Here is a 45,877-nt window from a genome sequence, read left to right as displayed (position 1 = left end):
CGTTGTGCCTTTCGCAGCTTGCGAGGACTGGTTCCGCGCATGGCTGCGATAGCGAACAAGCAGGGGCACTATGCGTCCAAGAGCAGTGACCGGAGGCAGGAAGGCGTCGTCAGGAGATGTGGCGCAGGCCCGAAAGGCCCTTGGAGACAAAGGACTTGTACGAGACGACGCGTACGACGTCTCCGGTGCGAGGTGCGTTGACGACCAAGCCGTGGCCGATGTACATGCCGACGTGGCCGGGGGAGGCGAGCGTCCCTTCGGAGCCGGGGATCATGACGAGATCACCGGGCGCGAGGGCTGTCTGCGTCGTGGGCGAGCCGTCGAGCAGCTGCTCTGTGACCACGCGGCCAATCGAGACGCCGGCGCGGCGCCACGCCTGCTGGGTCAGCCCGGAGCAGTCGAAGGAGCCCGGTCCGTTGCCGCCCCACAGGTACGGCTTCCCGAGCTGAGCCAGGGCGAACGCCACAGCGGTCCGGCCCGCGGGGCTCGTCGGGGAAAGCGTGAAGTTGCTTGGCAGTCCATGAGCGCCCGACGTCGCGGGCGTCAGTGCGTCTGCGGGTGCGCCGCCACAGTCCAGGGCAGCGCCGTCACCTTCGATGACGCGGAGGATCGTCGATGCCCGAGCGGTTTGATGAAGGTAGTTCTCGCCCACGACACGGGAGCCGCCGTTGGCCGCACTGGGAAGCCCGGTGAACGCCGACCGCTGGACGGTCTGGGCGGCATGCCAAGGCGTCATCGATTGCCAGCCGCGCACCTGGAGAAGGGCATCCACGAAGAGCTGGGTGGACTCGGTCGCGTCCATGCGCTTGGACGCGCTGCCCCAGCCCGGACGCTGCTGAAAGAGGCCGAGTGAGTCGTGGTCATGGCCGACGCCCTGGCTTGGGAACGCTGCCCCAGCCGGGTCGTTGGGGTTCGAGAGGATCTTGAGGTCGGACTCGGCCAGCGCCACCGTGAGCGCGATGTAGGCGCCGGCTCTTCCGGCTCGCTGCTCGGCGGTGGCGACGATGATGCGGGCGTTCTGAGCCTGTGCCGCAGAGAGCCCTTGCACCGGCCCGCTGGAAACGCACGCTGGGGGCCGCGGCGGAAGCGCCCCGCTCTGGCCGGCGGCAACGGTAATCAGACCTAGTCCGCCGAGCGCCGCTAGTCCGCCGACGGAGAGGCCGGCAACGACATGGGTGAGCGACATGGTGCGCGAACCGTGCCTTGGGGGCACCACTCGGCAGGCGTCGCCCGATGGTGCCCCTGCGCACGGGCTTCCCCTCGCCGAGGAGGTATGCCGCATGCTGCGCTTGAAGAAGCCCCGGCGGGAACGCGACGTGGGCGAGATCCACGAGGACGCGAGACATCTCGCACTGGAGGCCGCAGGCCTGGTTCCGTCGCCCGTAGTCGACGTCATGAGGCGGGGCATTGTGCTCGAGACGGGTGAACGCGCCTGGCGCGAAGTGCGCGTCGAACTGCGGCATCTTGTGGCGGGAAAGTGGTGTGCTGCCATGCCCGCGACAGGTCTTGTGACCGATAGGCGGGTGCTGCTCAGGACGTCAGCCGGGAACTGCCTCTCTTTGTGGTGGGGCACCCTCGTGCGGTTCGAACCGTCGATGTCGAGGGGCTATGTCGTCTTCGACTACGGCGACGGTGTGCCCCGGCTGCTGTCCGGGGCACAGGTACCCGTGGTGGCGGTGGCGGGAGTCATGGCGCTCTACGGCGTCCCCGGACTGGCCGAACACCCGGCCCTCGAGCCCCTGCGAGCCAACTCGTGACTGCGCAGGGTCTGCAGCTGGCGACGCGCGTACTGGCGCTGTCCGCTGGTGAGGTCGGCCGACGCGGCATACAACCGGAGGAGACCCGGCCATCCCGACGGGGAGCCGGCCAGGAGGCGGTGGACAGCGCGTCGTTCAGCCGCCGTGAAGCCGAGCTGCTCAAGCATCCTCTTGGTGCACGCCCGCGAGTTCCCACCGGCGCGCTTCGTCGTGATCGTCGTGAGGGGGTCCGCGGCGCCTCGCCGTCGGGCTTCCTCGATACGCGAGATGAAGAGATCAAAGACAGGGCTGAGCTTGACGTCGTCGAGCTCTTCCGACGTGACGTGGAGCTGCGCGGCCGTCCAGTCACTGAAGGTGGAGCGCGGCATGGTCACGCCACCTCGCTTCGGTCGAGATCGGCGAACACGACCGGCTCGCCAGGACGCACGTGGGTCATCCCATGAAGGGCGTCGGACTGTGCGGCTCGCGCCGAGCCGAAGGCGCCCTTGGTCGCGACACCGCGGAGCATGATGAAGAGCTGCTGCGCTGCCATCGACCTCGCCTGCGACTCGTGCGTCCTCAGCCAGTCCATGGCTGCGATGAGCTCGTCGGTGGCGTGGTCTGCCGTCACGGGCACCGGTGCGCTCGACCCCATCGGCACGACCAGGCACAGGCCCTTGGTGCACACGGTCTCGCGGACGGTGATCCACAACTCGTCACGCTCGGGGGAGGGTTGGCTGAGTGTCCCGCAGCGCTCCAAGGCGTCCGCGAGCGACGTTGCTTTCAGATCCTGACCGGTCATCGCCTGCTCCTCGGTGAGATCGGCGAAGCCATGGCGGCTCCGCGCCCAATACCATTTGTCCCGCTTTGCGGCAGAGCTCGCCGCTTGGAAGTGCCTTGGCTGTGGACAGCCGAGGGTCGTGAAGTGGTTGTCCACAGGGCCGCGGTATGGGTCTTGTGCTCGCGCCCAGTGGCCCCGACGACTTGGAGATGCGCACGCGGCCATGCATGTCTGCTGCCGGCACGTCGCCCTCGCACCGAGCCCTGCAGTCCTGGGGAACCTCTGCCGGTTCGGCTGGGATGCGTCTTCATGCCCTTCACTCGACCAGTCGGCGAAGGGACGCCAACACCACGCGGTGGGGACGTCTGCGGACGTCCTCGGCACGACGGAGACGTCCCGAATCGTCCTAGGAGGAGTCATGTCCAATGAGCGACTACGGGCCGCCATCGCGGGAGCCGGCCTCACGATGCAGACATTCAGCGAGATGGTCGCCGTCGACCCGAAGACGGTCGAGCGCTGGATCGCGGCAGACCGATTGCCACATCGCTCCCACCGGATTCGCGCCTCCGAGATCCTGCGCAAGAGCGATGGCTTTCTCTGGCCCGCAACCCATTCCGACCGGGCAAGCACTTCCTCGACGCAGGCGGAGCTCGTTCACATCTACCCCAGCCGAAGTGCCATCGAGCCCCCCACATGGCTCCAGCTCGTCGAGCAGGCCAAGGAGCGCATCGACGTCCTCGCCTACGCTGCCAGCTTCCTGCACGACAGCATCCCGGAGTTCATGACCAGGCTGGCCGAAAGATCACGCCAAGGGGTGCAGGTGAGACTCCTCTTCGGCGACCCGGACGGTCAGGCCGTCGACGTGCGTGGTGAGGAGGAAGGCATCGCTGAACTCATGGCCGCGCGATGCAAGCTCACCTGGGTCTACGTGACGCCTCTGCTGGCCACCCACCCGATTGAGGCGCGACGCCACGACACGACCCTCTACGCCTCACTCTTCAGGTTCGACGACACGCTCTTGGCCAACGGACACGCCTACGGAAGCAGCGCGTCGCAGTCTCCTGTCCTGCACCTGTGTCGGATCCCAGGAGGGCGGTTGTTCACGCACTACCTCGATTCTTTCGAGCGCGTGTGGGCATCGTCAGCACCATCATGAGTCCGACCCCGTAGATAGGCTCGTTGAGCATGGGACGCATTGACTACATCGACGACCCAGCGGCACCCGCCATTAACAGCGTCGTGCCTTCGGTCGTGGCGATCGTCCAGCGCGAGGACGGCCGGATCCTGATGATCCACAAGACCGACAACGACAAGTGGGCGTTGCCAGGCGGCGGTCACGAACCCGGTGAGTCCATCTCTGAGACGGTCGAGCGAGAGGTCAAGGAAGAGACCGGCTACGACGTCACGGTCGAAGCCATAACCGGCGTCTACACCAACCCGCGGCACGTGATGGCCTATGACGACGGCGAGGTCAGGCAACAGTTCTCGATCGCGTTCAAGGCCCGCCTGGTCGGAGGCGATCGACGGACCAGCGGCGAAAGCAGCGAGGTCGAGTGGTTGACGGGCGCCGAAATCGAATCGCTTCCGATCCACCCCTCCATGCGCCTACGCCTAGAACACGCCCTCAGTGACAGAGAGCGGCCATTCATTGGTTAGACGCAGTCGGCGGCGAGCTCGCTCGGCCCCGGCCAGCAGGACGGGCCGCGAGATAGTCACAGCGCGATGCACGGGGTCGTCGGCGGGATAGCGCTCGAGCACCTCGGACAGTCGAGACGAGGGGGAGGTCGGCGAACCGCCAGGGCCGATCACGAGATCGAGGAGGTTGAGGTCTTGCAGGTCTGTCGGATTCGGGGCGGGCAACGCCGCTAGCGCTCCACTGAGACCGCGCTCTGCGGCCTCGTATGCCGCACCGGTGTGATGCGCAACCAGCGCGACGACGTTGGCTTGCACCGAGACTCCCTGCAGAAAGCGGGCTCCATCTAGCGGATGGAATCCCGTGTACGCGAGCTCAGGCGCATAGCCCACGTCATGAAGCCAGGCCGCCGCGGCCACGTCGCTCGAGACACGGCCCTGGGCAGCAAGGGCGTCCGCGAGGCGCCCCACTGCCTGCACGTGGGCCCAACGGGATCCCATGTCGGCCAGGTGGTGGGCCGCCAGGTCGCTTGCTTCGTGGCTCTGCATCACCAACATCCTGCCCGACCCTGATTCCTTGGATCCACCGGCGGCCAGGCGGCTGCAGAGGAGCGCTGCCTCGCGGGCTCCCCGACGACCTTGGTCAGTCGTCAGTTTCAGCATCGATCTGATCGCTGCTCGGAGGCGAGGTGGTGTGCCTGTTCGTGGTGTCGTCAGTGCGACGCAGCTCCCTACGTAGCGTCGCCTCCTCGATGCCAAGCAGCAGAGCGGCTCGAGCCGCCCCCGACGTGCGCACCAGGCTCCGCTGGGCGTCGAGCAGCTTGGCGTCTGCGGTCGCGAGACGACTCCGGACCGCGTCGCAGCCTCTGGCTGCAGCCTGGACCTTTCGCAGCGCGTCCGCCTCGGCGCGCTGAGCTTCGAGCAAGCGCTGCCTGGCTCCATGGTCTACAGGGTGTCGCATCAGTACTCCTTCCTCCCGCGGTCCTTGTCCTCAGATCACGCGATGAGGGGGTCACCGTGGGGGAGGGCGGGTCGGCGTGAGCAGGTGCGCCGGCAGCCACTGCTGCACGACAGCGGCGTCGGCTTCGATGACATAGGTGACCAGCGCCCACCACCCGTCATCCCGGCGTGACCACTCGACGACAAGCCCCGGGTGCGGTCCCCGCGATGAGGCCGGACCAGTCACCCAGCAGTGCTGTCGGGCCGGCGGCGGCACCGGGATGGGGTGCTCATGCCCTCGTCCTGATCCGCCAGCCATGGCTCCAGTGTCTCGCAGCCTGTCGAACTGGTGTTCGATAGGCTGTGGTCCTTTCTAGTGAGCCGACGGACAAAGTAGCCGACGCCCGTACAGGGGGAACGGGCGCCGGCTTGACCAGCATATGGGCAGCGCTGAGCCGGCTTGCTCAGGTCCTCCACAGAGACCCATGCCGTAGCTCCCACCGGCGTCAGTCCCCGTCGGCCAGCCAACCACGCACGACGTCCTGCGCAGCACGCTCCTCGCACCGACGACCGCCCGGCACGACCGCCCCAGTGGAGCCCTCGCACCGAACGCTCCCTCTGCTGGCTTCATCGCTCCACACGTCTGGCACCAAGGTGGCCGCGGGGCTCCGCCGGTGCCCCCGGAGCCGGGTTGTTTCGGGGTGACTATGTCGATCCGCCGGATGACGCTGGGCTCCGGCTACCGGTACCTTATGGCGTCTGTCGCGCGAGGCGACGCCGCTGCGCCGACGGCGTCGCCGCTCGCTGCGTACTACAGCGAGCCGGGCACCCCGCCGGGACGCTTCCTCGGCGCCGGGCTGGCTGGCCTCGAGCGTGGTCGGGGCGTCCAGCCGGGCGCGCTGGTGAGCGAAGAGCACCTGTGGCGCATGCTCGGGATGCTGCAGGACCCGGTCACAGGGGAGCCGCTGGGGCGTCCCCCGGGAGCCGAGCGGACGGCATACGTCGACGGGTTGAACCGGCTGCGTAAGGCACCGAAGACGGTGGCCGGCTTTGACCTGACGTTCACCGCCCCGAAGTCGGTCTCGGTGGCCTGGGCGCTCGCCGACGAGCCGACCCGGCGGCGCCTGCATGCGGCGCACGTGGCGGCGCTCGAGTTCGTCAGCGAGTACGCCGAGCGGACCGTGTTCGCCACCCGCACCGGCCGTGGGGGAGTCGTCTCCGAGGACGTACGCGGCGTCGTCGCTGCCGCGTTCGACCACTGGGACTCAAGGTCCGGTGACCCGCAGCTGCACACCCACGTCGTCGTCTTGAACCGGGTCCAGGCAGCCTCGGACGGGCAGTGGCGCACCCTCGACAGCAAGGCGCTCTTCCGGGCAGCCGTGGGACTGTCAGAGCTGTACAACGGCGTCCTCGCCGACCTTGTCACCGCGGATCTGGGCTACGGCTGGGCACCGGAACGGAGGCGGCACTCCCCGGTGGAGAAGTGGGAGGTCGCAGGGGTGGGGGAGGCGCTGCGGGCGGAGTTCTCGCAGCGCAGCACGGAGATCGACGCCGCCAAGGACGCGCTGGTAACCGACTTCGTTGCCGGGCGCGGGCGGCAGCCGACTCCCCGGGAGGTGCTGCAGCTGCGTCAGCGAGCAACTTTGGAGACGCGCCCGGACAAAGAACTGCACTCGCTCGGGGAGCTTGTCACTGGGTGGCGATCGCGTGCCGAGCCCTTCGTCGGGGACCAGCCGCAGGCGTGGGTCGCAAGCCTCGCTGGACGCAACGACCTGCCCCTGTTGCGGGCTGGCGACCTGGCCGAGGGGATGCTCGACGACGCGGCACAGGTGGCGCTGGAGGTGGTGTCCGGAAAGCGGTCGACGTTCACCCGGGCGAACGTCTTCGCCGAGGTGCTGCGCCAGATCCACGGCGTCCGGTTCGCCTCGCCGGGCGACCGGGTCGCGGTCGCGGAGTGGATCACGACGCTCGGACTCGAGCGCGCGGTCGCGCTTACGCCGCCGGATCTGGGTTATGTTCCGGACGAGCTGCGCCGCCCCGATGGCACGTCCCGCTTCCGCCCTCGCGACTCCGAGGTGTACACGACCCAGGCGCTGCTGGATGCCGAAGAACGACTCCTCGCGGCCGGCCGCGCGATGGACGGGCCCACAGCAGACGACGCTGCGGCCGCCGCCGTGTGTGCGGGAGACCTGCCGGGTCGGCACCATCCGTTGTCGGCCGAGCAGGCCGCTGCCGTATGCCGGATCGCGACCTCGGGTCGTGCGCTCGATGTCCTTGTCGGCCCCGCCGGTGCCGGCAAGTCCACGGCCATGGCCGGGATTGGGGCCGTCTGGGAAGCGCAGTTCGGGCCCGGATCCGTCGTGGGGTTGGCGCCGTCGGCGGCGGCCGCTGAGGTGCTGTCCGAGGCGGTCGGCGTGCCGACCGAGAACACCGCCAAGTGGCTTGCAGAAGCTGCCAGGCAGCCAGATCGAGTGGCCGAGCTTGAAGCGTTGACGGCTGCTCTCGACCGCGCCACCCCGTCCCTGCGGACGCGCGCCTTGCTGCGTCGAGCGCGTGAGCTGTCCGCCGAGATCGACCGGTGGCACCTGCGCCGAGGGCAGCTCGTGATCGTCGACGAGGCGTCCATGGCCGGCACGTTCGAGCTTGACTCCCTGACGGCATACGCCCGCACCGCCGGCGCGAAGGTGTTGCTCGTCGGGGACTGGGCCCAGCTGTCCCCGGTGGCGGCCGGCGGCGCGTTCAAGCTGCTCGCGACCGACCGCGAGGACGCGCCATCGCTACTCGATGTGCGCCGGTTCCGGCACGAGTGGGAACGCGACGCCTCCCTCAAGCTCCGGACCGGGGCCAAGGGCGTCGCCGCAGAGTATGCGCGTCACGGCCGAGTGCGAGGCGGTGATCGAGAGTCGATGCTCGACGAGCTATTCGCGAACTGGTGCGATGACGTCGCGGCAGGGCGACGGTCGCTGATGGTCGCCGCCGACACCGCCACCGTGGCCGACCTCAACCACCGAGCGCGAGCTCAGAGGGTGGCCGAAGGCCTGGTCGTGGATTCGGGCGTCACGGTGGCTGAAGGATCGGTCATCGGAGTGGGCGACGTCGTCGTCACCCGCCAGAACCAGCGCGACCTGGGCTCGGCGACGGGATGGGTGAAGAACGGCGACCAGTGGGTCGTCGCAGCTGTTTACGCGGACGGCAGCCTGACAGTCCGGCGCGAAACTGGTGCAGGAGTGGCACGCCTCCACGCCCAGTACGTCCGCGAACACCTCGAGCTCGGCTACGCCACCACGGCCCACCGCGCCCAGGGCCGGACGGTCGACACCACCCACGCGTTCGTCACCGCGACGACGATGCGCGAACCGCTCTACGTGATGGCTACCCGCGGACGCGAAAGCAACACTCTGTACGTCGACACGGTCTACGACCCTGACGCTGCAACAGCCCATCGGTCGCCATCGGTACGCAGCCCTTCCGCCGTTCTCGAAGAGGTGCTTGGGCGCTCTGGCGCTGAACTGAGCGCTATCGAGGTGCGCACGCGAGAGCGCAACACTGGTGCCAGCCCGGCGCGACTCCATGATGAGGGCGCGACCATCCTCGCAGTCGACCGAAATCGACGCGGGCAGCAGACGAGTGCGAGGCAGATGATCGAACATCGAGGCATCTAGCGTCGCCGCGCCTACTTCCATGATCCGGCGGATAGTGCTCAAGGCCGGGGTGACAGACTTCAAGCGGCGGGTTCCTGGCTGACTGGTACGCCACCCAGTTGTGCGGACGACCGGAGGCCTCCTAGGGCGTCAGGCCAAGCTGGCCCTTGGTGTCTTGTGATGGTTGAGACACGAATCATCAGGCGCCGGGCGTGCGCACGATTCCCACCTTCATCTCGGCGCCCGACCCTCCCGGGAACCGTCCGCGGGGGAACCGTGCACGCGCGGCATGCCGGAGTCCATGGGGACCGTGCCGTCGCCACCTATGGCGTGCCGACTACGCTGAACCGGATATCAAGCTCAGCTGGGGGTCGACGCCAGAGCTCGTGGTTGGCGGAGGCCGCGGATGTCGTCACGGGCGGCGTCGAGAACGCTCGTACGTTGCGACAACGGCGTGACTTCGGGTTCTCTGCAACTACCCACGCTGGCCCGGGCTCAGCCGATGGAGGGTCGCAAGGGGAGCGGCGCTGCGCTCCACCCGAGCGCCGGCTCAGTGAGATCAGGACACAATTCTGGCGGGCGGCGACCAGCTTGTATGCCCGCCGATATGCACCGCAGACTTTGCGACACAGAACTGTCCCTTGCCGACGAGCCCGGCCAGGTAGGCCCGGGGGTAGGCGAAACGGAGGCGAGACCGAGCTACTGCTCGCAGGCGTCCTCCAGTCCCGGGTCGCACACTCCACGCTCGAGGAGCGTGCCGAGGACCCCGCCGGTGAGGTCTTCCGGGTGCAGCCGTCCGTCGAGGAGGTCATCGAGCTCCGCGGGGGTGATGATGGCCAGCAGGGCAAAGGCCGGTGCGACCCAGTTGGTGTCGTCAACGATGACGGCGATGGCGGCTGGCGCGCTGACTGCTCATCTCGTGCTCCCTAGGGATGGTGATGAGCGTTTCGGTCGCGGCTCTGCCCGTGTTGGCAATCAGCGGTCCGCGTCCCAACAGCGTCAGGGAATGCGCCAAAGGGACGCTCCCCTCGCCTGTCCGGCACGGCCAGGTCGAAAGGAGCGCCCCATGCTCGATGCATTTGCCTTGGCGGCTGCGACACGACCCGCGGCGTTCCGTCTCGTCCCCCTTGGGAGGGCGCTGGTGGGTTGCAGCGGAGCCCTGTTAGGCGAAGGTAAACAGCTGTTCTTCGTCGAAGCGGGAGATGGGGGTGGTACTGCCTGGCGGTGTCGGCGTAGCCGAGTGCCAGGCAGTACCGTGGTGGAGTGGCCCGTCTCGCGGATCTTGAACGCCTTGTCGACGGTGGTGGGATCGAAGCCTTCCAGCGGTGTCCCCTCGACGCCTAGCTCGGCGGCCGCCATGATCGCGAGGCCCACGACCATGTAGCTCTGCTTCTCCATCCAGTGGTTGTCTCCGAAGAAGAAGGCGATCGAGTACTCATAGGTCTCCCTTCACCTGGGCCCCCATCTGTGAGCGGCCAACGGATCATGAAAATTCCAGCATGCCGGCTGATGCGTCAGCCATTCGGAACGACGGTTGCGCTCTGCGCCGCGTTGGGGCCGGTGGGGCCGTCCCTGGCTGGCGGGGCGGTCTCCTCGCTAGCACAGGCACGTAGGATCGGCGCCCAGGACCGAGCGCTCGCCTGCCCCTCGCGCCGTCGGGGGGAGCGGCGTCAGCCTCTCTTACGAGGCGGGCCACGTCGTGCGCCTGCGAGAGTGTCCTCTATGCACAGGCCAGTCAGTGATCGGCCCGGCTGAGACTCAAATGCCCAAGGAGTGCATCGAGCGCGGGTGACCCGCCTCGGTAACGTGCAATGACGCTCAGGTCCCAGACGATCGCCTCCCTCAGGGGCACGACCGCCACGGCGCCGGCCGGTTGAACCCTCAGAAGCAACGTATCTCTGCCAGCAGCGTCCTCTGGCACTACCGCGACTCCAAAGCCAGCAGCTACGAAGTCGCCCACGAGGTTCTCGTCCGGGACTTCGATACTGATGCGTCGGCCCAGGCCCTTTCGGCTCAGCCAGTGATCGACCACGTGACGGGTCCCAAGACCGACCGCCGTCTCGACGAAGTCATCCTCCAGCAACTGGGTCAGGGAGATGCGGGTTCTCCCGGCTAGAGCGTGCTGTGCCGGCACGAGTGCCACGAGGCGTTGCCGTCTCAACACGTGACTGAAGAGGTCGAGAGGCGCAGGCGGAGGCAGGCCGCAGAACGCTACATCGATGGCTCCACGCCGGACCTGTTCGAGCAGGCCTGAACAACCTTCTGGGGACGCGTGCAGCGAGATGTCGACCATCGGGAAGGCTTCCTGGAAGCCGCCCAGGATGCTGGGCAGCCCAAGGGCCTGCAGGTGGCTGCTCGCGCCGATTCGTAATGTCCCCTGGACGTGCTGGTGTTCGCGAATTCCGAGGGCGCGCATCTCTGCAAGCGCGGTCAGGGCTGAACGCGCAAGCGGGAGAAGGTCCCGGCCGATCGAGGTGAGCGACACGCGTCTAGTGGAGCGTGCGAAAAGAGCGGCACCAATCTCACGCTCCAGCGCCTGGACGCCAGCGGACACGGTGGACTGCCCGACATGGACCCGTTGGGCCGCGCGGGTGAAGTTGAGCTCCTCTGCCACAGCGACGAAGAACTCTAGATGACGCGTCTCCACGGGGTCATCATCCATGGACGGGGCTTGAACGGTGCAAAGGACATGCGCTCTTGCCCGGCAGTCAAGAGGCGAATGCTTCCAGTTGTCAGCGGCCGCCGGGACAGCTGCACCTACATCCGCACGTGCAGGAGCAACCATCAGATGGTGTTGTGTAGGCAGTAACTACCCGATCGACCTGCATGCAAGCCCAAAATGTGTAATCACGAGAGTAGACTGGGAGTGCCTCCCCTCCCTTGTGGGAACTTTCGGACGGGCCGACCAACGCGGTACGGGAAGGCCCGCCAACGCTGTCTCCAGAGCCACCGTCCGTGCCCTAGCCGTGAACGGCATACGCGCGTTGGTGTCCAACAGAGCGAATTCCCCATCCGTGGCCACATGCCTGACGACGAACGCTCGCTCGATCGGCCGTAGTGTCGACGAGGCATCGTTCCTGAGCGTGACCTCGAGGGCGCGCGGAGCGCGGTCGGCCTCGGGAGGCACCGAACCGATGTGACTACGTCACGCAGTCCTCGATGGCCTTCACCGAGAGCAAGCCGGGCGACAGGCCCCCGCGGGCCGGGGGCGGCTGGCAGCGATGCCCGCGGACGCGGCATAAGGTCGGCTCCGCGCGTCCTCGCCCCAGGTATCACCCGACCGGGTCGACCCGCCTCTGGACGTCGGTGCCCACGGGGTCGCGACGATGGGCTTCGCTATTGCGCCACCGCGACATGCGCTTCCGCGCCCAAGCGTGCGACGGCACTCGTAGCAGCAACACCCTCATGCCAATCTCGCTGTTGACCCCGGCACTAGTGACGCCGGCATCGCCGATCGTCCTTACGATCGGCGGCTCCGACAGCGGCGGCGACGGAGGCATCCAAGCGGACCCGGCGACCTTCACTGCCCTCGGTGTCCACGGCGCGAGCCCCGGCATCGCGGCGACCGTTCAGGACAACCGGCGTGCACTCAGCCCACGCCATGCCGCTGGATCTCGTTGAGGCGTAGGCCATCGATGGTCACCGACTTCAACGGTCGCCGCCGACAAGACCGGCACGCTCGGATGCACCGGAGCCGTCCCCTGGTGGACCCGCTGCGCCGCAGCGCACATGCTGCCATGGCTGAGCGTGACCCGCTCGCATCCAGATTCGGATCTCAGGATTCTCGCCTGCACAGAGTGCCGCGCCCCCCCGAAATCGTGTGCTCGCAGTGTCGGCGTAAGACACCGCAGTTTATACTGCCACCTGTGCAGGTTGAGCAGGGAGTCCGGGCGGTCGTGTCGGCGGTGCGAGAGGAGCTTTCCGAGTTGGTTGTTCTCGTCCAAGCTCGGCTCCACGAGGAAGTGCCGGAGTTCTACGTTGCCGGTGACCCGACGTTGTCTGGCGCTGAGCTAGAGACTGTCCCTGCATCCCTAGAGGCGATTTTTCGTGGCCTGGCGGACCAACTCGAGGTAGAGGATACCGTGCCGGGAGTGATGCTGAGGCAGGCTCGGCTCGCCGCTCAAGTCAACGCCAGTCTGCACGCGCTGATCCGTAAGCAGCGGGTCGCGCAAGCTGCCATGTGGGACGCGTTTTTCGACGCCGCGCAGCGAGTCGTTTCGGACGACGAGCTCCGCGCCGCGGTATTACGCAGAATCAGCCAGTACCACTTCGCTTGGAACGACCACATCGTGGCCGTCCTCATCTCCGAGTATGAAGCTGAGCACCGCCTCTACTTCTTGCAGCGCACCGACCGTAAGAAGCGTGCGATGGTCAATGCCGTCCTAGCCGGGACACCCCCAGACGAGCAATCTCTTGGATATCCAATGAGCGGGCGACATCTGGCCGTTATCGCATGGGGCGAGCAGCCTGAGGCGGCCATTAAGCACATTGCTTCGAGGCTCGGGGCGAAGTACCTCTTGGTTTCGGGCACAGATGATGCGTACTTTGGTTGGATTCGGCGCGCGGCACGCTCGACCAGATCTGACGATGACCTCACGTCGGTCGAGCTACCACCAAATACGCGAGTTGCGTGCGGGCATTATGCCAACGACGTTGCAGGTTTTCGGGCCAGCCATGCTCGGGCCTCCCTAGCTTATCGAGTCGCGAAGCTGGGTAATCGGCGTCTCACATGGTACCGCGACGTCTCGTTGGAAGCATTGGTGCTACGTGACCTGCCGGCCGCCGGGGAATTCGTCCGCCAAGAGCTCGGGAGTCTTCTCGACGGCTCAGTGCGCTCGCGTACCTTACTGGAGACCATCAAAACTTACTATGCCCTTGGACAGAACGCCGCCGCAACCGGTGCTCGCCTCAAGGTTAACGAGCGAACCGTCGCCTACCGCCTTCGATCCGTTGAGGGCATGCTTGGCAACACAGTATGGGAACGGCGGGAAGAGATCGCAGTGGCCATCCGGATCGCCGAGCTGCTGGAGCATACGAGGGCCGCGCACCACGGCTTGGGTCACCCACCATCTGACAACAGCCAGCGGATCTGAACCTGAATGGCTTTCGGATAGCGGATATCCGGTGCCCGGATTCTGCATGGAGTGGAGACTTGGAAACTCCGCAGGCCGGGATACTGGGGCGCGAGCATCGATCCCGCCGTTCCCCAGAAACTACATACCGATCGGTTGAAGGCGACGCCCAGAGTCCATAGTGGCGATTCCGGACACCAACCCCGCGGCGTGGTCGACTTCAACCCACCTCTCGGTCGCCAGTCGCCCCACGAGCGATCCGACCATGGGCTACACGACGTTGAACAATGACCCCATAGCCGCACGCGGAAGCCCGCTGACACGGGCAGAAGCGAACGTCCCAGATCCGGGTTAGCGGAGCGCGCTCTTTAGGCGACCAACACATCAAGAAGGCAGAGGACAACCATGACGCACCCGACCCTGCAGATCATTCTCGCCAGCACGCGTCCGGGGCGACGCGGGGGCGCTGTCGCTGAGTGGATGCAGCATGTCGCCCGCGAACAAGCCGGATTTACGATCGAGGTGGTTGACTTGGCCGAGGTGGGTCTGCCCCTGCTCGACGAACCCCACCACCCCCGGCTGCAGCAGTACACTCGGGACCACACCAAGGCATGGAGCGCGACGATCAATCGCGCGCACGCCTTTGTCTTCGTCATGCCAGAGTACAATCACTCTTTCCCGGCGGCGCTCAAGAACGCGCTCGACTATCTGTTCGTCGAGTGGGCAGACAAGCCTGTCGGTCTCGTGTCGTATGGCGGCGTCTCGGCCGGTCTGCGGTCCGCGGCAGCTATCAAGCCTGTACTCACGGCGCTCCGAATGGTGCCGGCGCTCGAAGCGGTGTCGATCCCAAACGTCAACGAACTCCTCAGCGAAGACGGGGAGATGCGCGCCGACGCTGGCCTGGATGCAGCGGCGAAGGCAATGCTCGACGAGGTGGCTCGACTGGCACACGTACTAATGCCCCTCCGCGTCCCTGCCTGAGCCTGTCGATCTGGGATCGGCGCGGCGGAGCTTGGACCCATCAAACGAGGGATTCACTAGAGTCAAGTGGCGGCGCATTTCCCGCTGGACCGACTCCGATGAGGGAGATTGCCGGGGATGGCAAGGCACTCCATGTCCAAACCGAAGGAGCAGGCGTTGCGGTTGAGCCCTGAGGAAAGCTACACAGCTCGCTTACGAAGAACTGCTACGCGGCGACCACGGCAGGGAAGCTGGAAGGACACGCGGCGGCCTGGTACCGGCTCGCCGAGGCCGACCAGGGCTCGGTCGAGGTAGAGCATCCGACCGCTGAAGGCGAAGCCGCGCCAGTGCGCGAAGACATTGACATGCCGCGGAAGCGTTTCTGCACCTGGAGCCCGATTCTCCTCGGGGGCTATGAACATGAGTTTCATCACGCAGGAGCGGCGTGCTATCGAGTAGGGCTGTCTGGGAAGGGCTGCGAGGTCGCCGCGCGCACCCGCGAAGTGCCAGGCCACCTAGAGCTCGGCGCGCAACGTCGAGCAGCGCCCCTGATGAGCGCAGACTGCGAGTTGTTTCAGGTGCGTGACGAGGGCACGGGCCAGGCGCGGCCATTGAGGAGTCGCGAACGGTCCCCGCAAGGTACCCGACTCGAGCACGTGAACGCGCGCCAATATTCCGGCGACTAGTTGAGTGGGTCCCCAGCCCCAAGTTGTCAGGATGTGTAGATCTGGAACGCTCACTTTGACGGTTCAGGCAGAGGTAGATCCCTCTCGTACTGACGAGACTACTGGTCATGAAACCGCCGTCGTTTGATTACCTGCGCGCGTCCAGCCTTGATGAGGTCTGGAATGCGCTGAACCGTGACGACGACGTGAAGGTGATTGCGGGCGGCCAAAGCCTGGTGCCACTTCTCAGCCTGCGGTTGGCATCTCCCTCGCTGCTGGTCGACATCACACAGCTGAAGGAGCTCATGGGCATCAGCTGCGATAGCAACGTCTTGCGAATCGGAGCGCTCACGCGTCATACGACGGTTGAGAAGCACCCACTCATAGTCGCCCAGGCACCGCTGTTGGCCCAGGCCGCGTCCTGGGTAGCGCACCCGCAGATCCGCAACCGCGGCACGCTGGGGGGAGCAGTCGCCCACGGCGATTCGGCGGCCGAGTTTCCCGCCGCGCTGCTGGCGCTCGACGCCACCATTATTGCCTGGTCACGAGGTGGAGAGCGCAGGATCCCCGCCCCCAACTTCTTCGAAGCCTACTTTACGACGGCACTCGCTCACGACGAGTTGCTCGCTGCCGTCGAGTTGCCAGTCGGCCGCGCCGGTGCCACATGGGGTTTCGAGGAGTTCGCTCGCCGTCGGGGCGATTATGCCATCGGGGGCGCTGCCGTCTACGCAGAGCGTGGCGGCGACGGCGTCTGCCGCGCCGTTCGTGCAGGTCTCCTAGCAGCAGGGCCCGCGCCATGCCTCGCACCGGGATTGGCTGAGTCGATGGTGGGTCGTGTGGTCGACGCCCATTTGATCGACTGCGCCGTTGCAGCAGCGCTGGGACAACTCACCCCCGGGGCGAACGTCCACGGTGGATCGGAGTACCGACGAGCCGTTATTGGAGAAATGCTGCGCCGGGCACTCGCCTCGGCCTTCGAACTGGGGGAAGTTGCATGAAAACACATGTTGTCGTGAACGGCGAGGCGCACGACCGCGACGTCGAGCCCCGTTTGCTACTATCCGACTTCATCCGGGATGACTTGGGACTGACCGGCACAAACGTGGGCTGCGAGCATGGCGTCTGCGGGACGTGCACTGTGCTTCTGGACGGCGCGCCGGTTCGGTCGTGCACCACTCTGGCTGTGCAGGTCGACGGCCGCCGAATCACCACGGTCGAGGGGTTGTCCCACGGCGAGGAGATGCACGGGCTGCAGCGAGCGTTTACAGCCCGCCACGGCTTACAGTGCGGTTTTTGCACCCCAGGATTCCTGATGACCCTGCTGCCAGCCTACAACGAGGCCAAGCCGCTGGATAAGGACGAGATCCGCGAGCTCATCTCGGGAAACCTCTGCCGCTGCACAGGATACCAACAGATTGTCGAAGCCATGCAGCTCGCTCTCGAAGAGGCGTCAGAGCTAGCCAACCTGCCGACGCAAGATGGCTGAGAGTCATTGCCCTCCCAGAATTCGACGATGCAAATACGGTTCCCGTCGAGAATGGCTTTCGCTCGCCGACTGGTATCACCCGAGACATTTTGCGACTGGGCGGTGGTGGCCGATGGATATCGGCAAGACCTTTAACCACCGCCGCTTGTGAGAGCCCCAACATTAGCCTCTACGAGGTTAAGAGATACCGGAGTTTGGACGCGGTCATTGCCTGTCCAGGCTCCCGCGCTGAATGGAGAGAAGCAAAAATGACTAGTATCGACACCCAGGCATCTCCTGACAAGGAGATGTTGAACTGGGGCCGCCTGATCATGGACGGAGTGCCCTACGCGGACCTCGCTGCCGCACGAGATCGGGATGTGAGCGTATCCTGGTACGACTATTGGATGGACACGGCCGCACAATACGAGCAAGCAGCCCAGAGTGCCGCGGACACCGGACATCGGCATTCCGCCGGTGAACTGTTCGTGACAGCCTCCCTTTGCGCGCAGTACGCCCAGTTTCTCTGGTTCGGCGAGGACCGAACCGCGGGTCAACGACGCAAGGTCGAACTGTATGCCAAGGCAGCTCCTTACCTGGACCCGCCGGCAGAGCGATTCAACCTGCCCATCGACGACGCCACTATCCCCGGTTACCTCCGCGTGCCTAAGGGAGAAGGTCCTTGGCCGTGCGCTGTCCTCATCGGCGGCTTGGAGTCCACAAAGGAAGAGAGCTACCGATTCGAGGAACTGTTGCTCGCCCGAGGTGTCGCCACCGCGACCTTCGACGGTCCCGGCCAGGGTGAGATGTTAGTGAGCACCCCCGCTCGCGGCGACTTTGAGCGCTACACATCGCGAGTGGTGGACTTTTTGGTCAATGACTCCCGGCTGGATCCGAATCGGCTGGCAGTCCTGGGCCGTAGCGCTGGTGGGCACTACGCCTTGCGTAGCGCTAGCCTGGACAGGCGCTTCACCGCCTGTGTGTCCTGGGGTGGCTACGTGAACTTCGAGAATTGGGAGGGCCGAGGGCCCCTAGCTAAGGAGTCGTGGCGTTACGTCAGCAAGTCCGCCGATATGGACGAGGCGCGCGTCTTCGTCGAAAAGTGCTTGGACGCTCGCTCGGTGTTGAAAGAACTGCGCGTGCCAACTTACTTCCAGCAAGGCGGCCTGGACTTCGTTCCAGTATCCCAAGTTGACGTTCTTAAGCAGTACGCCGTCAACGCGGACCTCACGATAGTCGTAGAACCTGAGGGGGACCACTGCTGCCACAACCTGGGTCCCCGGCCGCGTCTGGAAATGGTCGACTGGGTCGCAGACCAGTTGCACTCCGCAATTAGCAGAGAGTGACGTAGTGAGCAGGTCGGTCCGAGGGCGTTGAGGCCGGCCGGCCAAGCGCGAGCGCACGCCTTGGCCGGCCGACCGCAACGCATGGTGCTCGGCGCTGTTGCCCCTGAAGTGACCGCTACCACAGGTGGGCTGCCTGACGCCAAAAGATCGCGACCGGCCTCGTGGGACCATCTACTTTCTGGGACCTGTGCTCGCCCTGGCAGCGTCCCAGCTACGAGAACACCACGGCCCACAAGCTCCTCGTCGAGAACGCCGTCGTCTAACCCGCGCCTACCTTCCCGAGGGCGCCGACCTGTCCGCCCTCACCCCCGACCTGCTCCGCATCAACTAGTTCCGGCTGCGGCCCAAGCAGCCCTCTCGATACCAGTCCCCGGCCTCGCGGCTCGCCGCGATGAAAGCCTCCCCAAACATCCACTGTCGCCATGACCAGGGCGAACGGCCCCATCGGATCGGCCCCCCAATCCAAGCCTTGCCGGCGGCGGCCTTGGCGTGGAACTATCTCGGTAAAAATGTGGGCGGCGTTTTCATTCGACCATCATATGGCCAGGGATTTCGGTTCTCAAGCTGACTGCGAACACGCTGATTGCTGGCTTGCGGCGCATAGGCCCATCGGGCTGGCCGGTGCGCTTAGGATCTAGCGACGATGTGACGAGGCCGACGACCTAATGGCAATCTACCAAATCGCGAATGGCTCTGAATGTTCGCTCTCCCCGGTAGCGGGGTTCAGAGGCTGTGTAAACGTTCGTCGAGCACGTCAGGGTCTAAATGCGGGATACGAGTCTAGGAAACCGACGAACTGCTCTCATTTGCTGGAGCACCTGCCCCGTCGGCGTGTTAGCCGTTGCTCCATTTCTCATTGAGCCCCTCGAACGCCGCCCAGCCGGCCTCCCACGAGGTACCGGCTAGATCGGATTGAGGTCAGCCGCGATCCCCGAAGTGGTGTCCCTGCCTCAGTAGGGCAAATCGGTCTCCTAAAGAAACGCGCCTACACCTCTCCCAGCCGCCTCGACCTCCGCGGACACCTCGGCCTCGACGAGCAGGGCCACGGCATGCAGGCTCGGTCCCTTGATGACTCGCAACACTCCGATTACGTCGACGCCTCCATGGTCTCGTAACCCCTTCTTAACGATGGCCGGCTGGAAGCGGCCGTCGCAACCGCAGCAACCTTGATCCGGACGCGATCGCCCTTGTCGGTCGAGACCGTCTTGGGCCTCGTGCCGTGTGTCAGAGCTCGCGCGGACCACTAATACGTGGCGCATGCTTGCCATTGCTCAGGTGCTCGGATATCTCCATGTCAAAGATGAGCCCGATTGTCGTCTTTGCTCAACCCCCCGAGCAGCCCGCCCGGCCTGGCAATGCCAAGTGAAGGGACCGAGCGGACTAGGCAGTGTTGCCGTCAACAGCGGCCTTCGCCGGCGAGCCAGTGGCACGGCGGAAGACGAAAGACGCCATCAGAATGGCTCTTCGCCGATGAGTGTGGGGTGAGCGCGACGCGCCGGGTCGCGGGTTGAGGGGTGTATGGGTCGAGGCCCCTGAGGATCGGAGGACTTCTACCTCGCACCGATCTCAAGGACCTCGACGATGCCCGAGCCTACGTCGTGCTGCCGTGTTCCCGGCGGCGAGTACTGCGACCGTTGCGACGTGCTCGTCGGGCTGCCCGGGCTGCACGTGATCGCCGTTGAGCGTGACGGTCATGACCGGATGGTTGTGACGGTCGAGTCGGCTCCGGGGCCGATGGGCTGCCGCTCGTGCGGGGTGATCGCGCACGGCCACGGCCGGGTGAACGTGCGCCTGGTCGACGCGCCGGCGTTCGGTCGGCCGGTGCGGATCGTATGGCGCAAGCGCCGCTGGGTGTGCCCGGAGCCGGCGTGCGAGGTCTCCTCGTTCCTCGAGCAGGACGAACAGGTCGCCGCCCCGCGGGCGGTGTTGACGGTGCGGCGTGCCGGTGGGCGATCGAGCAGATCCGCCGTGAGCACGCCTCGGTCAACGGGATCCGGCGTCAGCTCGGCACGGGCTGGCGCACGGTGTGGGACTCGATCCGGCCGCTGTTGCAGGCCGCCGCCGACAACGAGGAGCGCTTCGCCGGCGTCGCGGTCCTCGGGGTCGATGAGCACGTGTGGCACCACGTGTCGACCAAGCCGGTCGAGGACGGCGGACGCGGACCGAAGGAGCTGACCGGGATGGTCGACCTGACCCGAGATGCCGACGGACACACCAGGGCTCGGCTGCTCGACCTCGTGCCCGGCCGCTCCGGCGCCGTGTACAAGCACTGGCTCGACCAGCGCGGCGAGGCGTTCCGGGTCGGCGTGGAAGTGGCGACGTTGGACCCGTTCCACGGCTACAAGAACGCGATCGATGACCGGCTCGAGGACGCCCGCTCGGTCCTGGACGCCTTCCATGTCGTCAAGCTCGCCACGCAAGTGGTCGACGAGGTCCGGCGCCGGGTCCAGCAGGAGACCCGCGGCCACCGCGGCCGCAAGAACGACCCGCTGTACCGGATCCGGAACATCCTGCGCGCCGGCGCCGAGAACCTGACCGACCGACAACGCGAGCGGCTCTCATCGGCGTGGGCTGCCGATGAGCGCCACGTCGAGGTCGAGCTCGCCTGGCTGTGCGCCCAACAAGTCCGCTCCGCCTACCACCAAGACACCCACGCCGCGGGACGAAAGGTCGCCGAGAAGATCCTCGACTCGTTCGCCTCGTGCCCGGTCCCCGAAGTCGCACGTCTCGGCAAGACCCTCACCACCTGGCGCAGCGAGTTCCTCGGCTACTTCGACACCAGCGGCGCGAGCAACGGCGGCACCGAAGCGATGAACGGACTGATCGAACTCCACCGCCGCATCGCACGCGGCTTCCGCAACCGAGACAACTACCGCCTCCGAATGCTCCTCATCGGCGGCGGACTGGCCCTATGACCCCACACTCATCGGCGAAGAGCCATCAGAATGAATCAGATTCCGACCTGACTCGTGCCACTTGAGGGTTGGTCAAGGATTCGGCTGGCGTTTGTGCTGGTCAGGGGCGTGTGCGCGATCGAAATGACGTACCCCGCTCGTCGGTAGGGTCAGGCTCGTGGTGTTCATTCGGAAGTCGGCCGGCCGGTCGGGCGCCACGAAGGTTCAGATCGCGGAGCGGCGCGGTGGGCGCAACCACATCCTCGAGCACGTCGGGACGGCACGCTCGGAGGCCGAGTTGGCGGTGCTGATGGCCGAGGCCCGTCGTCGGCTGCGGCCGGGGCAGGACGCGCTCGACCTCGGTGAGGCGGTAGTCGAGCAGGCGACGGGGCTGCCCGAGCGTCCTGGGGTGATTACGGGCAAGCGGTCCGCGCTGCTGTGGCAGGTGCTGACCGGCGTGTACGCCCGGCTCGGGTTCGACGCGATCGAGGATGCGGCGTTCGCGCAGCTGGTGCTGGCCCGGATCATCGAGCCGACGTCCAAGGCCGACTCGCTGCGGGTCCTCGATGAGATCGGCGTCGAGCACGCGTCGTTGCGCACGATGTTCCGGTCGCTGCAGCGCGCCTCGGTCGGCGGCTACCGCGACCAGATCGCGACCGCGTGCTTCACCCACGCCGCAGCCAGCGGCGATGTGTCGCTGTGCCTGTACGACGTGACGACCCTGTACTTCGAGGCGGAGAACGAGGACGAGCTGCGCAAGGTCGGCTATTCGAAGGAACGCCGGGTCGACCCGCAGATCGTCGTCGGGCTGCTGGTCGACCGTCCAGGCTTCCCGCTCGAGATCGGTTGCTGGGAGGGCAACACCGCCGAGACGAGCACGATGATCCCGATCATCCGCCAGTTCCAGGAGCGCCACTCGTTGTCGGACCTGGTCGTGGTCGCCGACGCCGGGATGCTGTCGGCGGCCAACCTGACGGACCTCGACGTGGCCGGGTTGCGGTTCATTGTCGGCTCGCGCGTCACGAAGGCGCCGGGGGACCTGGCCAGCCACTTCCGTTGGCACGGGGACGCGTTCACCGACGGGCAGGTCATCGACACCATCACCCCGCGGGTGGCCACCAGGGCCGCGCAGGCGGTCAACGACGAGAAGAAGCGCGCCGAACCGGTGTGGGACCCGGCCATGCACACGAGGTCGTGGCGGGCGGTGTGGGCCTACTCGCGCAAACGCGCGGTCCGCGACGGCAAGACCCTCACGCTGCAGGAGAACCGGGCCAAGGCCGTGGTCGCCGGCGAGAAGGCCGCCCGCACACCACGATTCGTGACGACCAAGAACGGCTCGCAGTCCCTGGACGAGGCGTCCCTCGCGCGGGCCCGGCGCCTGGTCGGGTTGAAGGGCTACGTGACGAACATCCCCGCAAGCGTGATGCCCGCCGCCGAGGTCATCACGAGCTACCACGACCTGTGGCACGTCGAGGCGTCGTTCCGGATGAGCAAGAGCGACCTGCGTGCCCGGCCGATCTTTCACCACACCCGCGAGTCGATCGAAGCCCACCTGACCATCGTCTTCGCCGCCCTCGCGATCGCCAGGTACCTGCAGAACGAGACCGGGCTGAGCATCAAGAAGATCGTCCGGACGCTACGGCCGCTACAACAAGTGACCGTGCGCATCGCCGGCCACGACCACCTCGCGGAGGACCGCCTCACCCCGGCAGCCCAGGACATCCTCGCCGCCCTCGACCTCAGCCCTCAGTGACGTACCCCGGTGGCACGAGTCGGGAGTGGCACGGCGGAAGACGAAAGACGCCATCAGAATGAATCAGATTCCGAACGAGCCTGGCCCGCTGCTGCTTTGGCACGCGCGGTGGCAGCCAACTCGTAAATGTCTTCGGGATGGACCGGCACCCGGGTCGCCTGGAAACCGTTCCCTAAGGCGTTGTCGATGGCGCCGGCCACAGCTGCGCCCATAGCGATCAGCCCGACCTCACCCATCCCCTTGGCTCCAAACGGGTTATCCGGAGTCGGTGCATCTTCGGTCACGAAAACTTCAACCTCGGGGATCGATTGCGCATCGGGTAGCAAGTAGTCCATAAAAGAGGTTGCGAGTGGCTGCCCAGCAGCATCGTATCGGAACTCCTCAAATAAGGCCCCCCCGACTCCTTGGGCGGCCGCGCCGATGACTTGGCCGCGGGTAGTCATTGGGTTCATCACCCGACCAGCTTCGGCGCTAGTGAAGAGGCGTCTAATCTCGACGGCTCCGGTCGTCGCATCGACCTCGAGCTGTATGCACGTGATCCCGTAGGGATAGTTCATGTGCTCGTTCCGGTATAGTCCCGAGACGCTCAACCCAGGTTCTTCCCCGGCGAGTCTTGCCGTCGACCCGTCCCAGAGCCGGGCGATCTCCGGCAGCCCCAGGGAACGCACCGGCTCCTGCACCGTGCACACTCGCCCTGCGTCGAACCGCAGGCCATCGACGGTAACTCCAAGGAGGCGAGCGCCCACACGTAGGGCCTTCTGGATGACGCCCCGAGCGGCGTTCCTCGCAGCACCTCCGGCCAGCACCGTGGAGCGGCTCGACCAGGACCCAACTCCGTCACTCAATTGGTCAGTGTCGCCGTGAAAGACGTCGATCTCCTCCGGATCGTTGCCAAGTTCGTCCGCCACAACCTGCGCTATCACAGTTTCGATGCCCTGACCGACCGACGAGGCACCAGTCAGGACGCGGACTCGCCCCGACGGGTCGACATCGACGACCGCTGTTTCATACAGCCCTAGTCCTGCCTTGTCCATAAGGACGCCAAGTCCGGTGCCCACCAGCCGTCCGGTGGCGCGGAGCTCGGCGGCCTCGGATCGCCACGCATCGAAGTCGGCTGCTGCGAGTGCCTTCTCCATGTGGTCACGTACATCGCCCGAATCGAAGCGGAATCCCTCGAATACGATGTCCATTCCAGGCTCCCAGGGGAGGTCGGACTTCGTCAACACGTTCATGATTCGTATGTCGACGGGGTCGATCCCCAGCTCTTGGGCAGCCAAGTCGAGCAACCGTTCACGTGCGAAGGTCACCTCGAACCGACCCGGCGCACGATACGCCGACAGAGGTGTTTTATTGGTCGTTACGGCATGAACGGTGGCGCTGTACGCAGGCACTCGGTAAGGGCCCCCGACCATCCCCGCTGTGATGTCACTGATGAGCGGCTCCGTCTGGCGCAGAAACGCCCCATGGTTGTGCCAAATCTCGTCTCTTAGCCCGAGCAACCGACCGTCACTGTCGAAGGCGCCTTCGATCCGGTGCACTTGCTCACGTGCGTGCGAGATCGAGACCATGTGCTCGAGCCGGTCCTCCAGCCACTTGACGGGGCGCCGGAGACGCCTCGCTGCGATGCCTGCCGCGACGTACTCCGGGAATACTCCACCCCGGACGCCGAAACTGCCACCGAAATCGGTGTGTCGCATATGGATGCTGTTCAGCGGCATTCGGAGGGCGGCGGCTAGGATGCGGCGGCTGTTGTGCGCGTGGACCACCCCCCAAAACTCAAGTTCGTCGCGCCCTGGCACTGGTCGGACCAGGCATCCCCGCATCTCCATCGGCACTCCGCTCTGCCGGCCGATGCGGAGTTCCGAGCGGAAGACATGTGGCGCCTCATCGAACACCCGATCAACGTCCCCGTACTCCTTAACGAAGGTTGCCGGCACGTTACCTGACGGATGCAGGAGAATGGTGTCCTGGGCTGCTTCCACAGGGTCCAGGACCGGCGGGTGCTCGACATACTCGACCAGCACCTTCTCTGCGGCGTCCTCTGCCCGGTAGGGGTTGTCCGCAAAGACAGCTGCCAATGGTTGGCCGACATAGAGGACCTTGTCCGCAGCAAGCACTGGCTGACAGTATTCGTCAAGATCGGGGAACATGCGTTGATAGCCCACGTTCCTAAGCGGGACGTTTCCGAATGAGGCAAGGTCCTCGCCGGTCAGCACGAGGGCAACTCCCGGCATTCGTTCAGCATCTCGTATGTCGACGGACTCGATGGTCGCGTGTGCGACCGTAGACCGAACCACACGCATCCAGAGTTGATTGCGGGCATCAACGTTCCCGACGAAAGCACCTTCGCCCCTGACCAACCGTTGATCCTCGCGGCGGGGAGTACTGCTGCCTACGTGGCCAGGAGCGGACGCTTGCTGATTTGGCGTCGTGGTCGTCGCGGTCGAAAGAGCGGTAGGGCGGGTCACCGAGCCAGTATGGCGGCGAAGCATCGACCGGCACATGCGCTGCATGAAGGGTTGGTGGATCGAATATCCGCTAACCGAAGGCGCGTTGACAGCCCGCAAGCGAGCATGGAAGTCCAGCACATGGTGGACGGGTCTTCGTCGAGCCTGTCGCAGAGGAATCAGCGAGGACCACGCTGTAACCCTTCGAGTGACTTTGCCCCGGATCGTGCGCATCGAGATTGGATGGAGTCGCCAGAGAAGCGGGAAGAAGTGGGATCGGCAAGTCCGTGTCCAGGTTGTCACCCGCCTCAGATTGGTGGAGGCTCCCAACCCGCGAAAGGGTGGGGTCATGCCAGAACCAAGGAAGTATCTCGGACGAGCTCCGTGAGCGCGCCCATCCGGCTCGCATTGGACGTGGTCGAGGACGGGGTGGTGCAAGCATCAACGCCGCGCGCCTACGCGTCGGTGAGCAGCTCGGCATCAACGGCGACACGTTGCGCAACTGACTCAAGCAGACCCGCGCCGATGCGGGCAAGCAGCCCGGGGTCACGACCGAAGTAGAAGCTCGGGCGCCTCGTCGGTACCCACCACCTGCACGAGGGCCTGAACACGTTCGCCGCCGCGAACGCGCTGACCCGCAGGCAGAGCTTGGTGCGGGCGCTGCAGCACTCGGTGTACGACCAGCCCGACGCGCGGGGCCGTCACCGCCCAGATCGACCGGGTCGTAGAAGTTCTGTGCGAGAAGCTTTCATAGGTGGTCGAACACCTCGAGCTGCCCGCGTCGACATCCTCGCGTTCACCGTCCTCCCAAGGAGGTCGGGCGCCGGATCTGGAGGAACACCCCGAACAAGCGCCTCAACCGCGAGTTCCGCCGCCGCACCAACGTCAGTCGGCATCTTCACCAACCGCAACGTGATCAGACGCCTCATCGGGGCCGTCCTCGCAGAGCGGCACCACGAATGGGCCCAGCAACGCCGCTACCTCGACAGGAGTCCAGCGCCAAAGCGGCGCTTGTCCTGACCGACCGCGACTCCCGACCTTCACACCCAGGAGGTGAACAGCGAACTCGTCGCTGGCGCCATCAACGCCTAACGAACAGCCTCAAACGGCTAGCGGTTGCACACCACTGACCCGCACCTGGCTAGGTGAACACCTGTCTGCCATCTACTCAACAGTCCGTACGAACGTCGCGGTCTGTCAGGGAGAGCACCACGAGACCATGTACGGGTTACCCTGTTTGGAGGAAGCGTGGAGAGTGCAATACAGCGGCAACGGGGCCGAAGGCGCAATGACGTGGCGGCGGTCACACAATGATTCTCCTCGTCGGCGGAACTGGAACTGTCGGGTCGCACGTTGCGAAGGCCCTGGCTAATCGAACCGATGTGCGGGTGCTCGCTCGCAGTGAGAAGTCCGCCCATCTGATTGAGCAATTGGGTCTCAAGGCAGTCCCTGGCGACCTCTCTCGGCCGGGCACGCTGAGCGCCGTATTCGAGGGCGTGACAAGGGTCTTCCTCGCAACGCCCCGCGCAGACCAGCTTGACAACGAGTGGAACGCGATCGAAGCCGCTGAGCGAGCCGGAGTTGAGAGGTTGGTCAAGGTCTCACTTGTCTACGCAGGCGAGCCACCCGTGCCGTATCTTCGCCGCCCGCACGACCTCCTGGAGGCGCGGCTCGCGACATCTCCGATCCTATCGACAATCCTTCGCCCCCCGGCGTTCATGAGCCACCTCCTCGCTCAACTCAACCAGATTACATCCGGTCGCATCGTGTTCCCTGCAGGCGATGTGCGTATTGCCCACGTCGATCCACGGGACGTTGCAGACGTCGCCGTAGAGGCCCTGGTGGGGCAGCAGGATCTGAATGGGCCGCTTGTGGTGACCGGGCCGCGGTCATTGTCGTTCGACGAGGTGGCAGAGGACATCACAGAAGTTCTTGGCCAAGAGGTTCGGTACATCGACGAGAGCGCGCCGAGATGGCGGGAACAAGCAGTTGCTGGAGGTTCCCCGGAATGGCTCGCAGACGGGCTGGTCGAGATGTTTGCTGACTACGCGGCCCGCGGGGGCGTGCCCGCATCGGGTGTCGTGGATCACGTGCTGGGGAGGCCGGCTCGGTCGGTCCACCAGTTCGCGGAAGAACTTCTACAGCCGGCCATTGCCAGCCTGCTGCCCGCGGTTTCGCAGGCGCGGGAGTCTTAGCGATCTATGACGAATCCGCGGTCTGAAAGGTGGTTCGGTTCTCGTCTGCATGACGCGGGGACCGGTCGCCTCCCGCATGCGCGGGGAGCATCGCGAGCTTTACCCCCAGATGCCATGGCGTCACGACCGAACCTAGGAACCAGATGAACACCCAGTCTGTAATTTGCGTATATGCCGATGTCGCCGAGGAGGCCACGGAAGCGTTCCGGGAGTGGCAAGTCAACGTGCAGCTTCCCGCTTTGCGGCTCGCTCCTGGCGTCCAGAATGCTTCTTCCCTCGAAAGCATGGAGGGGCAGCCAAGATTCCTGCTTTTGTGCGAGCTCGAGCACGAATCCGTCGCTGAGTCTGCTCTAGTTCGGGGGGCTCTGGATTGGGGCCCGTGGACGCGCGCACTGCGCGGTTGGCATCGTCGGACCTATCGCTCGATTCTCGCCATCGGCGCCTCGGGTGGGGGGCTCCGTACCTCCTGACCGTGCGCACAGATATCGAACCCCATGCCGAGCACGCGTTCAACGACTGGTACAACCAGATTCACCTGCCGGAAGTGCTCGACTGTCCCGGCTTCGTTAACGCGGCTCGGTACGAATGCGTCGACGGTCAGCCGCAGTTTCTAGCGATGTACGACCTCGATCGCCCGGACGCCCTACGAACACCCGAGATGGACCGCGTCTACGGATTCGGGCATATGGCACCGCACGTCCGCAGCGAGCACGGCAGGATCTACTGCCGGAGGTCGGCCGAAGTGGAGGCATGAGCGCCATGCCCGAAATTGGTCCGTTCGCTGCCGCCTTGGACCAGGCGGCGGCCATCCTTCGCCGCGAGGTCACCTCTACTGAACTGGCGTTGGAGTACTTGAATCGGATTGACCGATTCGACGGAGTTCTGAACGCCTTCTGTCTGACCACGCCCGAGTTGGTTGAGCGTGGACGCCACGACGCCTCGAACGAGCCGTTGTCGGGCATCTCAGTTTCGATCAAGGACCTTGCTCCGATGGCCGGCTATCCGTTCACCCGTGGCTCGCGCGCCTTTCGAGACGACGTCGCAGACACGGACGCATTCGCCGTCCGACGGCTGAAAGAAGCGGGCTGTCTCATCCTCGGTAAGACAACCACCGCCGAACTCGGGGGGCGGCCGGTGACCGACCATGGGCTACACGGGGCCGCTCGCAACCCATGGAATATCGATCACACAGCCGGTGGTTCGAGCGGCGGCGCCGCTGCAGCCGTCGCGGCAGGTCTCTGTGCGTTGAGCCACGGCAGTGATGGGGGCGGTTCTGTCCGCATCCCCGCCGCGTGTTGCGGAGTAGTTGGGCTGAAGCCGTCGCGAGGTCGGATCTCGCTCGGACCCACGTCAGGGGCTGGATGGGGTGGTCTCCTTACCGACGGTGTACTGGCTCGCACCGTCGCGGATGCCGCGGCGGGGCTTGACGTCATGGCCGGCCACTTGGCGGGTGACCCTTACTGGGCGACGCCGCCAACTGAGCCCTTCCTCGAAGCGACTCGCCGGGCCCCGGGCCGGCTGCGCATCGCCTTCACCACCGACGCCGAGGTTGCCGTCGACCCGGAAATCGCGAGCCGCGTTCGCGACGTCTCGGCGCTGTGCGAGCAGCTCGGTCACCAAGTAGAGGAACGCGGTCCGCGGACGCAGGCGCTCCGCGACCTGCAAGTAGTCGTGTTCGCCGCAGCGATGGCCGCGCAGCCGGTCTCTGATCGCTCGCTGCTCGATCCCGCCAACGCCATCGCGGCCGAGTTCGGGGACGGTGTCTCGGCCTCGGACTATGTGCGAGCGATTGATGGGCTCCACGCCGAAAGCCGAAAGGTGATTGCCTTCTGGGATGAGTACGACGTCCTGATCACGCCGACATTCACCCAAACAGCTCCGCGGATCGGACAAATGGGAACGGACCCGGCCATGGCGGCCCGTGAGCACCTCGACTGGATGAGTTTCACTTATCCAGCCAACTGCACTGGTCAACCCGCGATCAGCCTTCCGCTGGCGGTCCATACCAACGGTCTCCCGATCGGCATTCAGCTCGTTGGCCCGCCGCAGGGAGAGGCTGTCATTCTTGCCTTGAGCTCAGAACTTGAGGCGGCCCGGCCTTGGGCGCTTCGCCCTCCGGCGAAGTGGGCATGATGACCACCCGACGCCCCTGCTTGACGAATGTTCAAGCGTCCCGGTCCCCGGATCGCGGCCACTTGACCGTCGCTTCGTTTCGTAAAATGAGCGCTTCTAGGGGCTGGATGAGGATCAGGGGCTCATTGTCCTCAAGATTCTGGCGTATGGACGCCTAATTGTTCACCGCGGGGAGACATACTCCGCGCGCTTCCGCGCATGCCGCTGGGGCCGCCGACACGCGGATAGTCTCCTGATTCACCGGGGCGGTCTCCCAGACGGCTCCGGCCTAGCCGAGAGCGCTCACGTCAACGTCTCGAAAACTCTGACTGTGTGCGTGGCTTTCGTGGCGGCTAGTGCGCGGTAGATAAGCGAATGGGAGGATTGACGTGGACCGACACCGCCTAGACCAGTGCCAGACCCGCTCGTGGCCTAGCCGAGAGCGTTGATGTGGGCGAGCCGATCCAAGATCTCTCCGGCCTCGGTGCCTGCCTCGACATCCTGCCGAAGTCCATGATCGCACCTGCGGAGAAAAGCCGACCAAGCCGGTCAGGCGCCCGTCCCTGGAGTACACAGCGACTGTGCGAGCCCTCGGTCCCCGGCCAGCCACTTGCACGTCGTCGCCCGCCGGATTGCCGAGTCCTTGCAGCTTCATGTCGTATTGGTCGCTCCACCAATAAGGTACAACCGTCGGCGGCGTCTCCTGGCCAAGCATGACGGCGACCGCATGGTCCGCCTGTAAGCCCACGCTGGTCCAGTGTTCTCGGCGCGTCCCAGCCCAACTTGCGACGTCATCCACGGCGTAGACGTTGGGCGCAGCTCGCCCGTCGCCGTCGCACATGACACCGTTGTGCAGGCTTAGAGGGCTACGGGCAAGCCAGTCCGTGTCGGGAGTGACCCCGACGGACTCCAGCACGATGTCAGCGTCCAGGATGGCGCCGTCGTCGACAGTCACACGCCCGCCCTCAGATGTCAACACTCGTGCACCCAAAAGCAGCTCCACCCCCTGCGCTTCATGCAGCTCGGCCAGCAGGTGCCCGACACGAAGACCGAGCACTCGCACAGCCGGGCGCGGCCGGCACGTCCACGAGGGCGACCTCGATACCGCCAGGGTGGGAGTGTGGGGACCTAGACAAAGGAACGACCCGGTGTCCGCGTTCCATATACGCGTCCAGTGATGGAGTGCGCATGCGGGGTCTTAGCCTTCAGTGCATGATCCGCCTCGGTGTGAGGAGAGGGCGAAGGTGCCTTTAGGGACACTCCGCTTTTGGTGGGCAGCGGCGGCCCGTGGGGCCGACCGATTGTTCGTTCGACCTTTAGAGAGGTGCGCGATGCGCCGATTGACGAAGAAGTCCTGCACGCCGCGCCGCCAGATGACCGCCGTGCTGGCGGGGTTGATGGTGGTTGCACTCGCCGCGTGTGGAAAGGCGTCGGGAGCTGGCTCGACCGAGACTGGCGCGGTGGCCGCAAGCCGTGCGACGCCTGCGGCACACAAGGCGGTGCTCGAGGGGTCGGTGAGTAACGCGAAGGCGGTTAGGCTGGCCTGGTTCGTACCCACCAGTCAGAATGACTACTTCGCGGCTATCGGTGACGGGATCGCAGCGGCGGCCGAGGCCCGGAACGCGTCGCTGACGACGTTCGACGCGGGATTCGACGAGCAGAAACAGTTTGCACAGATTCAGGATGCGGTCGCCACGGGCAAGTTCGATGCCTTCATCGTCACCCCGGTGAACGCCTCCGGTGTTGGCCCTGCCGTCGCGGAGGCTGCTAAGGCAGGCATCAAGGTCGTCTGCGGCGGCGGCTACCCGTGTGGTGACGACTTCACAAGCAAAGTCTCGAATGCGAAGGGCGTCGTTGCCCAGACGGCGATTCCGGAGCACTCTTTGGGGGAGAGCACGGGGCGCCTGATCGTGGAGGCCTGTGCTGGTAAGAATCCGTGTGAGGTGGCGCAGCTTCCGGGCGCGATGATCCCCGCGGAGGAGGCACTCTTCGACGGCGTCAAGCGGGTTCTCGCTTCCCACCCCGAGATCAAGGTGGTGGCACGAGTTGAAGGCAAGTACCTCGCTGAGCCGGCTCGGGCCGCCACCCAGGACATCTTGCAGGCCCACCCCGGTCTTGACGTCATCGCTACCTCGAGCGATGCGATGGCTGAGGGAGTTGAGCTGGCTGTGAAGGCGGCGGCAGTGCAGGACCAGGTCAAGATCATCGGCCTCGCTGGGGGAGAACGTGGCCTCAAGGCGATCCGCAACGGGACCTGGTTCGGCACGGTGATGATGTACCCGGTCGACGAGGGCCTGTACCTGGTGGACCAGGCCGTCAGGGCGGTTCGATCGCAACCCTTCACGGCCGGCATCGACCCGGCGGAGCGGCTGGCCTGGCCTCGAGTGTTCACTGCTCAGAACAGTGCGAAGTTCGGAAATTATTCCGGGCAGTGGGCCGGCTGAGTCTCGCCCATAGACATTCGATTAAAACCGACACCGGCGTGAAGTGCCGTGAATCGGTTAGGAGAGAGGTTTTTGATGAGGTTCGCAGTGGATACAGGTGGGACTTTCACCGACTTGGTGATTGAGGCCGACGACGGCGCGTTGGAGGTCTACAAGTCGCCCACGACTCCGGACGACCCGGTGGAGGGTGTGCTGAATGTGCTGTCGGTTGCGGCCGAGGCTCGGGGGGTTGAACGGTCGGAACTCCTCGCTGGTGAGGGATTGTTCATCCATGGAACCACGCGAGCGATCAATGCCATCCTGACTGGGGGCACTGCCAAGACCGCTTTTCTCACAACCGAGGGCCACCCGGACATCCTGCTCTTTCGCGAGGGCGGCCGGACGGACCCGTTCAACTACACCAAGGCCTATCCGGAGCCGTACATCCCGCGTTCGCTGACCTACGAGGTCCCCGGTCGCATCGGCTCCGCCGGTGAGGTCGTGCGCGAGCTCGACGAAGCCGCGGTCGTTGCCCACATCGGCACGCTAAAGTCGCTGCAGGTGGAGGCGGTGGCAGTGTGCCTGCTGTGGTCGACGGTTAACCCTGCGCACGAGCTGCGAGTCGGTGAGTTGCTCGAGGAGCATCTGCCAGGTGTTCCTTACACGTTGTCGCACCGGCTCAACCCGATTCTTCGCGAGTACCGGCGCGCATCGTCCACGGCAATCGATGCCTCGCTCAAGCCGCTGATGCAGGAGTATCTGGGGAGCCTTGAGGAGCGGCTTCGCGAAGCGGGCTTCGGTGGTCGAGTGCTGATCCTCACGTCGAATGCGGGTGTGCTGGATGCGTCGTTCGTTGCCGACCAGCCGATTCACTCGATCAACTCCGGGCCCTCAATGGCTCCGGTGGCGGGTTCTCACTACGCGCTGATCGACGCAGACACCGACACCGCAATCGTTGCGGACACTGGCGGCACGACGTACGACGTGAGCCTGGTCCGGAAGGGCAGGATCCCCACCACCAAGGAGACCTGGATCGGTGAGCCGTTCTTCGGGCACATGACCGGGTTCCCCAGTGTTGATGTGAAGAGCGTGGGTGCCGGCGGTGGCAGCATCGCCTGGGTGGACGAGGGCGGTCTCCTCCGCGTCGGACCCCAGAGTGCAGGGGCGCAGCCCGGGCCAGTCGCCTATGGCCGCGGAGGAACCCAGCCCACCGTCACGGACGCGAGCCTCGTCCTGGGCTACATCGACCCGGCGTACTTCCTGGGTGGGAAGATGAAACTTGACGTCGATGCGGCTCGGGCAGCGATCGAGGAGCAGGTCGCATCCCCTCTGGGGCTCACCGTCGAGGACGCCGCTGCGGCCATTATGACTCTGGTCACTGAGGGCATGGTTACGGCCATCGAGGAGATCACCCTGAACCAGGGAGTCGATCCCGCGAGGGCAGTGCTGATTGGTGGAGGCGGTGGTGCGGGGCTGAACTCCGTGGCTATCGCGGAGCGACTCGGCAGCGAACGCGTGATCATCCCCGAGACAGGCGCGACGCTGAGCGCGGCCGGGGCACTGATGAGTGACCTGAAGGCCGAGTACGCGATGACCCTGATCACCAGCACCGGTGCTTTCGACTTCGAAGGCGCCAATACTGCCCTCGCCCAGCTCGAAGACCGGTGCCGTCAGTTCGCCAGAACAGTGGGAGCGACCGATGAGTCGGTCCGCGTTGAGTTCGCGCTGGAGGCCAACTATCCCAAGCAGGTTTGGGAACTGCAGGTTCCTCTCTCGGGCAATCGCATCCATACTGGGGCAGAGCTCCAGTCGTTCCGCAACGATTTCCACGCCCTTCATCTCGACGTCTTCTCGGTCAACCAGCCCGAGGCCGAGGTCGAGGTGATCGGCGTCCGCGCAGTGGTGCACTGTCGACTGCGCGATGACACCGTTGGCCAAGTCCCGGCGAACTCGGACAACGGAAGCGCCGCGATGCGTCGCCTCATGTACTTCCCGGCGACTGGTTACGTCGAGGCCGAGGTGTACCGCCTCGGGTCGATGCCGGTCGACGAGGTGTTCAACGGGCCGGCCGTCGTAGAGTCCCCATTCACGACGGTGGTGGTCAACCCCGACGCGACGGTGGCCCGCCGCGCCTCAGGAAGCCTGGTACTGACCCCTCCCCACCGGCTCGCCCATCCGGGCGAGCGTAAGAAGGTTTCGATCGCGTCCGACCCTGCACAGCTTGCTGTCCTCACCAACCGGATGCAGTCCGTGGTGAGATCGATGCAGAACACGCTGTTCAGGACGGCACGGTCGGGGCTGATCAACACGGGCCGCGACTTCTCATGCTGCCTGGTCACTGGAGATGACGAGCTTCTCGCTGCGGCCGAGAGCCTGCCCATCCATGTGCTCGCGGGTCCCGACCTGACCGCAAAGCGGATGAAGGAATTGCACCCTGAGCTTCACGCCGGTGACGTCTTCCTGCACAACTCGCCCTACGACGGCAATTCGCATGCGGCCGACCACTCGCTGTTGGCCCCGGTCATCGACGCGAACGGCGTCCACCGGTTCACAGTCCTCGTCAAGGCACATCTGGCCGACTGCGGGAACGCCGTCCCCACCACGTTCAATTCGGTTGCGCGTGACGTCTACGACGAGGGCGCTCTAATCTTCGACTGTGTGAAGGTTGAGGACAGGTACAAGCGCGTGGACGACGTACTGAGGATGTGCAAGCTGCGGCTGCGGGCACCCGAGATGTGGTGGGGCGACTACCTCGCCATGCTGGGTGCGGTGCGAACCGCCGAGCGTGAGCTGCTTGCGTTGGGCGAGGAGTACGGCTGGGACGCCCTCACCGAATATGTCGAAGCGTGGTTCGACTACAGCGAAGACAAAATGGACCGTGCGATCCGGGCGCTGCCCTCGGGAAGGGCAACCGGAAGCACCGCATACGACCCGTTGCCGGTTCCCGGACTGGAGTCAGGCGTGCCCATCAACGTCCAGGTCGACGTCCGATCGGACGAGGGCGTGATCGCGGTCGACCTCACTGAGAACCCAGACTGTGTCCCAGCCGGGGTCAACACCACCGAGTCCACCGCGCTCACTGGCGCGATGATGGGCATCTTCAACAGTCTCGGACCGGGGGTCCCGACAAACGGGGGCAGCTTCCGGCGACTGCGCATCACTTTGCGCGAGAACTGCGTCGCCGGAATCCCCAGACACCCGGCCAGCTGTTCATCAGCCACCACCGGGGTGCCGGAACGGATCATGAGCGCCGTGCAGCAGGCGATCGCTGAGTTGGCCGACGGTTCCGGGATGGCCGGTTCTGGGGCGTGCCTGTCTCCGTCGAACGCCATCGTCTCGGGAATCGACCCACGTCACGGAAAGCCTTTCGTCGACATGCCCTGCATTGGTGCGACCGGGGGTCCCGCGAACCCATGGGCCGACGGCTGGCTCTCCTACGCCGGAGGCTGCGCGGGCATGAACGCTTGGGAGAACACAGAGATGGCGGAGATCCTCCGACCGATGCGCATCGAGATCTCACGCGTGCTCCCGGACACCGAGGGCGCCGGACGGTTCAGGGGCAGTCCATCGGTGCTTGTCGAGTTCACTTCCGTCGGAACCTCGATGGAATGCGCGTTGACCACCGACAACACCGTGTTTCCCGCAGACGGCGCGCGTGGCGGACTGCCGGGCGCCACCGGTTCGGCAGGGGTCCGCGATCTAAACGGCCAAGAGCAGCAGGTGTCCGGCTACGCAAGAGTGACCTTGGCGCCCGGCGAGCGACTCGTCTCGCGGTCCAGCGCGGGCGGAGGCTACGGATCCCCACTCGATCGCGACCCCGAGCAAGTGCGTCAAGACGTACTCGAGGGCTACGTCTCACCCGCTAGGGCCGAAAGCGTCTACGGAGTAATCATAGCTCCCGACGGCAGCATCGACCCGACGCTCCGAACGACTCGCACCGCAACCGCACCTCGCGCAACAGGCGGCGACCATGTATGCAGCCGGTAGCGAGACGTCGCGTCCGATCATGCGCCTCGAGGGCGTGGCGAAGCGGTTCGATGGCGTCCAGGCACTCAAGGGGGTCGACGTCGTTATTCCGGCCGGGGCGGTTGTCGCGCTAGTCGGGGAAAACGGCGCTGGAAAGTCCACGCTCGGCAAGACGATCGCGGGGGTGCATCGTCCGGATGCCGGACGGATCCTGGTAGACGAGGTGGTGGTCGATCTGGGATCGCCTCGCGATGCATTGAGTCACGGGATTGTTCTGGTGGCGCAGGAGCTCGCCTTGGTTCCGGAGATGAGCGTGGTCGACAACGTGTTCCTCGGGTTCGAGTCGAGGGCCAAGGGCTTCGTCAGAAACCGCATTAACCGGGATCGCTTCGAGGACCTGCAGCGCAGCGCAGGCTTCATCCTCGACCCGGACGACCGGGTGGGCAGCCTCCGAGTGGCCGACCAGCAGAAGGTCGAGATTCTGCGTGCCCTGGCGAGGAGTGCGCGCGTAATAGTCATGGACGAACCCACGGCAGCACTCTCGCGGGATGAGGTCCAAGGTCTCTTTGCGATCGTGCGCCGACTCACTGCCCAAGGTACCTCCGTCGTCTTCGTCTCTCACTTCCTTGAGGACGTGCTCCACCTCGCCGACACTGTCGTCGTGCTAAAGGACGGCGAGCACGTCCGCACGGCAGACGCCTCATCGGAGACTACCGAGTCACTGGTGTCCTCAATGATCGGCAACAACGTCGACCTCTCCATGCCCGACAAGGCCGCCATCCCCCTTGGCGCACCAACCGTCTTGTCCGTCCGGGGACTTACTCGTCCCGGCGTATTCACTGACATCTCGTTCGACGTGCGGGCGGGCGAGATCGTCGGGCTGGCCGGCCTCATGGGCTCAGGGCGCACCGAGCTTCTGAGAGCCGTCTTCGGTGCCGACCGTGCGCGAGGAGAAGTCAGAGTTGACGGGGTACCAATCCGTGCGACCAACCCGGGGCGTGCCATGAAGCGCGGAATAGGCATGGTGCCGGAGAACCGCAAAGATCAGGGCCTGATCATGGGGCGCTCGATCAGGGATAACGTCACACTGGCGAGCCTCCGGCGGCACAGTGCGTTCGGCTTCATGTCGAAGGCTAAGGAGGTGTCCACCACTGATCGGCTCAGTGAACAATTGGACGTACGTACCCTCGACGGAAAAGCACCGGTCCTGGCCCTTTCTGGGGGCAACCAGCAGAAGGTTATGTTCGCCAAGTGGCTGGCGTTCGGTGCTCGTGTTCTGCTTATAGACGAGCCGACCCGAGGTGTGGATGTCGGGGCCAAGGCGGCCATTCATCAACTCATCGCCGCCATTGCGGCCGACGGGGTGGCGGTCGTTCTCGTGTCTTCGGAGCATGAAGAAGTAATCGGTCTGGCGCACCGCGCGCTCGTTCTGAGAAGAGGGCGAGTCATCGAGGAAATCGCCGGCGAGGAGCTCTCCAAGGAACGAGTCGTGCAGGCTGCCTTCGGTGCGGAGGGCGGATCGGCGACTTATCTGTCACCCACATCCGCTCATCTGAACAACAACAAGATCTGCGAGGGAACCCCATGAACGCTGTAGTTACAAGTCTGCCAAAGCGAGCCCGGAGAGGCCCCGGACTCGCGTCGTTGCGCGACTTTGGCATCGTATTTACACTCCTTACGCTGTTCGTTGCTTTGTCGGTTAGCTCGCAGGCCTTCCTGACTCTGAACAACCTGCTCAACATAGCAGACCAATCGGCCACGCTAGGCATCGTGGCCTGCGGTGCCACGGTGGTATTTATCGCAGGCGGCTTTGACCTCTCTGCAGGTGCAGTGTTCGGCTTCGCCGGCGTGATCGCGGCTACCGTGGCGATCAATGTCGACATCGTCGCGGGATTGCTTGCCGGAGTTGTGTGCGGAGCGTTGATCGGGCTTTTCAACGGCGTGCTTACCACGTCCCTTAGAATTAACGCCCTAATCGCCACCTTGGCTTCTAGCGTCATGATTACGGGCGTCGCGCTCGCCATTTCAGACGGCAAGTTGCTACGCGTCAGCGATGACCGTTTCACGACGCTGGGCCAAGGCAGAATCTTTGGAGTCCCTGTGGCCGTCGTGATCTTTGGGGTTGTCGCCGTCATCCTCAGTCTAGCTTTGCATCGGATGACATGGGGCCGCTACTTGTATGCCGTTGGCGGGAACGCGGAAGCTGCAACTCTCTCGGGTCTGCGAGTAAATGCGCTGCGCGCCAGTACGTATGTGGTCGGTGGCGCTCTTGCCGGGCTCGCTGGAGTGATGGCGGCGTCACGGGTGGGCACTGGCCAGGCTAACGCCGGAGGAAACGATCTGGTGATGAATGCAATCGCCGCGGTTGTAATCGGTGGAACGTCGATATTGGGGGGGGCAGGTGCTATTTGGCGCACGGTGGTTGGCATCTTCGTGCTGGCATTGATCCAGAATGGATTCAACCTTCTCGGCGTGGACATTGTCTTCCAGCGTTTCATCTTCGGAGTAATCCTGCTCTTCGCCGTGGGGATCGATGCCAGGGCCCGTCGAGGCGCGCGATGATGTGCGGCCCCGGTGTCATGCACCTCTCGAACGGAGCCTGTGGTGAAGCCTGACCGTTTCGCTTTCCATGTCGCTGAGTCGACGCAGCACGCCCTAGAACTTCTGGCCTTTGAGGGTGATGACGCCAAGATCCTGGCCGGCGGACAGAGCCTCATCCCGCTTATGAACTTCAGGCTTGCCCGCCCGTCCGCCTTGATCGATGTCTGCCACATCCCAGGTTCGGACAGAATCGTCGTGGACAGTTCGGGTGTTCGCTTCGGTCACGGAGTGCGGCACAGCGACGCCCTGCGCTCGGAGGAGGTGAACGCCGTTTCGCCTTTGATCGGTCAGGCTTTGAAGTGGGTCGGCCACGAGGCGATCAGGAACAGGGGAACTTTGTGCGGCAGCACGGCTCATGCGGATCCGGCGGCCGAGCTTCCGGCTGTCTGGCTCGCCTTGGACGCAGAGATGGTCATCACTGGGCTACATGGCGAACGTCGGGTCCCGGCTGAGTCATTCTTCCGGTCGTTCTTCACCACCGCTCTTGAAGCCGACGAGATGCTCACCGAGATCCACGTCCCGGCTGCGCCGAGCGGCCTTCGCCGGCGAACGGCGTTTCGAGAGGTCGCTAGGCGGCATGGCGACTTCGCCATGGTAGGTGCAGCTGTGGCTATTGACCTAGACGAACGGGATCGAGTTGTGACGTCTCGGATCTCTGTCCTTGGCGCTGGGGAGGTGCCGTTGCGGGTGTCCTCGGCCGAGGCGATGCTTGTTGGTGCCCGTGTCGATGATCCGCAGGTTCATGCAGATGTCGAGGCGGACGTGCAGAGGGCGATCCGGCCGCCCGAGGACAGCCACGCCTCCGGGCGGTATCGCAAGAAGGTGACGGGGACGTTGGTTCGACGTGCTCTAGCCGACTGTGCAGGGATCCTATCGACGCAGGGAGAAATGCTATGACGCGCGAACCGCTTCACGAGGTGGGTCTTGTTGTCAATGGAGTGCCTCGGACGGCGGAAGTACCGGCTCGTACGCTGCTCAGTGACTTCCTGCGCCACGAACTGGGGCTATTTGGAACTCACGTAGGGTGCGAGCAGGGTGTCTGTGGCGCTTGCACGGTTTCGATCGGTGGGAAACTCGTTCGGTCGTGCATTACCTTCGCAGTGCAGGTGCAGGGCGAGGAAGTGCGCACCGTCGAAGGCCTTGCCAACGGTGAGGAGCTGCATCCCATCCAGGAGTCGTTCCGGCGCTGTCACGGTTTGCAGTGCGGTTTTTGTACGCCGGGATTCCTGATGGCTACTGAGGCGCTCCTCGCCGAGAACAGTGATCCGTCAGACTCCGAGATCCGCGATTTCCTGTCCGGCAACGTCTGTCGATGCACGGGGTACGTAGGGATCGTTGCCGCAGTCAAAGACGCTGCGTGTCGGGCCCGCGGTGCCGAAGGAGATGCACAATGATCGGGGGCCGAGACATGTCCGCTGGACGGTATGTTGGAGCGCGAGTAGTGCGTTCAGAGGATCCACGCCTGATGCGTGGCCAGGCGCGGTACCTGGACGACATAGAACTGCCGCGAATGCTGCATGCCGCGTTCGTGCGCAGTCCGTTAGCCCATGCTCGCGTGGTGCGAATAGACGTAGAGCAGGCGCAGGGGTTGCCCGGTGTCGTGGGCGTCTTTACTCTTCGCGACCTTGTTGGCATAGGTCCGATCCATGCGGTAGGCCCGCGCCCCGAGGTGAAGTCGATGGCGAGAGCTGTGCTCGCTGATGAAAAGGTGCGGTTCGTTGGCGAAGCAGTCGCGGTTGTTGTCGCAAGTTCGCGGTACATCGCAGAGGACGCCTGCGAGCTGGTCGACGTCGAGTATGACGAGCTGCCGGTAATTGCGAATACCCGGGCATCTCTCGCACCTGGAGCCGCGGTGTTGCATGAGTCCTTGGGAGACAACCGAATCGCCCATATCGAACGATCTGGGGGAGATGTGCAACAGGCGTTCGCAGAGGCTGCGCATGTCGTCGGGATCTCCTTTCATCACGGCCGGGTTGGCGCGCTGCCCCTGGAAACACGTGGGGTTATCGGTGATTGGGACGTGGGCACCTCGACCATGCGTGTGTGGAACTCCACGCAGATGCCGCACCTCCTTCGGGCCCTAATCGCGGCACCGTTGGGTCTATCGGAGACCAAACTCGAGATCAGGACGCCAGCAGTCGGCGGTGCTTTCGGCCTAAAGGCCAGCGTCTATCCCGAGGACGTCGTGATCCCCGCGGTCTCTCGGCTCGTGGGTCGACCGGTGAAGTGGGTTGAGGACCGCTACGAGAACCTCGCCGCGAGCTCGCACGCCAAGGAAATCGACATTGACATGGAAGTCGCGGTGGCAAATGATGGAAGCTTCCTAGGGATGCGATCCAAGACGCTCAGCGACCCCGGTGCGTACTCGATTCCGCCGTTCCTGGCGCATCACGAGTCTTTGGGCGCTGTGAACTGCATGACCGGCGTTTACGACGTCCCAGCGGCGAGCTACGTCTCTGAAACGGCGCTAACGAATAAGGCCCCGCTCGGGGTTTACCGTGGAGTTGGTTGGACTGCTGGCCAGACCGTTCGTGAGGTGCTGATCGACGACGTCGCCAGGGCGATAGGCCGCGACCCCGTCGAACTTCGCCTACAAAACTGCATCCCGGACGAGCCCTATGACAGTGTGATAGGCCCTCGTTACGACGGCGGAAGCTACCGACGTGCCATCGAGATGGCAACCGAGATGGCGGACTACCGGGGGATCCGTGAACGACAGGGCGAGCAGCGTAAGCATGGGAAGTACGTCGGCGTCGGCGTCAGCCCGTATGTCGAGCCGACCGGTTTCGGCGCCCGAATTGGCAACGAGCTTGGGTACCCCGGCAAGTATTACGACACGGCGTCCATCTCTATTCAGGCTGATGGTTCCATTTACGTCATGTCCGGACTTCATTCTCAGGGGCAAAGCCACGAGACCACCTTCGCCCAGCTCGCCGCGGACGGCATTGGCGCACGCATAGAGGACATCCAGGTCGTACAGGGTGACACTAAGAGCACTCCCTACTCCGGCGGGACATACGCCAGCCGCAGCGCCATTATTGGCGCTGCGACCATCGGGCGGGCGGCTCAGGAGATGAAGCGACGCTTAGTCGCCCTTGCTGCCGACATGCTCGAGGCAAACATCGAGGACGTGGAGATCTCTCACGGAAGGGCTTTCGTGCGGGGTGCTCCGGAGACGGGCAAAACCATTGCGGAGATCGCCGCGTATGTCCACTGGGGTGGAGGAGCGGCGAGCGTGGATCTGGAGGAGGGCGCGCTCTCTGTGTCGAGTTCGGCGGCGCCTCCTGGCAGCTACAGCAATGGATGCGTAGTCGCGGTTGTAGAGGTGGATATCGAGACGGGCAAGATCCAGGTGGACAAAGTTGTGTCTGTCGAGGACTGCGGCACCATGCTCAATCCTATGGTGGTGGAGGGGCAGGTGGCTGGCGCGATCGCGCAGGGCATCGGTGACGCGTTGTTGGAGGAACACGCCTATAGCGAGGACGGCGTTTTGATGTCCGCTAGCCTCCTTGACTATCTCTACCCCTCCACCATGGAGGTGCCGAACATCGTTGTCGGCCACATCGAGACCCCGGCTCCTGACGTGCCCGGGGGCTTCAAGGGCCTCGGCGAGGCAGGCACCATCGCGACCCCCGCAGCGGTCCTCAACGCCGTCGCAGACGCACTCAGTCCGTTCGACGTCCGCGTACATAGCACTCCTCTAGGGCCAAGCAAGATGTTGGATCTGATCGATGATGCGCGAGAGGTGGACCACCAAGCACTCCCTTCCGATCCCACCAGCAGTGGAGCTCTCAGTTGAGAAGCGTGTTGGGCCTGCTCCACGCCGACGGCCCCTACGCCGCGGTGCTAGTGACGGCGCAGTGGCCCGTTGTGGTCGTTGACGCCGGCAGCGCTGTGCGGTGAGCGATGCACTTCGGCCGGTTGCCAGCGGCCCTACGGGCCTGGGTCGGAGTGGTCTTGTCGCTCAGCGCGGTGGAGGTGGGCTCGGCGGCGCCCGGTACACGCCGCTGTGGTGGGCCAGTCTGACCTTCGGCGGTGCCACCTACCTCCTGCTGGCGTTGGGGCTGAGGTGGAGCGTGCCCTGGCAGCTGCGTGAGCTGGACGCCTACAGCAGCGCGCAGCTTGACCGGCGCGAGTCTCAGCTCGACGCCTCGCTGGCTCGCGCGCGCCGGATGTTGAGGGGCGCCGAGGACCTGGCCCGAGCCGTGACCCCGCAGAAGGCCGCCACCATCTTGTGTGCAGGGGTCGTGGCAATGGTCGGCCTGCAAGGAGCGGCCATGGTGGTGCCGCGGTCCGGGGGCAGGCTACGCGCTCTCGGGACGGCTAGCTACGACGCGCGGCTGCAGCAGTGGTCACGACGTCGACGCGCTCGCCGCGCTCCCTGCGGCACGGGCGGCGCTGATCGGTCACTCCATATTATTCGAGACGGCCAGTGAGCTCCGCAGGGAATATCCCGGTCTCGCCGACACGCCCTTGGCCGCAGCGGACGCGGCCCTGGCATGAGGAACCCACAGATGGGAGGTTCAGCTGCGGAGTCTGACAAGTATGGCCGGCGCCTGCTCGCAGTGAGCCAGATCGCGCACGCGTTGGACCACGTGCTGCACTTCCCTGGCATCGACATCCCAAAGCTACGCGATGGGTGCCAGCTTGCGGTGGAACTCGGGCTGGCGGCGGTCACGTGCCGGCCCGACCATGTCGACAAGGCGGCTAGATACCTCGATGGAACTGGCCTCGCCGTGATTACTGCCCTGGACTTTCACCGTCGCCGTACAGGGCGGCCAAGCGAGGAAGGCTGGGCAGAGGAGGCCCGCAGGTTGGCAGGGCGCGGCGCCTCAGAGCTTGCCGTGATCGCGAACGCCGAGCGACTCAGCGAGGCAGGCAATGGGGCCTTCATGCGCTCCATCGAGCGCTTAATCTCCCAGCAGGATGAGCACGGCTATCGCCTCCGAGTTCAGTTGGACGCGGGCGGCCTGACCGACCAGGGTGTAGCGACTGCCTGTCGGGCATTCGCGAAGCGAGGGGTGTGGATGGTCCAGGGTGGGACCGAGCTTGGCGCTCGGACAGCGTTCCGTCAAATAAGGCTGATGCGGGAAGCGCTCGGCACGGAACCGCTGCTGAAGTGGACCACCCGCGTGTCCTTCCACGTCATGCTCCTGGCCCTGGGCGAAGGCGTAGACCGGTTCAACGCGGATGTGGTTCAGCTTCTCGAAGAGGCACGCCGGCAGGAGGGCCTGGCGCCCCTGGCCATCCCGCTCGCCGGCCTGGACTATTGATCGACAACAGATGGCCAGCCCCACGCAAGCGGTGGCAGGACCCTGTCACCATGGCCCGCCGCCTCCTGCTTGTCCTTAACACGCGCAGGTGCGCGAAAACACATCGCGCCCTGCGCCTGGCCCTCGCTTGTAAGCTGGGGCACAGGTGTCCTTGGTGACGCCAGGGCACATGCCTGACGTGGCGTCACTGTGCCATGCGCTGGAGCCGGACCCGGACATGACGATCAGGTTGGTTCAACCATGGGAGGCAAGTGAGCCGAGTCGTAGACGGCATCCGCGGGCGGTCCTAACGATGGCGAGCCAGCGGTCACCGGACCCCAGGTCGCGCATCCGCCTCGGCCATGTCGGCCTCGGTGACGATCGCGGCTGCGTCGAGGCCCAGCCCATTGATGTCCGTGGTCTCCCCACCGGCCCACCGGCGAGTGGAAGCAGACGCTTCAGGATGGAACTGGATGCCCTCGGCCGACGGGCCGACGCGGGGATGGCCCCGATCCCGGGGATGCGGCGGATCGAGCGCCTCGACGAGAACCTCGGCTCCTCGACGCTCCAGGAGCCGACACTGGCGGTCGTCGTGCCGCTGCTGCTGGAACCGCGGACCTCTCTGCCCGGGCGTCAGCTTCGGAACTAGCTCGCGATGGGCGGCCCTGGCCCACGCCTTGCACCCCGCCTCCTCGCCGGCGACCTCAGCGGCCTCTTCGGCGGACCATCAACGATCACCTTCGACCCGTCGCTGCCCATGGCGTCGCTAGATTCTCATAGATCCAGGGCTCGGACCACCTCATCGCCATCGACATGACCTCCGCTTCGGCGTGGATGGAAGCGGCCCTTTCGGCTCCCGACGGCGGCCAGCGCGGGGTGATCTACGACGAGGCCTGGCGCCTCATGCGTCAGCCAGCTCTACTTGCCCGGATGCAGTCACTGTGGAAGCTCTCGCGGGGTTCCGGCATCGCGAACCTGCTCATCGTGCACCGGCTTTCGGACCTGGACGAGGTCGGCGACGCCGGCTCGGAGTCGCGCGCATTGGCGCGGGCCTGCTCGACGACTGCTCGACGAAGATCGTCTATCAACAGGAGGTCAGCGAGACCCCAGACCGCAGTCGAGTTGCGGCTGTCGAGGGCCGAGCGGGCACAATTGCCAGACCTCCAGCGAGGGTAAGGGCTCTGGCGAGTCGGTCAGCGCGCCTTCGTGGCCAGGCACGTGGCGACAGACGGAGACTTGGCCCTTTCGACACCAATCTTGGGATGGTGCACTCCCCGTGAGCCGGCTGCGGTCGGCTGATACAGCCCAAGCGCCGCAACGGCAAAGGGTTTTCCTGCTTGCCGCCCAGCGCCTACGCGATCACCCAGGCGACATCGGTTCGTAGTTGGGTCCTCGGAGGGCTCTCAGGTCGGAGCGTGACCTTATCAATTGAGCGACGCTGTTATCGGCCGGGTCGACTAGGACAACCTGAGGATGCCAATCGGCAGGAACCGGCACAACCACCTGCTCGTAGGCCATGATGATGACAAGGTCGCCCGGCTGTACCAGTCGTGCCGCCGCGCCATTGAGCTGCACCTCGCCTGAGCCGCGCCTGCCTGGGATTGTGTACGTCTCCAGACGAGCCCCGTTGTCGATGTCGACAACTTGCACCCGCTCATAGGACTCGATGCGGGCGGCATCAAGCAGATCCTCATCCACCGTAATGCTGCCGACGTAGTGGAGGTCAGCGGACGTGACTCGCGCCCGATGAATCTTGCCGCTTACCATGGTCTTGAAACGCATGCCTGCAGACTATGCGCGGGTGGGCTGACGGGCACAATGTGTTTGCCCCACATGCAAGTCCGGCGGATCCACCCTCGTAGCCAGCGGCAACGATCGCACTCTTAAGTGCTCTTCGGCACGAGGGCCAGCTCTGCTCGGGGACTAGCCGCCTCTCCTCCATCGTTACGGCGGCTTTGCTCCCCGCCCCGATGCTTCGGCTCAGTGCCGTGGTTGTG

29 protein-coding genes and 2 pseudogenes are annotated in these 45,877 nt (G+C 65.1%); 24 read left to right on the top strand and 7 right to left on the bottom strand.

Annotation, left to right across the window (positions count from 1 at the left end):
* Positions 1-109 precede the first annotated feature (109 nt).
* Entirely contained in the window at positions 110-1,186 is a 1,077-nt protein-coding gene (locus tag U5C87_RS22630; RefSeq protein ID WP_330474626.1) for a C40 family peptidase, read from the bottom strand.
* A 94-nt stretch (positions 1,187-1,280) separates the two neighbouring features.
* Between U5C87_RS22630 and U5C87_RS22625 the strand changes: the two genes are divergently transcribed.
* Positions 1,281-1,757 carry a hypothetical protein gene (locus U5C87_RS22625; protein ID WP_330474625.1) on the top strand — a complete coding sequence of 159 codons (477 nt, stop codon included), beginning with the start codon at positions 1,281-1,283 and terminating at the stop codon, positions 1,755-1,757.
* Between the two features lie 370 nt (positions 1,758-2,127).
* Here U5C87_RS22625 and U5C87_RS22620 read toward each other — a convergent pair whose 3' ends face one another.
* Positions 2,128-2,673: a hypothetical protein gene (locus U5C87_RS22620; protein WP_330474624.1), complete on the bottom strand. Its 546-nt coding sequence runs from the start codon at positions 2,671-2,673 to the stop codon at positions 2,128-2,130.
* A gap of 262 nt (positions 2,674-2,935) precedes the next feature.
* Here U5C87_RS22620 and U5C87_RS22615 point away from each other — a divergent pair, with 262 nt between their 5' ends.
* Both U5C87_RS22615 and U5C87_RS22610 read left to right on the top strand, forming a co-directional pair.
* Positions 2,936-3,673 carry an XRE family transcriptional regulator gene (locus U5C87_RS22615; RefSeq protein WP_330474623.1) on the top strand — a complete coding sequence of 246 codons (738 nt, stop codon included), beginning with the start codon at positions 2,936-2,938 and terminating at the stop codon, positions 3,671-3,673.
* A gap of 29 nt (positions 3,674-3,702) precedes the next feature.
* Positions 3,703-4,173, top strand: a complete 471-nt coding sequence (locus U5C87_RS22610) for an NUDIX hydrolase (RefSeq protein ID WP_330474622.1) — start codon at positions 3,703-3,705, stop codon at positions 4,171-4,173.
* On the opposite strand, the gene U5C87_RS22605 is transcribed toward U5C87_RS22610, so the two are convergent.
* Complete coding sequence (locus U5C87_RS22605; protein ID WP_330474621.1) at positions 4,129-4,707, bottom strand: HD domain-containing protein; 579 nt, start codon at positions 4,705-4,707, stop codon at positions 4,129-4,131. The two genes, U5C87_RS22610 and U5C87_RS22605, sit on opposite strands and share 45 nt — an antisense overlap.
* Positions 4,708-5,795: 1,088 nt before the next feature.
* Here U5C87_RS22605 and mobF point away from each other — a divergent pair.
* A complete protein-coding gene (mobF, locus tag U5C87_RS22600; RefSeq protein ID WP_330474620.1) occupies positions 5,796-8,750 on the top strand; it encodes a MobF family relaxase in 2,955 nt (984 codons plus the stop codon).
* A gap of 1,714 nt (positions 8,751-10,464) precedes the next feature.
* Here mobF and U5C87_RS22595 read toward each other — a convergent pair.
* Positions 10,465-11,391 (bottom strand): LysR family transcriptional regulator, encoded by a 927-nt coding sequence (locus tag U5C87_RS22595; protein ID WP_330474619.1) that lies wholly within the window; start codon positions 11,389-11,391, stop codon positions 10,465-10,467.
* Between the two features lie 1,204 nt (positions 11,392-12,595).
* Here U5C87_RS22595 and U5C87_RS22590 point away from each other — a divergent pair.
* The 7 genes and pseudogenes from U5C87_RS22590 (at position 12,596) to U5C87_RS22560 (ending at position 22,884) form a co-directional block, all read left to right on the top strand.
* Positions 12,596-13,822, top strand: a complete 1,227-nt coding sequence (locus U5C87_RS22590) for a PucR family transcriptional regulator (RefSeq protein ID WP_330474618.1) — start codon at positions 12,596-12,598, stop codon at positions 13,820-13,822.
* 384 nt (positions 13,823-14,206) lie between these two features.
* Positions 14,207-14,782, top strand: coding sequence for an NADPH-dependent FMN reductase (locus U5C87_RS22585; protein ID WP_330474617.1), 576 nt, complete (start codon positions 14,207-14,209; stop codon positions 14,780-14,782).
* Between the two features lie 772 nt (positions 14,783-15,554).
* The gene (locus U5C87_RS22580; RefSeq protein WP_330474616.1) at positions 15,555-16,424 is read left to right on the top strand and encodes an FAD binding domain-containing protein; all 870 of its coding nucleotides are present in this window, start codon (positions 15,555-15,557) and stop codon (positions 16,422-16,424) included.
* Between the two features lie 14 nt (positions 16,425-16,438).
* Positions 16,439-16,912 (top strand): (2Fe-2S)-binding protein, encoded by a 474-nt coding sequence (locus U5C87_RS22575; RefSeq protein ID WP_330474615.1) that lies wholly within the window; start codon positions 16,439-16,441, stop codon positions 16,910-16,912.
* 248 nt (positions 16,913-17,160) lie between these two features.
* A complete protein-coding gene (locus tag U5C87_RS22570) occupies positions 17,161-18,237 on the top strand; it encodes an alpha/beta hydrolase family protein (RefSeq protein WP_330474614.1) in 1,077 nt (358 codons plus the stop codon).
* A 1,581-nt stretch (positions 18,238-19,818) separates the two neighbouring features.
* Positions 19,819-21,152: pseudogene (locus U5C87_RS22565) on the top strand (ISL3 family transposase).
* A gap of 157 nt (positions 21,153-21,309) precedes the next feature.
* Positions 21,310-22,884: an IS1634 family transposase gene (locus U5C87_RS22560; protein ID WP_330474613.1), complete on the top strand. Its 1,575-nt coding sequence runs from the start codon at positions 21,310-21,312 to the stop codon at positions 22,882-22,884.
* A 53-nt stretch (positions 22,885-22,937) separates the two neighbouring features.
* On the opposite strand, the gene U5C87_RS22555 is transcribed toward U5C87_RS22560, so the two are convergent.
* Complete coding sequence (locus tag U5C87_RS22555; RefSeq protein ID WP_443082091.1) at positions 22,938-25,187, bottom strand: xanthine dehydrogenase family protein molybdopterin-binding subunit; 2,250 nt, start codon at positions 25,185-25,187, stop codon at positions 22,938-22,940.
* Between the two features lie 795 nt (positions 25,188-25,982).
* Between U5C87_RS22555 and U5C87_RS22550 the strand changes: the two are divergent.
* The 4 genes and pseudogenes from U5C87_RS22550 to U5C87_RS22535 form a co-directional block, all read left to right on the top strand.
* Positions 25,983-26,315, top strand: a pseudogene (locus U5C87_RS22550) (transposase); the annotation flags it as partial.
* A 326-nt stretch (positions 26,316-26,641) separates the two neighbouring features.
* Positions 26,642-27,526 carry an NAD(P)H-binding protein gene (locus U5C87_RS22545; RefSeq protein ID WP_330474612.1) on the top strand — a complete coding sequence of 295 codons (885 nt, stop codon included), beginning with the start codon at positions 26,642-26,644 and terminating at the stop codon, positions 27,524-27,526.
* A gap of 472 nt (positions 27,527-27,998) precedes the next feature.
* Positions 27,999-28,280: a hypothetical protein gene (locus U5C87_RS22540; RefSeq protein WP_330474611.1), complete on the top strand. Its 282-nt coding sequence runs from the start codon at positions 27,999-28,001 to the stop codon at positions 28,278-28,280.
* Complete coding sequence (locus tag U5C87_RS22535; protein WP_330474610.1) at positions 28,277-29,659, top strand: amidase; 1,383 nt, start codon at positions 28,277-28,279, stop codon at positions 29,657-29,659. Before U5C87_RS22540 ends, U5C87_RS22535 begins: the two co-directional genes overlap by 4 nt.
* 268 nt (positions 29,660-29,927) lie before the next feature.
* Here the strand turns inward: U5C87_RS22535 and U5C87_RS22705 are convergent, their stop codons facing one another.
* On the bottom strand, positions 29,928-30,695 hold the full coding sequence (locus tag U5C87_RS22705; RefSeq protein WP_443082090.1) for an FAD-dependent oxidoreductase: 768 nt from the start codon (positions 30,693-30,695) through the stop codon (positions 29,928-29,930).
* Between the two features lie 283 nt (positions 30,696-30,978).
* Here U5C87_RS22705 and U5C87_RS22530 point away from each other — a divergent pair, with 283 nt between their 5' ends.
* The 9 genes from U5C87_RS22530 to U5C87_RS22490 all read left to right on the top strand — a co-directional run bounded on the left by U5C87_RS22530 (position 30,979) and on the right by U5C87_RS22490 (position 44,529).
* Complete coding sequence (locus U5C87_RS22530) at positions 30,979-32,082, top strand: sugar ABC transporter substrate-binding protein (protein ID WP_330474609.1); 1,104 nt, start codon at positions 30,979-30,981, stop codon at positions 32,080-32,082.
* A 75-nt stretch (positions 32,083-32,157) separates the two neighbouring features.
* Entirely contained in the window at positions 32,158-36,048 is a 3,891-nt protein-coding gene (locus U5C87_RS22525; RefSeq protein WP_330474608.1) for a hydantoinase B/oxoprolinase family protein, read from the top strand.
* Positions 36,049-36,067: 19 nt separating this feature from the next.
* Entirely contained in the window at positions 36,068-37,615 is a 1,548-nt protein-coding gene (locus tag U5C87_RS22520; RefSeq protein ID WP_330474607.1) for a sugar ABC transporter ATP-binding protein, read from the top strand.
* A 56-nt stretch (positions 37,616-37,671) separates the two neighbouring features.
* Entirely contained in the window at positions 37,672-38,589 is a 918-nt protein-coding gene (locus U5C87_RS22515; protein WP_330474606.1) for an ABC transporter permease, read from the top strand.
* A gap of 42 nt (positions 38,590-38,631) precedes the next feature.
* On the top strand, positions 38,632-39,525 hold the full coding sequence (locus U5C87_RS22510; protein ID WP_330474605.1) for an FAD binding domain-containing protein: 894 nt from the start codon (positions 38,632-38,634) through the stop codon (positions 39,523-39,525).
* Positions 39,522-40,022, top strand: a complete 501-nt coding sequence (locus U5C87_RS22505; protein WP_330474604.1) for a (2Fe-2S)-binding protein — start codon at positions 39,522-39,524, stop codon at positions 40,020-40,022. Before U5C87_RS22510 ends, U5C87_RS22505 begins: the two co-directional genes overlap by 4 nt.
* Positions 39,941-42,427, top strand: a complete 2,487-nt coding sequence (locus U5C87_RS22500) for a xanthine dehydrogenase family protein molybdopterin-binding subunit (RefSeq protein ID WP_330474603.1) — start codon at positions 39,941-39,943, stop codon at positions 42,425-42,427. The genes U5C87_RS22505 and U5C87_RS22500 overlap by 82 nt, the downstream gene beginning before the upstream one ends.
* Positions 42,428-43,193: 766 nt before the next feature.
* Positions 43,194-43,901, top strand: coding sequence for a hypothetical protein (locus U5C87_RS22495; RefSeq protein ID WP_330474602.1), 708 nt, complete (start codon positions 43,194-43,196; stop codon positions 43,899-43,901).
* Positions 43,902-44,343: 442 nt separating this feature from the next.
* Positions 44,344-44,529: a hypothetical protein gene (locus U5C87_RS22490; protein WP_330474601.1), complete on the top strand. Its 186-nt coding sequence runs from the start codon at positions 44,344-44,346 to the stop codon at positions 44,527-44,529.
* Between the two features lie 710 nt (positions 44,530-45,239).
* Here U5C87_RS22490 and panD read toward each other — a convergent pair.
* Positions 45,240-45,662, bottom strand: coding sequence for an aspartate 1-decarboxylase (gene panD / locus U5C87_RS22485; protein WP_330474600.1), 423 nt, complete (start codon positions 45,660-45,662; stop codon positions 45,240-45,242).
* Positions 45,663-45,877: the final 215 nt, after the last annotated feature.

Origin of the sequence: Terrabacter sp. C0L_2, from assembly GCF_036352015.1 — a bacterium.
Lineage (GTDB): Bacteria > Actinomycetota > Actinomycetes > Actinomycetales > Dermatophilaceae > Terrabacter > Terrabacter tumescens.
Note: the sequence above shows the minus strand (reverse complement) of the source record. Positions and strands in the feature narration are given on the sequence as shown.

What these genes read in the sequence shown, in the direction of transcription:
- U5C87_RS22630 (WP_330474626.1), bottom strand. Translation starts at nt 1,186, where the DNA reads ATGTCGCTCACCCATGTCGTTGCCGGCCTCTCCGTCGGCGGACTAGCG.
- U5C87_RS22625 (WP_330474625.1), top strand. Translation starts at nt 1,281, where the DNA reads ATGCTGCGCTTGAAGAAGCCCCGGCGGGAACGCGACGTGGGCGAGATC.
- U5C87_RS22615 (WP_330474623.1), top strand. Translation starts at nt 2,936, where the DNA reads ATGTCCAATGAGCGACTACGGGCCGCCATCGCGGGAGCCGGCCTCACG.
- U5C87_RS22610 (WP_330474622.1), top strand. Translation starts at nt 3,703, where the DNA reads ATGGGACGCATTGACTACATCGACGACCCAGCGGCACCCGCCATTAAC.
- U5C87_RS22605 (WP_330474621.1), bottom strand. Translation starts at nt 4,707, where the DNA reads ATGTTGGTGATGCAGAGCCACGAAGCAAGCGACCTGGCGGCCCACCAC.
- mobF (WP_330474620.1), top strand. Translation starts at nt 5,796, where the DNA reads ATGTCGATCCGCCGGATGACGCTGGGCTCCGGCTACCGGTACCTTATG.
- U5C87_RS22595 (WP_330474619.1), bottom strand. Translation starts at nt 11,391, where the DNA reads ATGGATGATGACCCCGTGGAGACGCGTCATCTAGAGTTCTTCGTCGCT.
- U5C87_RS22585 (WP_330474617.1), top strand. Translation starts at nt 14,207, where the DNA reads ATGACGCACCCGACCCTGCAGATCATTCTCGCCAGCACGCGTCCGGGG.
- U5C87_RS22580 (WP_330474616.1), top strand. Translation starts at nt 15,555, where the DNA reads ATGAAACCGCCGTCGTTTGATTACCTGCGCGCGTCCAGCCTTGATGAG.
- U5C87_RS22570 (WP_330474614.1), top strand. Translation starts at nt 17,161, where the DNA reads ATGACTAGTATCGACACCCAGGCATCTCCTGACAAGGAGATGTTGAAC.
- U5C87_RS22555 (WP_443082091.1), bottom strand. Translation starts at nt 25,187, where the DNA reads ATGCGTGTGGTTCGGTCTACGGTCGCACACGCGACCATCGAGTCCGTC.
- U5C87_RS22545 (WP_330474612.1), top strand. Translation starts at nt 26,642, where the DNA reads ATGATTCTCCTCGTCGGCGGAACTGGAACTGTCGGGTCGCACGTTGCG.
- U5C87_RS22535 (WP_330474610.1), top strand. Translation starts at nt 28,277, where the DNA reads ATGAGCGCCATGCCCGAAATTGGTCCGTTCGCTGCCGCCTTGGACCAG.
- U5C87_RS22525 (WP_330474608.1), top strand. Translation starts at nt 32,158, where the DNA reads ATGAGGTTCGCAGTGGATACAGGTGGGACTTTCACCGACTTGGTGATT.
- U5C87_RS22520 (WP_330474607.1), top strand. Translation starts at nt 36,068, where the DNA reads ATGCGCCTCGAGGGCGTGGCGAAGCGGTTCGATGGCGTCCAGGCACTC.
- U5C87_RS22505 (WP_330474604.1), top strand. Translation starts at nt 39,522, where the DNA reads ATGACGCGCGAACCGCTTCACGAGGTGGGTCTTGTTGTCAATGGAGTG.
- U5C87_RS22500 (WP_330474603.1), top strand. Translation starts at nt 39,941, where the DNA reads ATGCACGGGGTACGTAGGGATCGTTGCCGCAGTCAAAGACGCTGCGTG.
- U5C87_RS22490 (WP_330474601.1), top strand. Translation starts at nt 44,344, where the DNA reads ATGGAACTGGATGCCCTCGGCCGACGGGCCGACGCGGGGATGGCCCCG.
- panD (WP_330474600.1), bottom strand. Translation starts at nt 45,662, where the DNA reads ATGCGTTTCAAGACCATGGTAAGCGGCAAGATTCATCGGGCGCGAGTC.